Source organism: Ralstonia sp. AU12-08, assembly GCF_000442475.1.
In the GTDB taxonomy this organism is placed as follows: Bacteria; Pseudomonadota; Gammaproteobacteria; order Burkholderiales; family Burkholderiaceae; genus Ralstonia; species Ralstonia insidiosa.
On record NZ_ASZV01000013.1, the window covers coordinates 1 to 57,671 of the forward strand.

At 61.8% G+C, this 57,671-nt stretch carries 49 protein-coding genes, 1 tRNA gene and 1 pseudogene (1 of these 51 running past the window's edge); 31 read left to right on the forward strand and 20 right to left on the reverse strand.

Annotated features, from left to right (window positions below; genetic code table 11):
* Window positions 1–47 precede the first annotated feature (47 nt).
* Both C404_RS59210 and C404_RS38530 read right to left on the reverse strand, forming a co-directional pair.
* Window positions 48–302, reverse strand: coding sequence for a hypothetical protein (locus C404_RS59210; RefSeq protein WP_031329142.1), 255 nt, complete (start codon window positions 300–302; stop codon window positions 48–50).
* 238 nt (window positions 303–540) lie between these two features.
* The gene (locus C404_RS38530; protein ID WP_021194099.1) at window positions 541–1,782 is read right to left on the reverse strand and encodes a ribosomal protein uL16 3-hydroxylase; all 1,242 of its coding nucleotides are present in this window, start codon (window positions 1,780–1,782) and stop codon (window positions 541–543) included.
* Window positions 1,783–1,793: 11 nt separating this feature from the next.
* Here C404_RS38530 and C404_RS38535 point away from each other — a divergent pair, with 11 nt between their 5' ends.
* The gene (locus tag C404_RS38535; RefSeq protein WP_021194100.1) at window positions 1,794–2,321 is read left to right on the forward strand and encodes an FKBP-type peptidyl-prolyl cis-trans isomerase; all 528 of its coding nucleotides are present in this window, start codon (window positions 1,794–1,796) and stop codon (window positions 2,319–2,321) included.
* A 51-nt stretch (window positions 2,322–2,372) separates the two neighbouring features.
* Here C404_RS38535 and C404_RS38540 read toward each other — a convergent pair whose 3' ends face one another.
* From C404_RS38540 to C404_RS38555, 4 genes are all read right to left on the reverse strand, one after another.
* Window positions 2,373–3,461, reverse strand: coding sequence for a hypothetical protein (locus C404_RS38540; protein ID WP_021194101.1), 1,089 nt, complete (start codon window positions 3,459–3,461; stop codon window positions 2,373–2,375).
* Window positions 3,461–6,115 carry a DNA mismatch repair protein MutS gene (mutS, locus tag C404_RS38545; protein ID WP_021194102.1) on the reverse strand — a complete coding sequence of 885 codons (2,655 nt, stop codon included), beginning with the start codon at window positions 6,113–6,115 and terminating at the stop codon, window positions 3,461–3,463. The genes C404_RS38540 and mutS overlap by 1 nt, the downstream gene beginning before the upstream one ends.
* Window positions 6,116–6,243: 128 nt before the next feature.
* The gene (locus C404_RS38550) at window positions 6,244–6,753 is read right to left on the reverse strand and encodes a GNAT family N-acetyltransferase (RefSeq protein WP_021194103.1); all 510 of its coding nucleotides are present in this window, start codon (window positions 6,751–6,753) and stop codon (window positions 6,244–6,246) included.
* 4 nt (window positions 6,754–6,757) lie between these two features.
* Window positions 6,758–7,645 (reverse strand): LysR family transcriptional regulator, encoded by an 888-nt coding sequence (locus C404_RS38555; protein ID WP_021194104.1) that lies wholly within the window; start codon window positions 7,643–7,645, stop codon window positions 6,758–6,760.
* A gap of 208 nt (window positions 7,646–7,853) precedes the next feature.
* Here C404_RS38555 and C404_RS38560 point away from each other — a divergent pair, with 208 nt between their 5' ends.
* Window positions 7,854–9,695, forward strand: a complete 1,842-nt coding sequence (locus C404_RS38560) for a methyl-accepting chemotaxis protein (RefSeq protein ID WP_021194105.1) — start codon at window positions 7,854–7,856, stop codon at window positions 9,693–9,695.
* Window positions 9,696–9,783: 88 nt separating this feature from the next.
* A complete protein-coding gene (locus tag C404_RS38565) occupies window positions 9,784–11,589 on the forward strand; it encodes a methyl-accepting chemotaxis protein (protein WP_021194106.1) in 1,806 nt (601 codons plus the stop codon).
* Here C404_RS38565 and C404_RS38570 read toward each other — a convergent pair whose 3' ends face one another.
* Window positions 11,590–12,297: an MOSC domain-containing protein gene (locus C404_RS38570; protein ID WP_021194107.1), complete on the reverse strand. Its 708-nt coding sequence runs from the start codon at window positions 12,295–12,297 to the stop codon at window positions 11,590–11,592.
* Entirely contained in the window at window positions 12,294–12,998 is a 705-nt protein-coding gene (locus tag C404_RS38575) for a glutamine amidotransferase (RefSeq protein ID WP_021194108.1), read from the reverse strand. Before C404_RS38575 ends, C404_RS38570 begins: the two co-directional genes overlap by 4 nt.
* A 91-nt stretch (window positions 12,999–13,089) precedes the next feature.
* Between C404_RS38575 and C404_RS38580 the strand changes: the two genes are divergently transcribed.
* The 3 genes from C404_RS38580 to C404_RS38590 all read left to right on the forward strand — a co-directional run bounded on the left by C404_RS38580 (window position 13,090) and on the right by C404_RS38590 (window position 14,642).
* Window positions 13,090–13,635 (forward strand): helix-turn-helix domain-containing protein, encoded by a 546-nt coding sequence (locus C404_RS38580; protein WP_021194109.1) that lies wholly within the window; start codon window positions 13,090–13,092, stop codon window positions 13,633–13,635.
* Between the two features lie 156 nt (window positions 13,636–13,791).
* A complete protein-coding gene (locus C404_RS38585) occupies window positions 13,792–14,187 on the forward strand; it encodes a hypothetical protein (protein WP_037011383.1) in 396 nt (131 codons plus the stop codon).
* Window positions 14,184–14,642, forward strand: coding sequence for a DUF2846 domain-containing protein (locus tag C404_RS38590; protein WP_021194111.1), 459 nt, complete (start codon window positions 14,184–14,186; stop codon window positions 14,640–14,642). Before C404_RS38585 ends, C404_RS38590 begins: the two co-directional genes overlap by 4 nt.
* A 65-nt stretch (window positions 14,643–14,707) precedes the next feature.
* Here the strand turns inward: C404_RS38590 and C404_RS38595 are convergent, their stop codons facing one another.
* Window positions 14,708–15,520, reverse strand: coding sequence for an inositol monophosphatase family protein (locus C404_RS38595; protein WP_021194112.1), 813 nt, complete (start codon window positions 15,518–15,520; stop codon window positions 14,708–14,710).
* Between the two features lie 122 nt (window positions 15,521–15,642).
* Here C404_RS38595 and C404_RS38600 point away from each other — a divergent pair, with 122 nt between their 5' ends.
* Window positions 15,643–16,524 (forward strand): RNA methyltransferase, encoded by an 882-nt coding sequence (locus tag C404_RS38600; RefSeq protein WP_031329145.1) that lies wholly within the window; start codon window positions 15,643–15,645, stop codon window positions 16,522–16,524.
* Between the two features lie 110 nt (window positions 16,525–16,634).
* Window positions 16,635–17,420, forward strand: a complete 786-nt coding sequence (cysE, locus tag C404_RS38605) for a serine O-acetyltransferase (protein ID WP_342447402.1) — start codon at window positions 16,635–16,637, stop codon at window positions 17,418–17,420.
* Window positions 17,421–17,439: 19 nt separating this feature from the next.
* Here cysE and C404_RS38610 read toward each other — a convergent pair whose 3' ends face one another.
* From C404_RS38610 to C404_RS38625, 4 genes are read right to left on the reverse strand one after another with little or no spacing between them, the layout of a single operon-like run.
* Window positions 17,440–18,264 carry a UDP-2,3-diacylglucosamine diphosphatase gene (locus C404_RS38610; RefSeq protein ID WP_021194115.1) on the reverse strand — a complete coding sequence of 275 codons (825 nt, stop codon included), beginning with the start codon at window positions 18,262–18,264 and terminating at the stop codon, window positions 17,440–17,442.
* Window positions 18,261–18,767, reverse strand: coding sequence for a peptidylprolyl isomerase (locus C404_RS38615; RefSeq protein ID WP_021194116.1), 507 nt, complete (start codon window positions 18,765–18,767; stop codon window positions 18,261–18,263). Before C404_RS38615 ends, C404_RS38610 begins: the two co-directional genes overlap by 4 nt.
* A 50-nt stretch (window positions 18,768–18,817) precedes the next feature.
* On the reverse strand, window positions 18,818–19,390 hold the full coding sequence (locus C404_RS38620; RefSeq protein WP_031329146.1) for a peptidylprolyl isomerase: 573 nt from the start codon (window positions 19,388–19,390) through the stop codon (window positions 18,818–18,820).
* Between the two features lie 53 nt (window positions 19,391–19,443).
* A complete protein-coding gene (locus C404_RS38625) occupies window positions 19,444–20,133 on the reverse strand; it encodes a tetratricopeptide repeat protein (RefSeq protein ID WP_021194118.1) in 690 nt (229 codons plus the stop codon).
* Between the two features lie 259 nt (window positions 20,134–20,392).
* On the opposite strand from C404_RS38625, the gene cysS reads away from it, so the two are divergent.
* The 8 genes from cysS (at window position 20,393) to C404_RS38665 (ending at window position 28,288) form a co-directional block, all read left to right on the forward strand.
* The gene (gene cysS / locus C404_RS38630) at window positions 20,393–21,784 is read left to right on the forward strand and encodes a cysteine--tRNA ligase (protein ID WP_021194119.1); all 1,392 of its coding nucleotides are present in this window, start codon (window positions 20,393–20,395) and stop codon (window positions 21,782–21,784) included.
* Window positions 21,769–22,647 carry a DNA-3-methyladenine glycosylase family protein gene (locus tag C404_RS38635; protein ID WP_031329147.1) on the forward strand — a complete coding sequence of 293 codons (879 nt, stop codon included), beginning with the start codon at window positions 21,769–21,771 and terminating at the stop codon, window positions 22,645–22,647. The genes cysS and C404_RS38635 overlap by 16 nt, the downstream gene beginning before the upstream one ends.
* A gap of 86 nt (window positions 22,648–22,733) precedes the next feature.
* Entirely contained in the window at window positions 22,734–23,702 is a 969-nt protein-coding gene (locus tag C404_RS38640; protein WP_021194121.1) for an acetyl-CoA carboxylase carboxyltransferase subunit alpha, read from the forward strand.
* Window positions 23,671–25,098, forward strand: coding sequence for a tRNA lysidine(34) synthetase TilS (tilS, locus tag C404_RS38645; protein WP_031329149.1), 1,428 nt, complete (start codon window positions 23,671–23,673; stop codon window positions 25,096–25,098). The genes C404_RS38640 and tilS overlap by 32 nt, the downstream gene beginning before the upstream one ends.
* A 106-nt stretch (window positions 25,099–25,204) precedes the next feature.
* Window positions 25,205–26,455, forward strand: coding sequence for an aspartate kinase (locus C404_RS38650; protein WP_021194123.1), 1,251 nt, complete (start codon window positions 25,205–25,207; stop codon window positions 26,453–26,455).
* Between the two features lie 150 nt (window positions 26,456–26,605).
* Window positions 26,606–26,699 (forward strand) — tRNA-Ser (locus C404_RS38655).
* A gap of 597 nt (window positions 26,700–27,296) precedes the next feature.
* Window positions 27,297–27,608: a hypothetical protein gene (locus C404_RS38660; RefSeq protein ID WP_021194125.1), complete on the forward strand. Its 312-nt coding sequence runs from the start codon at window positions 27,297–27,299 to the stop codon at window positions 27,606–27,608.
* Window positions 27,608–28,288, forward strand: coding sequence for a hypothetical protein (locus C404_RS38665; protein ID WP_021194126.1), 681 nt, complete (start codon window positions 27,608–27,610; stop codon window positions 28,286–28,288). Before C404_RS38660 ends, C404_RS38665 begins: the two co-directional genes overlap by 1 nt.
* On the opposite strand, the gene C404_RS38670 is transcribed toward C404_RS38665, so the two are convergent.
* Complete coding sequence (locus C404_RS38670; protein WP_031329150.1) at window positions 28,289–28,615, reverse strand: helix-turn-helix transcriptional regulator; 327 nt, start codon at window positions 28,613–28,615, stop codon at window positions 28,289–28,291.
* Between the two features lie 104 nt (window positions 28,616–28,719).
* Here C404_RS38670 and C404_RS38675 point away from each other — a divergent pair, with 104 nt between their 5' ends.
* The 4 genes from C404_RS38675 to C404_RS38685 all read left to right on the forward strand — a co-directional run bounded on the left by C404_RS38675 (window position 28,720) and on the right by C404_RS38685 (window position 33,075).
* Window positions 28,720–29,598 (forward strand): hypothetical protein, encoded by an 879-nt coding sequence (locus tag C404_RS38675; RefSeq protein ID WP_021194128.1) that lies wholly within the window; start codon window positions 28,720–28,722, stop codon window positions 29,596–29,598.
* A gap of 45 nt (window positions 29,599–29,643) precedes the next feature.
* Window positions 29,644–30,354 carry a hypothetical protein gene (locus C404_RS38680; protein WP_021194129.1) on the forward strand — a complete coding sequence of 237 codons (711 nt, stop codon included), beginning with the start codon at window positions 29,644–29,646 and terminating at the stop codon, window positions 30,352–30,354.
* Window positions 30,355–30,402: 48 nt separating this feature from the next.
* Entirely contained in the window at window positions 30,403–31,833 is a 1,431-nt protein-coding gene (locus C404_RS60435; RefSeq protein WP_021194130.1) for a hypothetical protein, read from the forward strand.
* 471 nt (window positions 31,834–32,304) lie between these two features.
* Window positions 32,305–33,075 carry a hypothetical protein gene (locus C404_RS38685; protein ID WP_021194131.1) on the forward strand — a complete coding sequence of 257 codons (771 nt, stop codon included), beginning with the start codon at window positions 32,305–32,307 and terminating at the stop codon, window positions 33,073–33,075.
* A 106-nt stretch (window positions 33,076–33,181) separates the two neighbouring features.
* Here C404_RS38685 and C404_RS38690 read toward each other — a convergent pair.
* Window positions 33,182–33,684 (reverse strand): annotated as a pseudogene (locus tag C404_RS38690) (alpha/beta fold hydrolase); the annotation flags it as partial.
* Window positions 33,685–34,106: 422 nt separating this feature from the next.
* Between C404_RS38690 and C404_RS38695 the strand changes: the two are divergent.
* From C404_RS38695 to C404_RS38735, 9 genes are all read left to right on the forward strand, one after another.
* A complete protein-coding gene (locus C404_RS38695; RefSeq protein ID WP_021194133.1) occupies window positions 34,107–34,424 on the forward strand; it encodes an SMI1/KNR4 family protein in 318 nt (105 codons plus the stop codon).
* A gap of 234 nt (window positions 34,425–34,658) precedes the next feature.
* Complete coding sequence (locus tag C404_RS38700) at window positions 34,659–34,988, forward strand: DUF2185 domain-containing protein (RefSeq protein ID WP_031329152.1); 330 nt, start codon at window positions 34,659–34,661, stop codon at window positions 34,986–34,988.
* A 100-nt stretch (window positions 34,989–35,088) separates the two neighbouring features.
* Window positions 35,089–35,388, forward strand: a complete 300-nt coding sequence (locus C404_RS38705) for a hypothetical protein (RefSeq protein WP_021194135.1) — start codon at window positions 35,089–35,091, stop codon at window positions 35,386–35,388.
* Window positions 35,389–36,196: 808 nt separating this feature from the next.
* Window positions 36,197–44,026, forward strand: coding sequence for a beta strand repeat-containing protein (locus C404_RS38710; RefSeq protein ID WP_021194136.1), 7,830 nt, complete (start codon window positions 36,197–36,199; stop codon window positions 44,024–44,026).
* 14 nt (window positions 44,027–44,040) lie between these two features.
* Entirely contained in the window at window positions 44,041–44,448 is a 408-nt protein-coding gene (locus C404_RS38715; protein ID WP_031329155.1) for a hypothetical protein, read from the forward strand.
* An 82-nt stretch (window positions 44,449–44,530) separates the two neighbouring features.
* A complete protein-coding gene (locus C404_RS38720; protein ID WP_021194138.1) occupies window positions 44,531–47,011 on the forward strand; it encodes a two-partner secretion domain-containing protein in 2,481 nt (826 codons plus the stop codon).
* An 11-nt stretch (window positions 47,012–47,022) separates the two neighbouring features.
* Window positions 47,023–48,756 carry a ShlB/FhaC/HecB family hemolysin secretion/activation protein gene (locus C404_RS38725; protein WP_021194139.1) on the forward strand — a complete coding sequence of 578 codons (1,734 nt, stop codon included), beginning with the start codon at window positions 47,023–47,025 and terminating at the stop codon, window positions 48,754–48,756.
* A 14-nt stretch (window positions 48,757–48,770) separates the two neighbouring features.
* The gene (locus tag C404_RS38730; protein WP_021194140.1) at window positions 48,771–49,601 is read left to right on the forward strand and encodes a peptidylprolyl isomerase; all 831 of its coding nucleotides are present in this window, start codon (window positions 48,771–48,773) and stop codon (window positions 49,599–49,601) included.
* Between the two features lie 124 nt (window positions 49,602–49,725).
* Window positions 49,726–50,604, forward strand: a complete 879-nt coding sequence (locus tag C404_RS38735; RefSeq protein ID WP_021194141.1) for a hypothetical protein — start codon at window positions 49,726–49,728, stop codon at window positions 50,602–50,604.
* 276 nt (window positions 50,605–50,880) lie between these two features.
* On the opposite strand, the gene C404_RS38740 is transcribed toward C404_RS38735, so the two are convergent.
* The 3 genes from C404_RS38740 to C404_RS59215 all read right to left on the reverse strand — a co-directional run bounded on the left by C404_RS38740 (window position 50,881) and on the right by C404_RS59215 (window position 54,244).
* Entirely contained in the window at window positions 50,881–51,276 is a 396-nt protein-coding gene (locus C404_RS38740) for an HU family DNA-binding protein (protein ID WP_021194142.1), read from the reverse strand.
* Between the two features lie 740 nt (window positions 51,277–52,016).
* On the reverse strand, window positions 52,017–53,186 hold the full coding sequence (locus tag C404_RS58830) for a hypothetical protein (protein ID WP_152524432.1): 1,170 nt from the start codon (window positions 53,184–53,186) through the stop codon (window positions 52,017–52,019).
* Window positions 53,187–53,911: 725 nt separating this feature from the next.
* Window positions 53,912–54,244 carry a helix-turn-helix transcriptional regulator gene (locus C404_RS59215; protein WP_235180642.1) on the reverse strand — a complete coding sequence of 111 codons (333 nt, stop codon included), beginning with the start codon at window positions 54,242–54,244 and terminating at the stop codon, window positions 53,912–53,914.
* Between the two features lie 45 nt (window positions 54,245–54,289).
* Between C404_RS59215 and C404_RS38750 the strand changes: the two genes are divergently transcribed.
* A complete protein-coding gene (locus tag C404_RS38750) occupies window positions 54,290–55,015 on the forward strand; it encodes a hypothetical protein (protein WP_021194145.1) in 726 nt (241 codons plus the stop codon).
* On the opposite strand, the gene C404_RS38755 is transcribed toward C404_RS38750, so the two are convergent.
* Window positions 55,012–56,208, reverse strand: coding sequence for a tyrosine-type recombinase/integrase (locus C404_RS38755; protein WP_021194146.1), 1,197 nt, complete (start codon window positions 56,206–56,208; stop codon window positions 55,012–55,014). The two genes, C404_RS38750 and C404_RS38755, sit on opposite strands and share 4 nt — an antisense overlap.
* Window positions 56,209–56,559: 351 nt before the next feature.
* Complete coding sequence (fabI, locus tag C404_RS38760) at window positions 56,560–57,354, reverse strand: enoyl-ACP reductase FabI (RefSeq protein WP_021194147.1); 795 nt, start codon at window positions 57,352–57,354, stop codon at window positions 56,560–56,562.
* A gap of 316 nt (window positions 57,355–57,670) precedes the next feature.
* Between fabI and C404_RS38765 the strand changes: the two genes are divergently transcribed.
* A protein-coding gene (locus tag C404_RS38765; protein ID WP_049285722.1) for an extracellular solute-binding protein crosses the window boundary here: on the forward strand, window position 57,671 shows a 1-nt sliver of it. It continues 1,898 nt past the right edge of the window; just 1 of its 1,899 coding nucleotides falls inside the window; its start codon straddles the right edge of the window (only 1 of its three bases is visible, at window position 57,671); its stop codon lies beyond the right edge, outside the window.

The following is a 57,671-nucleotide window of genomic DNA, read 5'->3' on the forward strand; positions in this document are numbered from 1 at the left end:
TAAAAACGCCGACCGAGGTCGGCTTTTTTGTCTCGCGAGAAACGCGATTATTGCTTGGCAGCCGGAGCCGAAGCGTCCGAGGCAGCAGCCGGAGCAGCAGCAGCGTCCGAAGCAGCAGCAGCCGGGGCAGCAGCAGCGTCCGAAGCAGCAGCCGGAGCAGCAGCGTCCGAAGCGGCCGGAGCAGCAGCAGCCGGAGCCGAAGCTTCCGGAGCAGCAGCCGGAGCAGCAGCTTCTTCCTTCTTACCGCAAGCGGCCAGAGCCACAGCAGCCATCAGCGAGGCGATCAGGAGAGACTTTTTCATTTTTCGATCCTTAAACTGGATATGGAAAGCAGACAACACAAAGGGCGATGAATAATTACCGGTAATTATCGCTCTGGAACGACACCTTCTTCTGTGCTTCCAGCCAAGCCGCGCAAAGGCAGTCCCGGCCAGCAAGCTAGCAACGGATTATAGCGACCTTTACACACCCTGTGTAGCCGAGTCCGGCCTACAGCAGACGCGATTCATGCGCTTTTGTAACGATCTGTTTCAGCGCGAATCAGCGCGTCCCAGGTCCTGCCAGACGCAGCCAACCTTCTTCATACCAGGCATGCAGCGTATCCATCAGGTCCGGCAGATCGGCGACTGCATCGACGGATGCTCCGCTGGCGCTGCGTCGGTCAGATAACGCAGATAGCCACGCAAGCAGCGTACCCGGCGGCTCAAATGTGTCGCCGTTGATCCAGAAGTGCTGACTGCTGTAGAGCGCTTGCGTGCGCGCGTCCAGTACAACGCCTTCCTTGCGTGCTCGGGCAGTGAAGCGCGCCAGCGGTAAGCGCGGCTGGGTGATGAAGTCGATATGGTCTTTCGGCTCGGTCAGGTAGGCGCCGAGGAATTCGCCGACGAGCTCGGGTGTCCAGCGCAGCGCGTTGAGTTTCTGCGTGAGCGCCTTGACCATGGCGACCGGCAGTTCGCCGGGGTGCTCCGTGGGCTTCTGCTCGGGGTCGGTGTAGCGGCCTTCAAAGTTTGGATCGTCTTCCAGCGTTTGAGAGAGGAAGCCGAGGAAGTGGCCGGCCAGTTCGCGGTACGACGGCGAGCGGAAGCCGATCGAATACGTCATGCAGTCGCCCTCGGCCACACCGTCGTGCGCGTAGTGTGGGGGCAGGTAAAGCATGTCGCCGGGCTCCAGCACAAACTCTTCCTCGGGCTGGAAGTTGGCGAGGATCTTGAGTGGCAGGTCCGGCACGAGCGTGAGATCGTCCTGGGCGGAAATGCGCCAACGGCGCTTGCCGTGGGCTTGCAGAAGGAACACGTCGTACGAATCGAAATGCGGGCCGACACCGCCGCCGTCGGTGGCGAAGCTGATCATCACGTCGTCGAGCCGCGCGTCGGGAATGAAGCGGAAACGCTGCATCAGCGCTTCAACCGCCGGTTCTACGAGGTTCGCGCCCTGCACAAGCACGGACCAGTTGCGCGTCTTGCGTGAGGGCAGCGGCCGCTCGTCAAACGGGCCTTGCGTGAACGACCAGCGCCCGCGCGACTGGGCGATCAGCCGGGATTCGACGTCCGGACGTTGCGCCAGCGCCAGCACCCGTTCGGGTGACAATGGAAAGTGCAGCGCACGCATCTCATCAGGGGAAAGCGCCTGGCGGATCAGCAGAGGGTTCTTTTGCCAGTGTGTGCGCATGAAATCGCGTGGTGACAGACCGCCCAGCAGCTGTGCCGGACGTCCCGCCGGAAGGGCAGTTTGGTCGCTGCCTTGGACGCCGCCATCGGCAGCGTATAATGGGACTTCGTTCATGGAGTGCGCAATTGAAAATCGCGAAGAATACGGTGGTGTCGGTGGCTTACAAACTGTCCGACGCGCAGGGCAACGTCATCGAGGAATCCGATGAGCCGATGGTGTACTTGCACGGCGGCTATGATGGCACGTTCCCCAAGATCGAGGAAGCGCTGGACGGCCAGGAGCAAGGCTTCGAGACCAAGCTGCAGCTGGAACCGGATGACGCTTTTGGCGACTACGACCAGGAGCTGATCAAGATCGAGCCGCGTGACCGCTTTCCGGAGCCGCTCGAAGTCGGCATGCAGTTCGAGGGCGTGCCTGAAGACGGGGACGAGGAAGACGCCGTCGTCTACACCGTTACGGACGTGGCGGAAGACAAGGTTGTGCTGGATGGCAATCACCCGCTGGCCGGCATGGCGCTGCGCTTCGAGCTGAAGGTGACGGACGTGCGTGAAGCCACTGCCGAAGAGATCGAGCACGGCCACGTGCACGGCGAAACCGGCCTCGAAGTGGTCGACGAGGATGAAGACGACGACAAGCCGCACACGCTGCACTGATCGTCTGATTCTGCAGCACACATGAGAAACGGGAGCCTTGGCTCCCGTTTTTTATTGTGCGGGTATGGACTGTACGGGTGTGGGAACCGCCTCCGGCGGCGGTTCGCTGGCGATGCGACGACCCCGCACGTGAAACAGTGGTGTGCGGCCCGACGTGACCGACACTTCCAGCCATTGATCGAGCGTGGGCGAGCCATACGTGCGGGCACGCATGACATGCGGGTCCGGGCGGCCGTCTTCATCCTTGAGCGGACGATCGAGCAGGAAAGTCTGGCTGGCACCGTGGATGAGCAGGACGGCGCCGTCATAGTCGCGCGTGAGCGTGCGCAACTGGCGCTTGAGTGCCAGATAGCCGTCGTGCGGGCGGCGGCGCAGCAGACCGTCGAGCAGGTTTGGCGCGCGACGCCGCTCCCAGCCATCTTCAAACAGCGGGTCAGCTTGCATCATGATGACCACGCCAGGCGCCTTGCGCTGGCGGGCCACGCCGAAGGCGCGCGCCAGCCACTGGCGATTGGCTTCGAGGCGGTCTTCATATTCACCGTTGCGCCCACCCGCGGTCTTGTAGTTGTTGTTGTCGCCGGGCACGTTGAGGGTGACGAACAGCACGCCGTCGGTTTCCCAGCGGGTGTTCTCGCGGTAGCTGCGGAACTTGACCTGATCGGACTGGCGCATGATCGTCATGGCGCGCTGACCGAGCGTGTTGTCGTCGGGGTAGAACAACTCGCGCAGGCGCAGCAGGCGTTCGATCGGGTCGAAGCGGCCGGCAGCGGGGCGCTGGCAGTCGCTCCAATCGTGGTCACCGGGTATGTAGATGAGCGGTGCGCTCAGGCTGTTGAGCAGATCGTGGCGTGCTTCGAGCAGGGTGTCGGCGCAGGACTCATCGCGGCCCTTCAGGTTGCCCAGATGGACGACAAAGGCCGGGTGTTCGGCGTCGATGGCGTCGAGCAGCGTGCGTGCCGGGCCTTCCTCGTCGGCGCGTTCGGGCACGTTGCCGATGATCGCGAAGGTGAAGCTGGACGGGGCGGCCGGCTTGGGATCCTTGGGCGCGGACGTGGCTGCCATTCCGGCAGCCGGCACCAGCATCGCCAACACGATGGCGATGCCTTTGAGCGTGCGCGAAATCGAGCCGGGCCGGGGCATCAGGCTGATGGGGTGGACAGCGCCTTGAGCCGGTACAGCGCGTCGAGCGCTTCACGCGGCGTCATGTCGTCGGGATCGATGCCTGCCAGGGCCTCGGTCAGCGCGCTGTTGGCCGCCTCCGCTGGTGCTTCGTCCTCATCCTCATCGTCGATGGGGGTTTCCGCTGCGAGAGCAAACAGATCGAGTTGTGGTGTGGCGCCAGTGTCGGCGGAATGCTGCTCCAGCCACGCCAGCCGTTTGCGCGCGGCGCGGATGACCGGCTGCGGTACGCCTGCCAGTTGCGCGACCTGCAGGCCGTAGCTTTGGCTGGCCGGGCCTTCCTGCACAGCGTGCAGGAAGACGATGCCATCGCCATGTTCCACGGCCGAGAGGTGTACGTTGGCGGCCTGCGCGAATTCCTGTGGCAGTTGCGTCAGCTCGAAATAGTGCGTGGCGAACAGCGTGTGGCTGCGGTTGTGCGAGAGCAGGTGGCGTGCAATCGCCCAGGCAAGCGCCAGGCCATCGAACGTGCTCGTGCCACGCCCGATCTCGTCCATCAGCACCAGGCTGTTGGCGGTGGCGCGGTGCAGGATGGCAGCGGCTTCGGTCATCTCGACCATGAAGGTCGAGCGCCCGCCCGCCAGATCGTCTGCTGCGCCGATACGCGTGAAGATGCGGTCGATCGGGCCGATGGTGGCGGCCTCGGCCGGCACGAAGGCGCCAACATAGGCGAGCAGCACGACCAGCGCGGTCTGCCGCATGAAGGTCGATTTACCGCCCATGTTCGGGCCGGTGATGAGCAGCAGCTTGCGTGCTTCTTGGAGTACGCAGTCGTTGGCGACGAACTGTTCGACCTGCTGTTCGACCACCGGATGGCGCGCGCGCGCCAGCTCGATGCCGGGGGCATCGGTCAACGTCGGGCGCGACCATGACAGCGCATGTGCGCGCTCGGCCAGCGTGGCCAGTACGTCGGCCTGCGCCAGCGCGGCGGCGATGCGCTTGAATTCGGCCAGATGCGGCAGCAGCTTCTGCAGCAGTTCTTCGTAGAGGAGCTTTTCGCGCGATAGGGCGCGGTCCTGCGCAGAGAGCGCTTTGTCCTCAAACGCTTTCAGCTCGGGCGTGATGTAGCGCTCGGCGTTCTTGAGCGTCTGGCGGCGGCGGTAGTCATCGGGCACCTTGGCGGCCTGGCCGTTGGTGACTTCAATGTAGAAGCCGTGCACGCGGTTGTACTCGACACGCAGGTTGGCGATGCCGGTGCGGTCGCGCTCGCGTGCTTCCAGGTCGACGAGGAACTGGCCGCAGTTTTCGGAGATGTCGCGCAACTCGTCGAGATCGGCATCGTAGCCACGGGCGATGACGCCGCCGTCGCGCACCATCGCCGCCGGTTCGGCCATCACGGCGCGCTGGAGCAGGGCGTGGGCGTCTTCGGGCAGCGTGAGCGCGGCGTACAGCTCGGCCAGCAACGGGGCGGCATCGCTTTGCGGTAACTCTTCACGAATCTCGGGCAGGCGTGCAAGCGTGTCGCGCAGTGAAGAGAGATCACGTGGGCGGGCGCTCAACAATGCCAACCGCCCGGTAATGCGCTCCACATCGGACAGCGTGCGCAGCGTTGTACGCAGCGTCTGCCAATCGCTGCCGAGCAGCACCTCGATGGCCTGCTGACGCGCCTGCGGTATTGCACGGTCACGCAGCGGGTGATGCAGCCAGTGGCGCAGCAGGCGGCTGCCCATGCTGGTGGCGCAGGTGTCGAGCAGCGAGAACAGCGTGGGCGATTCCTGCCCGCGCAGTGTTTCCGTCAGTTCCAGATTGCGGCGCGTGGCGGTGTCCAGGCCGATGAATTCACTTTCGTGCTCGACGGTCAGGCCGATTACGTGGCGCAGCGATTGGCCCTGTGTTGCCGCTGCGTAGTTCAGCAGCGCGCCGGCGGCGGCCAGTGCCGCCGTCAACGTTTCCGCGCCAAAGGCGACGAGGCTTGCGACGCCTAGTTGCTCGCGCAGGCGGCGCGTGCCGGCTTCCACGTCGAAGTGCCAGTCGGGCAGGCGTGTGCGGGCGACGTCGAAAGTGATGGCGTTGAGCGTCGCATCGTCGGCCAGCACTTCGGCGGGACGGATGCGTTCGAGTTCGCGGTCGAGCTGGTCGGGGCTGCACTCCATCAAGCGCAGCTCGCCGCCGACGAGGTTGAGCCACGCCAGGCCAATCAGCGGGGCTGCACCGCGCTTGCCCGGCAGATGTGCGATGGCTAGCAGGTGGTTGTTGACCTTGTCGGAGAGCAGCGCCGCATCGGTGAGCGTGCCGGGCGTGACCACGCGCACGACCTTGCGTTCGACCGGGCCCTTGGTGGTGGCCGGGTCCCCGATCTGCTCGCAGATGGCGACCGATTCGCCCAGTTTGACCAGCTTGGCGAGGTATTGCTCGGCGGCGTGGAACGGAATGCCCGCCATGCGGATCGGGTGCCCGTTGGAGCTGCCGCGCGCGGTGAGCGTGATGTCGAGCAGGCGGGAGGCTTTCTCGGCGTCTTCAAAGAAGAGCTCGTAGAAATCGCCCATGCGATAGAAGACAAGCGTGTGCGGATGCCCCGATTTGAGCCGCAGATATTGCTGCATCATCGGCGTGTGCTTGTCGAATGGGCCGTATTTCGGGTCGATCTCCAGAGCCGGAGCGGAGTGTTCAGCCATGCGGTGCAATGAGTACTAAGGCGCGGCGCGTGATCCGATGTGATGCGATGGAATCGCGCGCGGAAGGTGTTGAATCGCGCAATTGTTGCACAGGTGGGCAGCGGCTTCCTGGCGAATTGTCCGCAACGTTATGCGTAAAACCCAGGGTGGTAGGTGACAGCGCCGTTCGGCAGCGTGCCCCGGAAGATCAAGGCCTGGAAGTATTCTGCCGGCACCCTAGGAAACACGAGCGAAGGTTCTGCACGAAAGCCGAAGCGGCCGTAGTAGGCCGGGTCGCCCAGCACAACGCAGCCTGCCGCGCCCAGCGTGCGCAACTGGTCCAGCGCGGCGCGCATCAGGCAGGCGCCGATGCCGCAGCCTTGCTCCGCTGGCAGCACGGAAATCGGCCCGAGCCCAAACCAGCCGGACGTGCCATCGGCAATCGATACCGGTGAGATGGCGACATGTCCGACCACCGCACCATCGCGCTCGGCAACCAGCGAAACGGTGAGTGCACCTGCCTCGCGCAGCGCGCGGACGATGTCCTGCTCGTTGTGGCTTGTGTGCTCAGCCTCACGAAAGGCGGCAATGGTGACGGCTTCGATGGAGGCCGCGTCGGCGGGGGCTTCAGGGCGGATCAGTACGTGTAAAGAAGTCATGGGGTCAGGAGGCCAGGCGCGCTTCCAGAAAATCCAGAAAGCACGCAATGCGTGAGGCCAGTTGTGTGTTGCGGTAGTAGACCGCGTGAATGGGTTGCAGCACCTCAACAGTGGCATCCGGCAGCACTTGGGCGAGATCACCCTTGCGGCGGTCTTCGGCGGTCATGAAGTCGGCCAGGCAGACGATGCCGGCGCCTTGCAGGGCAAGCTGGCGCAAGGTCTCACCGCTGGATGCCTTGAGCGCGGGCTCGATGCGCAAATGATCGCCGTGCGGACCGCGCAGGGGCCACAGGTTGAGCGATTCAGGCTGAACGAAACCGAGCAGCGTGTGCTGGCGCAGATCGTCCACCGAGCGTGGCCGGCCATGTGCCTTGAGATAGGCCGGGCTTGCCAGCACGCGCAGTCGGCGTGTGCCAAGCAGCCGCGCGCGCAGCGTGGAATCGCGCAACGTGCCGATGCGGATGGCGACGTCGGTGTCTTCTTCCAACAGGTCGATGATGAGATCGTTGGTGTTCAGCTCCAGTTCGATCTGCGGATACTGCGCGCGAAAGTCGGGCACCAACGGCGCGATCACGTGCAGCATGAACGGCATGGCCGCGTTGACCCGCAGGCGCCCGGCGGGTTGCTGGCGCCGCAGGGCGATCTGTTCTTCTGCTTCGTCCACGGCAGACAGGATCTGCCGCGCCTGCGCCAGAAACACCGTGCCTTCATCCGTTAGCGACAGACGGCGCGTGGTGCGCGACAGCAACGTGGTCTCCAGCTTTTCTTCCAGCCGGCGCAACGCACGACTCACGCCCGAAACCGTCTGGCCGAGCTGCTCGGCAGCAGCCGTCACGGAGCCGGTGTCCACCACCGTTCGGAAGGCGAGCAGTTCTTCAAGCGTGGTCTTCATTGTCGATTATCGATTTTCAGTCAAGAATATTCTGCACAAGGCAGGCCTTCTTGCAAAGACACGCTCACCTTGAGCGTGCTGAGGACTTGCCTGCGCGGGCTACTCAAGATTGGTGAACACGTTGCCGATAGACCATCCGGAACTCTAAAACCATAGGGAGACGTATTGCGCACTTTGCGCAATCGATTCCCACTCCGGAGACTCTGCAATGAGCAAGCTCAGCTTCCGCCAAAAGCTTTGGCTGCCGCTGGTCATCAGCCTGATCGCGTTGACCCTGATCTCGGTGTTCAACGCCTACCAGGCGCGCGAGATCCGCATCGAGGAACGCAAGAACAACCTCGTCAGCGTGACCACCATGGCCATGAACCTGGTCAAGCAGTACGACGACCTGACCAAGAGCGGCACGCTGACCAAGGAGGTCGCGCAGAAGCAGGCACTGGACCGCTTCAAAGCGCTGCGCTACGACAAGGATGGTTACTTCACCATCACCAACTCGAACAACTGGGTGGTGCAGCATCCGATCAAGGCGGAGTTCAACGGCAAGGACCAATCCGGTTTCAAGGATGCCCAGGGCAACGCCGTCTACGTGGGCTTGAGCAACGCCGCCAAAGACCCGAATGGTGGCTTCACCAGCTATGTGTGGCCGAAAGTTGGCGGCACGGAGCCGGTACCCAAGACCGCCTTCGCCATGCGTTATGAGCCGTGGGACTGGGTGCTCTCGACCGGCGTCTACATGGACGACATCAACGCCGCGTTCATGACCTCGCTGTACCAGACGGGTGGCCTGCTCGTGCTCGTGGCACTGGCGCTGGTGGCGCTGGCGGGTGTCGCCAACCGCAGCCTGCAGCGCACGCTGGGCGGCGATCCGACTTACGCGGCTGACGTGGCCAACCGCATTGCCGGTGGTGACCTGACCGTGGAGATCAACACCCGCCCTGACGACCAACACAGCCTGCTTTACGCCATGGGCCGCATGCGCGGTGCGCTGGTGCAGACCATCGGCCGCATCAAGGGCGCATCGGACACCATCGGCACGGCCACGCGCGAGATCGCCAGCGGCAACCTGGATCTGTCCTCCCGCACCGAGCAGCAGGCCAGCTCGTTGGAAGAGACAGCCTCGGCCATGGAAGAGCTGATGTCGACGGTGCAACAGAACGCCGACAACGCGCAGCAGGCCAACCAGCTTGCCGTGTCCGCCTCTGACGTTGCGGTACGCGGCGGCGAAGTGGTGACGCGCGTGGTGGAGACGATGGGCTCGATCAACGCCTCGTCGCGCAAGATCGTCGACATCATCGGCGTGATTGATGGCATTGCCTTCCAGACCAACATCCTTGCGCTCAATGCGGCCGTGGAAGCCGCACGCGCGGGTGAGCAGGGTCGTGGGTTTGCGGTCGTGGCAGGTGAGGTGCGCAGCCTCGCGCAACGCAGCGCGGCAGCGGCCAAGGAGATCAAGGCGTTGATCGACGATTCCGTCAACAACGTGGATGCAGGCAGCGCGCTGGTGGAAGAGGCCGGCACGACCATGCGCGAAATCGTTGCGAGCGTGAAGCGTGTGACCGACATCGTGGGCGAGATTTCCTCCGCGAGCCAGGAGCAGCGCTCGGGCATCGAAGAAGTGAGCCATGCCGTCACGCAGCTTGACGACGCTACGCAGCAAAACGCTGCGCTGGTGGAGCAGGCGGCCGCTGCAGCGCAATCCCTGGAGGAGCAGGCGGTGAGCCTGACGCAGGTGGTGGCGCAGTTCCGCCTCGATGCCCATGCACTGCGTGCGCCTGCAATGGTTGCCAAGGTTGAGCCGACCATTGCGCCCGCTTCACCGACAGCCTCGGCAGCGCCCAAGGCCGAAGCGCCGCGCCGCGAACCTGCCAAGCCGAGTACCGAAGCCGCCAAACCCAAGCTGACGCCGCGCAAGGCACCGCTGCTGCGCAAATCGGTTGACAAGCCGGTCGACAAACCTGTGGTTGCAGCGCCGGTTGCCGTGCCCGCCAGCCTGACGAAACCCAAGCCCCTGGTGGCCGCCGGCGACGATGCCGATTGGGAAACCTTCTGACCTTTTCACCTAGCTGACCTTGCGGGCGGCAAGCACGCCTGCTTCCGGCACGGTGCAATCGTGTGCTGGCCGGACTCCGGAGACAAAGATGGACCGTGTTCTGAAGAACACCAGCGTGCGCGCTGGCCTGCTGGCGATTCTGATCACGTTCGCGTTGATGATCGTGGTGGGCGCGGCGGTTGGTGTGCTCGCACTGCGGACGACCAACGCTGCAACGGAGCGGGTGCATGACATCTCGGATCGCAGCATGCTCCTGAATGACGCCTACAAGGACATGCAGCGTGCGCGCACCGGCATGTCGCGGCTGTACAGCGTGCTGCGCGAGAACATGGACGACGCGGCCAAGACTGCCGCGCTTGAAAGCGCGGAGAAGGGCCTGAAGAAATCCATCGCACAGGTGGAAGCGTTCAAGAATGCGCCGCCCATCGAGGGTGTCGACGACGCCTTGCGCCAGTCAATCGTTCAGGCCGCGCAGACGCATATCGAAGCCGTGCAGCGCGCCCTGGCGGCCCTGCGTGCAGGCGATGCCGCGGCCTATGCGCCCCTCAACTACAAGGATGTGACGGACACGGGCGCAGCGTGGTCGGCGCAGATCGAAAGCTTCCAGCAACGCGTCAAACAGTTGGCAAAGGACCAGACCGACGACGGCCTCGCGCGCTACCAAACAATCCTCAAGTTCGTTGCGCTGGGCATTGCGCTGGCGTTGGCGCTGATCGTGGCCGTGTTTTATGCGCTCAAGGCGTTCGTGATCTCGCCCCTCAATGAAGCGGTGACGGTGCTCTCGCGCGTGGCTGAAGGCGATCTGGCGGTGCATGTCGAAACCGGTGGTCGCAATGAGCTTGGTCGCCTGCTGGCGGCGGTGGCGCGCATGCGTGAGAGCCTGGTGAACACCGTGCGCCAGGTGCGCAGCAGTTCCGACTCGGTCAACACCGGCGCGCATGAAATCGCCAGCGGTAACCTGGATCTGTCCACGCGCACGGAGCAGCAATCGGCATCGCTGGAGAAGACGGCCGCCAGCATGGAGCAGATGACCTCCACGGTCAGCAACAACTCCGAGAGCGCCCGCCAAGCCAGTGCATTGGCATCGAATGCGGCCGATCTGGCATCGCGTGGCGGCGAGGTGGTGCGTGGCGTGGTGGCCACCATGGATGACATCAGCGCGGGCTCGCGCAAGATGGCCGACATCATCGGCGTGATTGACGGTATCGCCTTCCAGACCAACATCCTCGCGCTCAACGCGGCGGTGGAAGCTGCGCGGGCCGGTGAGCAGGGTCGCGGGTTTGCCGTGGTGGCAGGTGAGGTGCGTGCGCTGGCCCAGCGCAGCGCGGCTGCCGCCAAGGAAATCAAGACGCTGATCGACGATTCGGTGTCTCGCGTGCAAGCAGGTCACACGCAGGTATCGCAGGCGGGGGAGACGATTGCCGAGACGGTGGAAGCCGTGCGCCGCGTCGCCAACATCGTCGAAGACATTGCCGCCGCATCGACGGAGCAGACGCAGGGCATTATGCAGATCGGCCAGGCGGTGTCGGAGATGGAGCAGGTGACGCAGCAGAATGCCGCGTTGGTGGAAGAGGCCGCGGCTGCCGCGCAGTCGCTCGAAGAACAGGCGAAGAACCTCACGCAGGTGGTGTCGCAGTTCCGTCTGGATGGTGCCGAGACGGTCGCGTTCGCAGCGCCTCAACTGGCGAAGCCCGCCAAGCCAGCGGCTACTGCAAAAAGCGTGGCCGTCAAGCCGGCCAAGCCCGTCAAATCATTGAGCCCCGCGGTTCGCAAGCGTGAGCCGAAGCTGGTTGTTCAGCCGGCGGCCTCCGCGCCTGCGGCGCCCGCACCCGCCAAGAAGCCGCCGCTGGCCGTGGCCGGTGGCGGCTCTGACGCCGATTGGGAAACCTTCTGATCAGGCCGTTGTGCTTGCTGGGCCATCGATGCGCTTGGCCCAGCTTTCCACCTCGCCGCGCGTGAGGCGGCCCTCCACGAGCTTGCGCCACGACGGCGTGAGCGGCAGCGCCAGCATGTCTTCCAGCGCGGCGCGATCCAGCATGTCGCGATAGAGCACGTCCAGCACGCGCGCCAGCGGCCATTGCGGCCATGGGCGTTCGAGCCATGCCAGCGTGTCGCCCGCGCGCAGCGTGCCGCCTTCCAGTACCCGGTAGTACCAGCCGGTGCGCCCTGTGTGTTGCACGCGGCGGGCCATGTCGCGCGTGTCAAAGCGATCGTTGAGCTTCCAGCACGGCTGGCGTAGCTGCGACACCTCCAGCACCACGTTGCCCACGCACAGGCGATCCCCCACGCAGATGTCCGCTTCGGTCACGCCGGTGGTGCTCAGGTTCTCGCCAAACGCGCCTGGTGTCGCGAGCACTGGCAGCGCACCGATGTCTGCCTGCCACGCGGCATAGTGGTCAAACGGGTAGTGGTGGATCGCCTTGTCGGGGCCACCGTGCACGCGCGGGTCACCTTGTTCGTCGCCGACGATGCCGTTGATGTCCACTTGCACTGCATCGGCCACGGGGCGCTTGTCGATGGCGCTGCGTGAGCCGGGGCGCGTGTAGTCGACGGCGCGGCCAGTGAGGAGGGTGTCGATGCGGATGGGGGCGGGCAACGTCATGCAGCCTCCGTGCGATCGAGCCAGGTAGTGAACACATCGCGAGCGCGCTGTGCCAGGCGTTCAGCGATTGCCGGTGCTTGCTCACGCAACGTGCGAGGGTCAATGCCCGCCGCGCCAAGTTCCGCCGCATGCCCGATCAACCACACCTCCAGCTCATCGAGATTCGCTTCCAGGTGGAATTGCAGGCCGAGTGCGTGATCGCCGATGGCGAAGGCTTGCTCCGCGCAAGTGGCCGTTGAGGCGAGCCGGCGCGCGCCGGATGGTAGGTCGTAGCGGTCGCCATGCCAATGCAGCACCGGCGTGCCGTCGGCCAGCGGCGCGAGCGGTGAATTGAGGCCTTCGGCGGTGAGCGTGACGGGTGCAAAGCCGATCTCCTTCACCCCCATCGGCTTGACTGCCGCACCTAGCGCCCGCGCCATCAACTGCGCGCCGAGGCAGATGCCGAGCAGCGGCTTGCGTGCCGCCAGTCGTTGCGCAATGGCCTCGGCCTCGTCGCGCACGAATGGATACATCGCGTCGTCATACGCGCCGATAGGGCCGCCCAGCACGATCAGCAAATCAGCCGTGGCCATGTCGTCAGCTGGTGCGGATTGCACCCCGACGTCCACATAGCGCACCGCATAGCCGCGTGCTTCCAGCAGCGGCAGCAGGATGCCGAGATGTTCGAACGGAACGTGGCGCAGGGCGAGGGCGGTTTTCATGGTCAGGCGGGAGGTATCGGCAGGTTTGCATTGTATGACACAAGGTGTCCTATGTGACAATAATGGCGATATCAATGACACGATTGTCCCCATGACCGTACGTCTGAAACCGCTGCGCAAGAACCACGGCTGGACACTCGAGACGCTGGCCGAACGCACCGGCCTCACCAAGAGCTACCTGTCCAAGGTCGAGCGCGGCGTCTCGGTGCCGTCGATTGCTGTGGCGATGAAGTTGGCACAGGTACTCGGTGTGCCGACCGAAGACCTGTTCGGCGAAACCGCCTCATCTGCTGCCATCACCATCGTGCGGGCGGGGGAGCGCACGCGCGTCGGCAGCATCGGCACGCAGCCGCGGTACGAAGGGATCGCCACGCAACGCAGCGGCAAGACGCTGCTGCCGTTCGTGATCTTTCCGCCCGCCGATTTCAGCGCGTCGCCGTTCAAGGAGCACGACGGCGAGGAGTTGCTGTTCGTCCATCGCGGCGAGGTGGAAGTTGCTTTTGCTGGTCAGACCGTGCAGTTGGCTGCCGGGGATTCGGTGGTGTTCGATGCGCGCATTCCGCATCGGACGCGCTCGGTGGGGGCGGAGCAGGCGGAGGTGTTGGTTGTTGTCAGTCCCCTGGGCGCTGCACGCTAAATATTACTTAAATCTGCTCTTAGAAATCTGTATCGCCATCCCCACGAAAAATCACGCTCGGGGGGGTGCCACTTCTGCAGCACTTCACTAAGATCGCTCCCCACAAACGCCGCTTCAGCGTCATGCGGCACCCATAACAAGATCAGGGAGTGAGTTGTGCGAAAGCCAATGATGCATTTTGCTGCGGTATGCATTGCCGTAGCCGCCCTTGGCGCGTGTGCGCCGATGGTATCCACCGCGCCGGCTGCGCTGACCGCCGATAGCGCGACAGGCGCGTCGCGCCTCCAACTGAAAACGCCAACCGAGATTCGCCTGGAGACGGGCTACACGCGCACGCTCGCGGCAGGCTCGAACTGGCAGCGCGTGGGCACGGTGCCGCAGGGCGTGGTTTATCGCCCGGTTGGCACGATCTTCACGATCGAAGGCCGCCAGGTTCACGAGGCCTATCTCGTCATCGCGGATCAACGCCTGGTGGGTTTCTACCTGCCGGGTGAGCAGGCGTATTCCCCGCTTTCCACAGCTGTTCCAATCACAACAGGAGAACCACAATGAAGGGAGTTTTGCGCGCACTGGCTTCGGCCATTGGTATTACCGTCCTCATGGCAGGGTGCGCTTCGGGCGTGAAGTATTCCGAGATGGCCTCGACCATCCCGACGATCAAGCAGGATCAGGGCCGCGTGTACTTCTTCCGTTCGTCGTCGCTGATCGGCGCAGCACTGCAACCGGACATCAAGCTCAACAGCGAAGTGGTGGGGCAGTCCAAGCCGGGTGGCTTCTTCTTCGTCGATCGTCCGGCAGGCAAGTACGTTGTGTCGACCGCAACCGAGACCGAGAAGACGCTGAGCTTCGCGCTGGACGCGGGTGAGACCAAGTACGTGCGCACCTCGCCGTCGCTGGGTCTGATCGTGGGTCGCGTGGTGCCGGAATTGGAAACGCCGGAGAAGGCGCAGTCCGAACTGCCGTCGCTCAGCTTCGCACCGAACGAGCCGCCGGCCGCCAAGAAGTAACGAGAGCGCTGCAACTAAAAAAGCCCGCTTTTTGGCGGGCTTTTTCTCTTTCAGGCGGGGCAGATTTATTCCGATGCCTTCGACCGCGAGAACGGCGACGTGATCTTGAGCATCTGCACGAAGGCCTTCGGGTTGCCTGCCAGGATTTCGCCTTGGTCCAGGTAGCCGGCTTCGCCGCAGTAGTTGCCGACCAGGCCGCCCGATTCCGTAATCAGCAGCGAACCGGCAGCCATGTCCCACGCATTGATGCCTTGCTCGAAGAAACCGTCGAGGCGGCCGCATGCCACGTAGGCGAGGTCCAGTGCGGCAGCGCCCGGGCGGCGCAGGCCAGCGCAGTTTTCCGTCATGGTGGCGAACAGGCGAGTGTAGTCGTACAGACCTTCCATGTCGCGGTACGGGAAGCCGGTGCCGATCAGGCAATCGGCCAGCTTGTCGCGGCGCGTGACGCGGATGCGGCGGTTGTTCAGGAAGGCGCCCGCGCCCTTGGAGGCGGTGAAGAGCTCGTCGCGTGTCGGGTCGTACACCACGGCCTGCGTGACCACGCCACGCTGCATCAGCGCGATCGACACGCAGTACTGCGGGAAGCCGTGGATGAAGTTGGTGGTGCCGTCCAGCGGGTCGATCACCCACACGTTTTCGCTGACGGTTTCACCGTCGGCCCAGGATTGGCCGGACTCTTCCGCTAGAATCGCGTGATCGGGGTAAGCCGTCTTGATGACTTCGATGATCGCGGCTTCGGCTGCGCGATCGACTTCGGTGACGAAATCGTTGTGTTGTTTGCGCTCGGTGCGCAGGCTATCGACGTCGAAGGACGCGCGGTTGATGATGGTGCCGGCCTTGCGAGCAGCCCGGACGGCGATATTGAGCATCGGATGCATGACGGATCTCCGCGCCTGGCGTGCTTTCTCAGTGGAAACGACGGCAGGCGAACAACACAGCGAATTGTGGAAGAACGAACGGCGGACAAGATTCCGCCGTCAAAAGAGTGGCCGTATTGTATATGAACCCCGCCTCCGGCGCCCCGGAAACCATACCAACCCCCACCCCAGCCGACCCCGAAACGTTGCGCCAGCGCGCCGCGCGCTGCCGTTTCGTGCTGGTCGAGACCAGCCACCCGGGCAATGTCGGCTCCACAGCACGTGCGCTCAAGACGATGGGCTTTGGGAATGCAGGCAGCTTCGTACTCGTGCGCCCGCGCGAGGCCGATGCCCAATCCCACGCCGATGCCGTTGCCATGGCAAGCGGCGCTGACGACGTCCTGGCTGGCGCCCGCGTGGTCGACGACATTGGCGAAGCGCTGGCAGGTGCTTCGCTCACCATTGCCCTGACGGCCCGCCCGCGCGAATTCGGCCCGCGTCGCATCGGCCCGCGCGCCGCTGCGGAAGAGGTGGCTGCTTTGCTGGCCGCGCCGGATACGACCGTCGCGTTCGTCTTCGGCAACGAGCGTTTCGGTTTGCCCAACGAGGTGGTGGACCGCTGCCACGTCGTCACGCACATTCCCGCCAATCCGGCGTATGCGTCGCTGAACCTGTCGCAGGCGGTGCAGTTGATTGCGTACGAGGTGCGCATGGCGTTGCTGACCGACACCGGCACGGGCGACACCCGCATGGACGGCGTCGGCTTTGTCGGCGAACCGGCCACCGCCGAGCAGATCGACGGGATGTTCGAGCACCTGGAGCAGGGCTTGGTCGAGATTGGTTTTCTCGACCCTGCCCAGCCGAAGAAGCTGATGCCGCGCCTGCGGCGTCTGTTTGCCCGCACGCAGTTGGAGGCCGAGGAGGTCAACATCCTGCGCGGGATCGCCAAGCGCATGCTTGGCCGCCGTGGTGAGGCGGTTGGCGTGACCAAGACGCCCACGGGCGCCGCCGACGACTGTCGCTGATCGCCCTGAAAGCCCCCGTTGTTGACCAAGCGGGGCGGCATCCCCCTGCATGTTTGACCAAAACCCTTGCCGTAGAAGGCCAAGGGAATGCCTTACACTGCCCTCAGCGCATCGCGCATATTGATATAACGATCCACACACGAACCAAGATGTTCACACGCATTCGCGAAGATATTGGCGCCATCATGGAGCGAGACCCAGCCGCACGCAGCCGCTGGGAAGTGCTGACCTGCTATCCGGGTCTGCACGCCGTCATCGTCCATCGGGTCGCGCATGCGTGTTGGCACGGCGGCTTCAAACTGCTGGGGCGATGGTTCTCACACCTTGGTCGCTTCCTGACCGGCATCGAGATTCACCCGGGCGCGAGCATCGGCCGTCGCGTGTTCATCGATCACGGCATGGGCGTGGTGATTGGCGAGACGGCCGAAATCGGCGACGACTGCACGATCTACCAGGGCGTGACGCTGGGCGGCACTTCGCTATACAAGGGCGCCAAGCGGCATCCGACGCTCGGCAAGGGCGTGGTGGTCAGTGCAGGCGCCAAGGTGCTCGGCGGCTTCGTCATCGGCGATGGCGCGCGCGTGGGGTCCAACGCCGTGGTGCTCAAGCCGGTGCCGCCGGGTGCGACGGCCGTCGGTATTCCGGCGCGCATCATCGAACGCGACGTGGCGGCCGAGGCCCAGTCAGCGCTCAAGCAGGAGTTCTCGGCTTATGGCATTACGCCGGATGCGGATGATCCGGTGTCGCTGGCGCTCAAGCGGTTGATCGACCACAGCGAGCTTCAGCAGGAACGCATCGAGTCGATTCGTTCTGCACTGGATCGTCTGGGCGCGCATCTTGAAAACTCGCCGAACGATCCATTCGATGCGAGCGAGTTGAAGCGGATGCTGAAGTAATCGTGCGAGTGGCGGCAGCCTACGCCGTCACTTGCTCGACCGTCAGCGCACCGTTTTCCAGCTTGAGGAAGCTGCCCCTTCTACCGCTCGGCTGCGCCTGATCGAAATCCCAGTCGGAGAGGACCCAGCGTTCACCGCTCGGCTCGTGGTGCCGTTGCGGACGGTGCGTGTGGCCGTGGATCAGCGTGGGTGTGCCCGATGTCTTGAACAGCGCATCGACCGCTTCGGGTGCGACGTCGCCCATCATAGCGGCGGCCCGTGGTTCACCCGCCACGTTGGCCGATACGGCCCGGCCGGCTTCGCTCTCCGCACGCATCTTCTGCGCGATCTTCATGCGCCAGCGCAGCGGCATCGTCAGGAAAATCCGCTGTACCCAGCGCTTGCGCGTCCAGTGGCGAAAGCGCATGTAGGCCGTGTCGCGCGTGCAGAGGGCATCGCCGTGCGCAAGCACGATGCGTTGTCCATCGACTTCCAGGATGCTGGGGTCGGGCAGCAACGTCGCATGTGCGACAGCCAGGAAGCGTTTGCCGAGCAGGAAATCGCGGTTGCCGTGCATGAACAGCACGCGTGTGCCGGCGCTCGCCAGTTCAGCGAGCAGATTGGCAACGTGCTGGTGGAACGGATCGGCAAGCTCTTCATCGCCGACCCAGTATTCGAAGAAGTCACCCAGGATGACCAGCGTGCGTGCTGCGCGAGCGCGTGTGCGCATGAAGCGTTCGAACGCGGCCGCCGTGGCTGGCATGCTGGCCGTCAGGTGCAGGTCCGAAATAAAAAACACCGGCCCGGAAACCCGGACCGGTGTCTTCAGCGCGGATGCCGGTGAGGCGTGCGCTGCGTCGCTCATTCGATCACGTCGGCGCTTTGGATCACCACGTCTTCCATCGGCACGTCTTGGTGGAAGCCGCGGTTGCCGGTGCGCACGCCACGGATCTTGTCGACCACGTCCATGCCTTCGGCGACCTTGCCGAACACAGCATAGCCCCAGCCTTGCGGTGTGGGGGAGGTGTGGTTCAGGAAGTCGTTGTCGACCGTGTTGATGAAGAACTGGGCCGTGGCCGAGTGCGGATCGTTGGTGCGTGCCATGGCAATGGCGCCGCGCTCGTTCTTCAGGCCGTTGTTGGCTTCGTTTTCGATCGGGGCATCGGTCGGCTTTTGTTTCATGTCCTGGCCGGCTTCGAAGCCGCCACCCTGGATCATGAAGCCCTTGATGACACGGTGGAACACCGTGCCGTTGTAGTGGCCCTTCTTGACGTAGTTGATGAAGTTGGCGACCGACTTCGGTGCCTTTTCAGCGTCCAGCAGCAGGGTGATGTCGCCGTGGTTGGTGTGCAGCTTGACTGTGGTCATGATGATTTCCTAGGGGGATGCGGATACGTTGTTCCGGTGTTGCTCGGGCGTTACTTGGAGACGACCGTGGCCGATTCAATCAGGATCGGCTTCACAGGCACATTCTGGTGCGGGAACTTGGTGGTGGTTTCCACCGCCTTGATCTTGTCGATGGTGTCGGTGCCGTCGACTACCTTGCCGAAGACGGTATAGCCGTAACCGTCCTGACCAGGGTAGTTCAGCATGCTGTTGTCGACCACGTTCACATAGAACTGCGCCGTGGCGGAATTCGGGTCCATGGTGCGGGCCATGGCGATCGTGTACCTGTCGTTCTTCAGGCCGTTCTTCGATTCGATCTCGACCGGCGCTCGGGTGTCCTTCTGCTTCATATCGGGCGTGAAGCCACCGCCCTGGATCATGAAGCCGTCCATCACGCGGTGGAAGATCGTGCCCTTGTAGAAGCCGTCCTTCACGTACTGCAGGAAGTTGGCGACGGTCTTGGGGGCTTTGTCCGGGTAGACCTCGACGGTGAAGTTGCCCATCGACGTCTTGAACTGCACGCGTGGTGCCGGTGCGGCCGCTGCAGCAGCGGACACGGCCAGTGCGCATACGAGCCCGGCAAAGAGAGAGCGGATACGGAGCATGGTCTGGGAGAGAGAGCTTGGGGTGGGAAAACGGGATCGGCCGTTTTTTGTGGTTACTTGGCCGGTTTGTCGCTCACGTTGCTGGCGGCGGGCACCAAAACAGCAGGAGCGGTGGGTTTTGCGGGCGCGGGCGCCGGACGCACGCCAGGCACATTGGGCAGGGCATCGAGGCGCGCGCGCGCAGTGGTGTTCTTGGGGTTGAGCTTGAGCGCGCCCTGATAGGACTGCGCGGCCAGGCGGACGTAGACATCGCCGAGGTTGGCTTGCGCCTGGGCATTTTCCGGCGCCACGCGGCTCGCCATGATGAGGCTCTCGCGAGCGCGCTGCAGCTCACCGCGTTCCGCATAGAGCGCGGCCAGGTTGATGTACGGCTCGGGCAGTTCGGGGAAATCCTGCGTCATCTGGCTGAACGCAACGATGGCGTCGTCACCACGACCCAGGCCGGCAAGCGCCACGCCACGCTGGAAGCGGGCCTGAGCATTGCGCGGTTGCTCGGTGATCTCCTTGTCCAGTTCTGTCAGCGCCTGGGTGTATTGCTTCTTGGCCAGCCAGTCGTCGATGCGCTTCTGGCGCGCGACCTGCGGCTGCTTCTGGGTGCTGGGCGTCAGATCGGCCGGCAGGGCAATGCCGGCGGTCTGGGCAAAGGCGGGCGCGGCTGACGTGGCAAGCAGGGCGCTCACGATGGCAGCACACAGGGTTGCAGCGTGCGGGGTTGCAGCGCGATCTCGCAGCGGTCTGTTCATGAGAATCGGTTCCGTTATACTCCGCCGCATTCTAACAAACCGTCTTTGTGCGCAGCAGCGGCAATGCGCACCGGAAAAGGTTCTTGACGCAGAGCATGCCGGGTGCATTGACAGCCCGCACTGCCGCCGACGTTGATGCAGTTCCGGTAAGATATGCCGATAGCTTTACAGTGCGTCGCCAGCCGACGCTCTGCGCCCGCCGGCATCCAGCCCAGTACCTCAGTACGTGGCGGCGCACCGAATCTCCCGACACCGCTTCATGGAATCACTCAAGATCTACAACACGCTCGCGCGTGAGAAACAGACGTTCGTCCCCATCGAGCCCGGCCGCGTGCGCATGTACGTGTGCGGGATGACGGTGTACGACTACTGTCACGTCGGGCATGCGCGGGTGGTGGTGGTGTTCGACATGGTGCAGCGCTGGCTGCGCGCGTCGGGCTACGACGTCACGTACGTCCGCAACATCACCGACATCGACGACAAGATCATCAAGCGTGCGGTCGAGAACGGCGAGACCATGAGCGCGCTCACCGGCCGCTTCATCGACGCGATGCACGAAGACTTCGCCGCGCTCGGTACGCAGCGCCCCGATCACGAGCCGCGCGCCACCGAATTCGTGCCGCAGATGCTGAGCATGATCGGCAAGCTGCAGAACAACGGCCTGGCCTATCAGGCCACCGACGGTGACGTGAACTACGCGGTGCGCAAGTTTCCGGGCTACGGCAGGCTCTCGGGCAAGTCGCTCGAAGACCTGCGCGCGGGCGAGCGTGTCGATACCAACGACGCCAAGCGCGATCCACTGGACTTCGTGCTGTGGAAATCCGCCAAGGTTGACGAGCCGGCCGAGAGCCGTTGGGCTTCACCGTGGGGCGAGGGTCGTCCGGGCTGGCATATCGAGTGCTCGGCGATGAGCTGCGAGCTGCTGGGCGAGCATTTCGACCTGCACGGCGGCGGCGCGGATCTACAGTTCCCGCACCACGAAAACGAAATCGCCCAGTCCGAAGGTGCGACCGGCAAGACCTTCGTCAACACGTGGATGCACAACGGCTTCGTGCGCGTGAATGACGAGAAGATGTCGAAATCGCTCGGCAACTTCTTCACCATCCGCGATGTGCTCAAGGTGTACGACGCTGAGGTCGTGCGCTTCTTCATCCTGCGCTCGCACTACCGCAGCGACCTGAACTACAGCGACGCCCACTTGGACGATGCCCGACACGCGCTCACGCGCATGTACACGGCGCTCAAGGATGTGCCCGCTGCTGCTGATGCCCAGCCTGACTGGAATGAGTCGCACGGCAAGCGCTTCCGTGACGCGATGAACGACGACTTCAACACGCCGGTGGCGGTATCGGTGCTGTTCGAGTTGGCCAGCGAAGTGAACAAGACGCGCTCGCCGGAGTTGGCCAATCAACTGGCCGCGCTGGCTGGGGTGATGGGCCTGCTGGGGCGTGATCCGCATGCTTTCCTGCAAGGCGGCGTGACGGCTGATGGCCTGGATGCTGCCGCGGTGGAAGCGCGCATTGAAGAGCGGCGTGCCGCCAAGGCGGCGCGTGACTTTGCCCGAGCGGACGCCATTCGCGCGGATCTACTGGCTGCCGGGATCGTGCTGGAAGACAAACCGGGTGGCCTGACCGAATGGAGACGCGCATGAACGCGGTGGCCAAGAAAGCCAGCGCAGTGCGCAGTACGGTTGCCAAGAAGGCGCCGGCCGTGAAGGCACCTGCTAAGAAGGCGGACGCCAAAAAGGTGGACGGCGTTGCCGGCAAGGCAGTGGTTACCAAGAGCGCCGCCATCAAGGTTGCCGACAAGGCGCTGGCCAAGCGCGCGCCTGCATCGAAGGTGCCCTTGTCTGAAACGCTCGCCACCCATGAGCCGGTGCCGGCTGAGGTGGTGCTGTCCGGTCCGCCGGAGTACTGGCAAGAGGCCTGCGCAGACTTGATGAAACGCGACCGCATCCTGCGCAAGATCATTCCCGCGTATGGTCCGGCGCACCTGGCTTCGCGCGGCGACCCGTTCGTCACACTGGCGCGGTCGATTGTCGGCCAGCAGATTTCGGTCAAGGCGGCGCAGTCCGTGTGGGAACGGGTGGTGGCCACATGCCCCAAGCTGGTGCCCGCACAGTTCCTGCGAGCCGGCCAAGAGAAGCTGGCGGGCTGTGGCCTGTCCAAGCGCAAGGCCGAGTACATCCTTGACCTTGCCGAGCACTTCCGTAACGGCACTTTGCACGTCGCCAAGTGGGCCGAGATGGACGACGAGGATGTGATCGCCGAGCTGACGCAGATCCGCGGCATCGGCCGCTGGACGGCGGAGATGTTCCTGATGTTCAACCTGATGCGCCCAAACGTGCTCCCGCTGGACGATATCGGGCTCATCAACGCAATCTCACAGAATTATTTCAGTGGCGAACCCGTCACTCGCAGCGAAGCGCGCGAAGTGGCTGCTAACTGGGAACCGTGGCGCACAGTGGCCACCTGGTATATGTGGCGCAGCCTCGACACGGCGACCACCTATTGATCTGTTAATTTCGATGAAACGCGCAGCGTCGATCGGCGGTCAAAATCCGGTAGAATGCGCGCCTTCAAGAGCCTTTCAGAAGATCCATGAAAACAACCTTCCTGGAGTTCGAGCAGCCGATCGCAGAACTTGAATCGAAGATCGAAGAACTTCGATTCGTTCAAGACGATTCTGCTGTCGACATTTCTGAAGAAATCTCCCGCCTGGCCTCCAAGAGCCAGCAACTCACCAAAGATCTGTACGCCAACCTGACCCCCTGGCAGGTCGCACAGATCGCCCGGCATCCGCAGCGTCCGTACACGCTCGATTACGTCCGCGAAATCTTCACCGACTTCCACGAACTGCATGGCGACCGCACCTTCGCGGACGACCTGTCGATCGTGGGCGGTCTGGCGCGTTTCAACGGCCAGCCTTGCATGGTGATCGGTCACCAGAAGGGCCGCGACACGAAGGAACGTGCGCTGCGCAACTTCGGCATGTCCAAGCCTGAGGGCTACCGCAAGGCCAAGCGCCTGATGGAACTCGCCGACAAGTTCGGTCTGCCGATCTTCACCTTCGTCGATACGCCGGGTGCATTCCCGGGCATTGACGCTGAAGAGCGCGGCCAGTCGGAAGCCATCGGCCACAATCTGTTCGTGATGGCCGGTCTGAAGGTGCCCCTGATTGCCACCATCATCGGTGAAGGCGGTTCGGGTGGCGCACTGGCCATCGCCATGGGTGATTCGGTGATCATGCTGCAGTTCGCCACGTATGCCGTGATCTCGCCCGAAGGCTGCGCGTCGATCCTGTGGAAGACCGCCGAGAAGGCGCCGGAAGCCGCTGAGGCGATGGGTCTGACGGCACACCGCCTGAAGGCGCTGGGCCTGATCGACAAGATCGTCAACGAGCCGCTGGGTGGTGCGCATCGCGATCCGAAGGGCATGGCTTCGATGCTCAAGCGCGCACTGGCCGAATCGCTGCGCCAGTTCCAGGGCATGAAGACGTCGGAGTTGCAGGCGCGCCGTCACGAGCGCCTGATGGCCTATGGCAAGTTCAAGGAAATCGAAGCGCGCTGATTCGTCTGCCCCGCTGGTCACGCTTGTCGATAAGGTCGCACAACGCATTGCTGCGTGTGCGGCCTTTGTTGTTTCTGGCGGGGGCGAGACACCGACCGTAGCGATCGCGCTATCGGGCGGGCGGGATTCTGCCGCGTTGCTGCATGCGTGTGCCGCGTGGCGCGATGCGGGCGTGCGTGTGCGCCTTGTCGCTCTGCATATCCACCACGGCCTGCAGGTTGATGCCGATGCATGGGAAGGTGCCTGCGCGCGCATGGCGGAAGCCGTGGGCGTTGCATTCCATTCGCGCCGTGTGAACGTTGCCACCGATGCGGGGCGAGGCGTGGAAGAGGCGGCGCGCGAGGCCCGTTATGCCGCATTGGCCGACCTGTGCGCGCAAGCTGGCGCGACGATTCTGCTCACTGCACATCACCAAGACGATCAGGCCGAGACCGTCTTGCTGCAACTGATGCGTGGCGCAGGTCTCGAAGGCCTTTCCGCCATGCCGATGAGCCGCGCTGGCGGCGTGACGTTGCTGCGTCCATGGCTGGATGTGCAACGCGCTGATATCGAGCAATACGCACAAGCCAACGCGCTCGAATGGGTCGACGATCCTTCCAACGAAGATGCGCGGTACGCACGCAATGCATTGCGGCCATTGCTGGCCGGCATGGCGGGGCATTTTCCGGCCTATCGCGAAGCGCTGGCTCGCAGCGCGGCCCATCTGGCGGATGCCGCAGCGTTGATCGACGAGATTGCGCAGGCGGATCTGGTGCAGATCGCTTCGACGGGTGAACTCGATGTGGCAGCATTGGCTGCACTATCTGCGCCGCGCCAGCGCGCGGTGCTCCGTGCATGGCTGGCCCAGGCGGGTATGCGTGCGCTGTCCACGGGCCGCCTGGAGGATCTGCGCACGCAATTGATTGACGCGCGCGACGACGGCGCACTGTGCATTGCGTTGCCGGCGGGGCAGGTCAGGCGCTATCGCGGGGCTGCATGGATTGAGTCCGGTGTTGGTGGTGGGGCCACGCCAGCGCTTGTTGCAATTGGTGCTGGGCAGTTCGACCCAATGTGCCGGACCGATCAGCATGTGAATGTCGCTGAGTGGGGTGGGGTGCTGGTGTTTTCACCTGTGGTAGCAGACGGTATTGCAGCGCAAACCTTGCAAGCGCCACTGTCCCTGGCGCCTCGCTGTGGTGGCGAGCGCATTGTGCTGCGCCCTGGCGGGCCGTCGCGTGCGCTCAAGCAGGCCTATCAAGAAGCTGGTATTCCCGCCTGGGAGCGCCAGCGTTTGCCGTTGCTCTACGCGGGCGATGCGTTGGTGTTTGCCGCTGGCCTAGGCATGGACCGGACGACTGCGGCCAGCGGCCCCGGCTGGCGGATCGCCTGGCTTGCGACCGCCCAGGGTGCGCCCTGACACACATCTTCACCGGGCTTCGCCGGCCAATTTCTTGCCGATCGATGCAAATTGCTGTATTTTCAAAAGCTTTTGCACCGTTCCGCCTCCTCTCGATCTTTCCAAGATGGCTCTCATCGTTCACAAGTACGGTGGCACCTCGATGGGTTCAGTTGAACGCATCAAGAATGTCGCCAAGCGCGTTGCCAAGTGGCATCGTGCCGGTCACCAGATCGTGGTCGTTCCGTCGGCCATGTCCGGCGAAACCAACCGCCTGCTGGGTATGGCCAAAGAGATTTCGGCCCAGCCTGACCCGCGTGAACTCGACATGATTGCCTCGACTGGCGAGCAGGTGAGCGTGGGCCTGCTGGCCATCGCGCTGCATGCCGAAGGCATCGACGCCCGCAGTTACACCGGCTGGCAAGTGCCCGTGAAGACCGATTCGGCCTACACCAAGGCCCGCATCCAGTCGATCGACGACGAGCGCGTGCGCGCTGATCTCGACGCCGGCCGCGTGGTCGTCATCACGGGTTTCCAGGGCATTGATGGCGAAGGCCACATCACCACGCTTGGCCGTGGCGGTTCGGATACCTCGGCCGTGGCGGTTGCCGCCGCGCTCGAAGCCGATGAATGCCTGATCTACACCGACGTGGACGGCGTGTACACGACCGACCCGCGCGTGGTGGACGACGCCCGTCGCCTGGACAAGATCACCTTCGAAGAGATGCTGGAAATGGCCAGCCTCGGCTCGAAGGTGCTGCAGATTCGCTCAGTGGAGTTTGCCGGCAAGTACCGCGTGAAGACCCGCGTATTGTCGTCGCTGACTGACCCGCTGATGTCGCTCGACGTCGAAATGAACTCGGGCACGCTGATTACTTTTGAGGAAGATTCGAACATGGAAGCCGCCGCCATTTCCGGCATCGCCTTTGCCCGCGACGAAGCCAAGATCACCGTGATCGGTGTGCCGGACAAGCCCGGCATCGCCTATCAGATCCTGGGCCCGGTCGCCGACGCCAACATCGACGTCGACATGATCATCCAGAATCAGTCGGTCGAAGGTAAGACGGACTTCACCTTCACCGTGCCGCGCGGCGAATACCAGCGCGCCCTGGCGATCCTCAACGACAGCGTGAAGGGCCATATCGGCGCCGCCAGCGTGTCGGGCGACCCGAAGGTGTCGAAGGTGTCGGTGGTGGGCGTGGGCATGCGCTCGCACGTGGGCATCGCCAGCAAGATGTTCCGCACGCTGTCGGAAGAGGGCATCAACATTCAGATGATCTCCACCTCGGAAATCAAGATCTCGGTGCTAATCGACGAGAAGTACATGGAGCTGGCCGTGCGCGCGCTCCACAAGGCGTTCGAGCTGGATCAGGCGTAATCGACTGACCGGTACCGGGTGGCCGGGGTGGCGACCCTCGGGAGCCACAGATTCTCACCACGTTGTCATGCAGTTGTCGTTGACCGGGTGGGGTGAAGTGGCTAGAATACGCGCTTCGTTGCACGGGCTCCTTCGTGTGACGCAAGTTTGGGAGACGTGGCCGAGAGGTCGAAGGCACTCCCCTGCTAAGGGAGCATCCGGGCCAAAACCTGGATCGAGGGTTCGAATCCCTCCGTCTCCGCCAGCAATGGCGGAACAACCCCGGAAGATCGCGGTCTTCCGGGGTTTTCTTTTTGGCAACTATCAAATCGACTGTCAATTCGTGTCGGCTTTGAAGCTCGCCAGGACAGAGTGGCTTACAGCGGATTCTGTCGGCATCAGGGTTTGGTGATGTCTCCCCCTATTTCTGCTTTCTGAAACGCCGCAAGGGCATTTCCGTCCTCTCCAGTGAAACTATTCGGTGTCCTGTGGCGAGCTCGCGCGCCATCGTGGGGGCATCAACTTCTGAGGATGCACCAAAATGGTGAATATTGAATCTGTTGTAGCCATCCGACCGTGCCCTACGCCGCAGATTTTGTGCTAATCTGTGCGAAAATATGCTGATATTTGCATAGATTTTGGTTTATTTTGCTACGTTAGTGGGGGTTTTTGGGTAATTTAGCCAGTGCCTGATCGATGTGGCCTGTGCTAAGCCTGAATCTCACCGCGTGACCTGATTGGTCCCGTCCCACCGCTGCTTCCTGCGGCCTCGCCGCGTCTGCTGTCCATTCCCCAGGTTGTCGTCCGCTCATCCGAGTCCATCCGGAGGCACACGCTCGCCTGGACATTCTGGAGATTCATGATGAGTGCTTCCGCCCTGCAATCAGTCTTGTCGGCCAGTCCGCTGTTCCCTCTCGGCCAGATCGTTGCCACGCCCGGCGCCCTGGATTTACTCGACCGCACCGGCATCAATGCATCCGCATTGCTACATCGCCATCAACAGGGTGATTGGGGTGCGGTCTGTGCTGAAGATGCGCAATCGAATGTCCAAGCGGTCCTGGCGCACGCTCGCATTCTCTCCGCATACGAGTTGGGGTCTCGGCGCGAACGGTTGTGGGTCATTACCGAAGCTGACCGGCGCGTGACCACGCTGCTGCTGCCAACGGAATACTGATGGAACGCACCGTGCAAAAACTCCATCCCGCGCTCACCGCTGGTCAGCGCTTGACCCTGACCGGCAGCAGTACCCCAGCGTTTTCGTTTCAGGGCTCCTGGGACGGCGGCTGCGCGCTGCACGCCGCTGCAATGGCTTTGGCGATGCTGGGGCTTTTGACGCGGCCTTTGTACATGTCGCAATCTCGGAACTGCGCAGAGGCCATGTTCTGGAGGCGGGCCGAGCCTTACTACCTCAGCGGCATCTCCTTGGATGAGTTGGCGACCGTGATCCGGGAGTTGAACTGGGGCTTGCGGCCGGTCCTCTTCGAGGGGGCGCATACCCAAGTCATCCAGTTTTGCGAGCAGGAAATCTTGCGCGGCTGGCCGGTGATCGTGAGTTGGCGGGAATTGCGCTGTTCGCAACTGCATGCAGTGCTCGTGGTCGGTATCGAAGGGCAACAGAGTGGAAGGGCATTCACGCCCCACACGCTGCTGGCGCTGGATTCCGCCGCCGCCGAGCCGACGCTGGCGACGTACAACGCCCGCCTGACCTACAGGGCACCTGACAAGAGAACCGGCAAGGGTAGCGCACGCGCACAGTACGTGGCGGCACATGGGCGGCACACCATTGAACTCGCGGGGGCGCTGTCATTTCGCCCCATCGCAACGGCGCCGACCCGAGCCAAGAAGCCGCCGTAGTTACCGCCGCGTTTTGCGTTCGCCCACCGGCATGTGGATGTTTGAGCGGCGCTCTCCCGTGGGTTTAAGGGCGATTGTCAGCGGCTCGAACAACCGCGATAGCGTGATGCCCATGCAATAGCACAGATTGGCCAGGGTCTCGATAGAGGGATTCGCAACGCCGCGCTCGATCGAGCTGACATAGGACCGATCGACCAGCGCTTCGTGTGCCAGTTGTTCCTGGGTCAATTCCGCCTCGACACGGCACACCTTCACCCGCTTGCCGATGGCGGTGGCAATGGGATTGCGCTTGTCCTTGCTGGCTTTGGGTTTCATGCCGCAAAGCATGCCCGTCTGACGACTAATTCACCACTTTGTATACACGTCAGAATGACTTGTTTACGCTACACTGCGTCCCGCCAATCTGCGGTTGGGTGCGGGGAGAAAACGCCATGAAGAACGACAAACTCTGCAAAACCGATGTTGTGAACCGGGCTAGCTTGCAGCCCTTGGCCGGTAACGAAATGCTGGAGCAAGTTGCTGCCCTCGCCGCTGTATGCGTGGTCGGTGTGGGGGCCACTGGAATTCGATTGCTGCACGTCTTCCGCGCACATGAAGCCAAAGAGGGCGAAACGTTCCTTGTTGCTCGAGCGACAGCGGCGGGCGCGTCCTCAGACCCCGATGCACGGGAGTTTGGTGGCGCTGCGCTTGTGGTCATGCTTGCCAACACGAACGATGCGGGGGTGCTGCGGGATATGGAAGCCATGGGCCGTCGCGCGTGGTCAGCGGGGGCACTGGTATTCGCAGTGCTCGCGCAGCCGGCTACATCAGGGGCGATGGCAAGGAATGCAGCATCGGCCATGGCTGGCTACGTGGACGGTGTCATTTTCGTACCGGCAACTCCCCATGCTTCTCTTCTTCGACACGTTTTGGATGCGTATGTCGCGGTGTGTACGCAAGGGGATGCTCGCCATCCTTGGCGAGCCCCAATCGGAACTGACTTTCTCGACTTGAGCGCCTCATTCACCGGAACAGGTCAAGCATCTGTTGGTGTCGGGCAAGCAAAGGGCGCCGCTCGATCGGATCGGGCTAGCCGCGCCGTGGAACAAGCCATCGCGAGCATCGGCACTGCCCAGCTCGCGGCAGCAGCCGGCGTGCTGATCCTGCTGATCGGTGGCCGCTCGCTACGACTGCACGAAATCGCCGACACGACATACGCGGTTCACGCGGTCACCGCTCGCGGCGCGGCTCAAGTCCTCGCCGTGCAAAACGACGAGCGGTTGGGTGATGCACTGCGCGTCACCGTAATCGCCGCTGGCCCCAGTGCTTGAAACAGCTTCGACCAAAAATCCACTGTCTTCGAAAGGAACGCAACCATGAAACCCCGTTATCTGCTCGCGCTGCTGATTGCTCCTGTTATTGCCCACGCCCAACTCAACATCCCGGGGCTGCTGCAGAACGCCACCTCCGCTGCACGTCAGTCCATGCAGGAACAACAGGAGCAGCAAGTCTTCAACGACATGGAGACACAGAAAGCCCAACGCCACCAACAACTGGAGCAGGAACGCGCCGAGGAGAAAGCGCGCAATGTGCAGCGCGCCCGCGAACGGGAACAAGCGCGAGCCGAAGAGAAGCGCGAAGCCATGGCGAACAACCCGCGCTGCAAGGGAAAGGACGAGAACTGCCGACACTACCTCGAATACCACGTCACCTGCCCCAACTGCGCCAAAGATGACCTCGATGTCCTTGAGGGCGGTTGGCGTAGGAACCAAGCCAAACAAGGGCAGTTGCAGCGCGAGCAGCAACAGAAGAAAGAATTGTGGGCTCGTATGTCGGCCATTTGCCCGGAAGTCAGCAACGAAAATATCAACGCGGGTGAAAGGTTCGTCATCTGCCGCAATCGTGGGGTCGCTGAGAGCGATCTAGTCGCTAGCTACGATCAAGCGCCTATGGCTATCCAAGCCGTTTTGATTAAAACCATCCAGATCATCTACGCCTACAACGTGCGCAACCCCAAGAAAGGGAACGAAATTCTAATCTGGGCACACAACTGTGCACGCGGCGTGTGCGGGCCGTCGCCGCTGTGACAGCGTGAACGGATATCGAAAGCCATTCATTTCCACTACGGAGCACACATGTATAAAGCGGGGGGAATCATTGGGATCATTGCCGGCGTCCTGGGCGTCGGCGCCGCGCTGGTGACGCTGCTGTTTGGGGGCGTCGGGGCGGCCTTCAACGCGGACGGCGCACAAACCGTTGTCGGACTGGGTTGGGGTGGCGTCGTATTTTCGTTTCTGGCGATCGTCTTCGGTGCCGTCGTATTTGCCAAGCCGAAGGGGGCCGGCATCGGTTTGGTGATCGTCTCCATCCTGGGGGCAATTCTCGGCGGCACGCTGGTGGCCGTCTTCATGGTGCTGGCGCTGATTGGCGGCGTGCTCGCAATCATTGGCAGCCATCAGGCGTCGCAGCCGGTGGCGTACGCGCCCAATATCGCATCAGACATCCCACCCAATGGGGCGCCCCAGGGTGCGCCATCCCGTAAGTCCACCAAGACGGTTGCACTGGCGGTGCTCGTCGCCATCGGCTTAGTGGTTCTGGTCATCGGCGTCATCAACGGTGGCCATCACGGTCCAGCGGTATCCACGTCCGACCCGGTTGCACAACTGGACGGAACACCGCCCAGCGACTTGCGCCCGGATGGCGAACTGGCCGCCGTCTTCGCGCTAGGTAGCCGCTCCACGGACCTGCAGCGCGAGAAGCAGGAGGCTGAGATCAAGGGCAAGGTGGTCGCGTGGCGCTTGCCCGTCTATGAAGTCTCCAAGCGCGGCGACGGCTACCGCATCCAGACGTCCAGTGGGCGCGGCGTCATCGGCACCTTCCTGACCCTCACGGCGCGCACGACAGCCGAGCGGCAATTCATCGAGGGACTACACACGGGGGACAGCATCAGCTTCAAGGGCAAGATCAAGGGCATCTCGATGCGCAGCATCGATATCGAGCCCGCCATCCTCTGGGATGCGTCGCGCGTGCAAGGCAACAGCGCTGGCGCAACTCCAGCACAAGCAGCCACTGCTGTAGGCGCACCGCAGCAACCCCAACCGCAATCCGCTGCAGCCGAGACTGAACCGCACGTGCCGGGCGAGATCAAGACGGTGCGCACACGCTTTGGTGACTTGTCGATCAGCCCAGACAACGAACTGCTGTACCAAGACAAGCTGCTGACTCCGGTCGTGCAGGGCAATAACAATCTGGACATCGTGAAGACGTTCCAGTTGGGGCCGGTGGATGCGGCGCTGGTGCAGGACACGGGCGGCACAGCGTGCCCCACGCAGTTCTACATTGTGACCACTTCACAGGCCGGTGCGGCGGTGACACCGGGCTTTGGGACGTGCAGCGACAGCATCCAGACCGCGCAGGACGGCGCATCGATCGCCATCACGATGCCGGGATTTGTTGGCCCTGAAGAGCCCGAGGGCAAGCAGCGCTCGGCGGCTACGCAGCAACACATTTTCCGCTTTGCGGGTGGCGTGCTGACCGAGAACGGCGCGCCGCTCAAGCAGCGCTGATGCGGAACGATCTGCGCCAGTCGTCATCCCTGGTCCGGGTCCGTGGGATACGAACGCTATCGCTCAGGTAGATCGATTGGTCGTTGCCGCAAGACCGGTCCGTCGCCCATATTGCTGCGGTTGCTGGCTTGCGCGAGAGGCCTTTACGCGCGAGTTAGCGCAAACGTAGAGCAAATACGGGGAAGTGGACGTAAGAATGCTCGCTTCGAGCCAAGAGGACCCCAAGCGACCATCAAGCCCAGGAAGCGCCGCCAGCTAGCGCACATTGGCTCACGCAGCCCTTGCCATCGCGGCCATGGCCGTCTTCACGGCCGTGCTCTTCGATCTGCTTAACACCGATGGCTACGTGGCGCGTTGGTACACCACGCTGAGCGGCTACCCGTGGCCGTTTGATTGTCGGTGCGTTCTGCTGCCGTGTCATCCGTGCTGCCACGTTAGTGCAAGTGGCGGGCTCAGCTCAACATTAAGACCATGCTTCGGACTATCAAAACCTTTGCCGGCAAGACCGCCTCCAATTCGGAAGCCGGGGACCTCAATCGGTTTCTGTGCGACGTGTTGGTTGAGGTCGCTGCCGAGAACTACCGGCAGACCATGTATGAACTCATGGCCCTGACGACAAAGGGGGATGCGGGAAGGCAGTTCGACCTGGCCCCACCCCTTCGAGCCAACGAGCGCGTGATGTCCGGCTTGTTTGCAACCGCCATCCTCAAAGCATTACTACGATCGAGAACGGAGGTCAGAATTGATCGTCTCGAGCAGGCGCTTACGCTTGATGCCTTGAACGAAGCAGACGCACCAAGCGAAGGTAGCGAGGTGTCGCCGTCAATGAAGCACGGTCACGTTGATTACCTCGCATGGTATGGAAGCCGTGTCATTGGCATCGAACTCAAGATGGCCGGCATGAATTGCGAGCGCCCAGCACCTACCCGGCCCATCATCCGTGGATGGCGCAAAGCCGTGGAGCAAGCCAATACGGTACAAAGCTGCCTGCGCGATCGGCAGAAGGAAGATCGGGCCCGCTATCCCAACCCGGTTTCGCTGGCCTTGATGGTACTCGTCGGTCGTCGTAATGCCGGCATAGAGAGCATCGATGAGATGAATCACTCCATCGACGACATGGAGCAATCGGCGATTGACATGGCGGCAACTCGCCAGCGAGGCCGCTGTAGCGGTCTCAACTTAAACCAACCAGCCTCCTCGAAAGCCGGGGCGGTTCACCTCGCTGATAAGCAACCGGAGTAGTAGGACCCCGGCGAAACACTAGTTGTTAAAGGCCGAGTTCTGGGACCCGGCCTTCGGGGTAGAGGAACGAGACAAACCCGGTAACATTGGGCTCAGCGCCACCCGGTCAACTCTGAATGAACGCCAGCAGATCGTTGCTGATTAGCTCCGGATGCGTTGTACACATGCCATGCGATAGACCTTTGTAGACCTTCAGCGTGCCTTTGCGGACAAGCTTGGCACTCAGCAGGGCAGAGTCCGCGATAGGCACGATCTGATCGTCGTCGCCGTGCATGATGAGCACGGGCACGTCGATCTTCTTCAAGTCTTCCGTGAAATCCGTTTCGGAGAAGGCTTTGATGCAGTCATATTGAGCCTTGATGCCACCCACCATGCCCTGGCGCCACCAGTTGTCCTTGATGCCTTCGGAAACCTTGGCACCGTCACGGTTGTAACCGTAGAACGGAATCGGGACTTCCCGATAGAACTGCGCACGATCTGTTGCGACCCGTGCACGGAAACCATCAAACACCTCTAACGGTAGCCCTCCAGGATTAGCCGGAGTCTTCAGCATGATGGGGGGACAGCACCAATAAGCACTGCTTTTGCTACGCGGCCAGCACCATGCTGTTGATTTGCACGGAATCCCGCCGTTTCGGGACTCAAACGAACTGGGCGACATCTTGGGAAGTTTGTACTGGGCTTCGGCCTACCCAAGCCATTGGGAAGACTGGGCGATGTTTGAAGCGCCAACCATACAAGGTTGTCTCATGCGAGTTTCAGACCGTATACGGGACAAAATCAAGCGAAACAAGAACCCCGAACGACGGGAGTTGTTCAAGATGGCGTTGGAAGCCACAGCCGAAGCGCAGGATGCGTACTTTGACCGTAGGTATGAAGATGGTAAGAGCGCTGTCTGGAAAGCTGTGAATGCGTTGAAAGAGGGAAATCGCCGACGCAAGAAGGTAGTCGACTCTTGAGAGGTCGCCAGCGCGCACGCTTGGGGACAGCCTTCGAAAAAGCCGTAGCTAACGGTAACCGAGGTCAAACGCATGTTGCCGCCTATCCCACATCAGTATGTTGACTACCTAAGAGTTCATGGAGTCTTTGAGGGATTCACTGCTGACGAGGTGGCGCCTGGCTATGTCGTGCTGTGGCCGGTCGACAAAATCGCGGACTACAACTCCGACTTTGAAATCGAAACCTACGCCCCCGGATTCGTAGCCTTCGGCGGGAACGGCGGCGGAGAGCTGTTGGTGTTTGACCTCACCGGGGCTGTGTTCATGCTGCCGATGATTGGCATGGAGCCACAGTATGCGAGACGTATCGCCGAGAGCTTTCAAGACTTGGCGAAACGTTTCCAGGTTTGAGCAGACGGCAACCGGCTGCTAACGGCCAGAAGCGGTCATCCGGTGCCGTCGGGCAAATCGCTGACGATTCCCGCAATCATCGGGCGAATGTAGACAGAGATCGGATCTACTCCAAGGGGACCAACCTCGCCCGCGTCGAACACTAGATACACTTGGTAAAAGAACGCGGGCCAAGAGTCTTCTCTCAGTGCAAAAAAATCGTCGTATCCTCGTCAATTTTTTGTATCGATGCACATGCAAAATAAGAAATTTAAGCTCTCGCCGGACGAAATAGCGCCAATAGTCAGCGGAGTTGGTGGATGTCTGGCTACCGACCGAATTGTTGTTGATGGCTGTCAAGTCGGATATATGTACAGAGAGAAACCGCTGAACGAGCAAGACAGCGGCTGGCGCTTCTTTGCAGGAGATGAAGACGAAGCGTACATGGCTCGAAACGAGCATCACGGAGTTTATGACGTCAACACAATCGTCAACTACGATCCGACGATACTTCCCTTCATCGATCTGGATATCGGTTCGGCATTAGAGCGAGATAATGCTGGAGACTTCGTTGTTCTCAGGTAATGGCCGGCTGGTATTTAGCGTCTGCTACCGGCCACAAACTGCCATTCGACGCGTACGGGGACGCCTCCCATCGCCCCCCCCCTTTGAATCACACCGATCAATGATTGAAAGCAAATCGCGCTCCGGAAGCGTGGCAGTTGGCGTGCTGAAGGCCCTTCACCTTTTGAACGCTGAGAGTAAGCCGGCGACGCTCGAGGCAGTCTGTAACTGGCTCGCGACATCTGAGGATTTCTACTACGACGATTGGCTGATCGTCGGCGGACGTACCGCGACGGAATACATCGCTGACATCCTGGGGGATCTGCGCGACCTTGGCGTCGTTTGTGCGGTCGAGCGCAATACGGGGGCTGATTCGCAGACGAGCCTGGAATGGAGTCCGCGTCTGCTTCCAACTGCCTAAACAATGCCGCAAAGATTGCCGCTGATGGGCGAATCGCTTTCCGTGTCGCATTGAGGCCATGACTGCTCCGTAGCGGCGTGAATGCCTGCATCGCTGCCAACCCAGCCAGCGACGCGAGCCCCAGCCATCCGCCTACATTCCGGCCGCAATCAAATCCGAAATCTGCACCGACGCCCGCGCAAAGTCAGTCAGCGCGCGCTTGTGCCGATACCGTCGGCCGGCACCTGCTGCGCACTGCTCAACGCCACTGGCGGCACAACAACCGAGCGCCATCCAATAAACTCAACCCTCTTGCACACACTGGACCGGAATACCGGTCACGTCACTTCATCGAGCTCATCAGCAAGTACAACGAATGGTTTGCGCGTGACCAGTAGGCTCTCGCGGATGGCGGCTCAGCGTGGTCGGGTAGAGTAAGTCACGCCTGTTGGATGGCGACCGGCCGCCTGCTCCGCACATCGGCATTCGCTTGGTGGTGGCCGATCTCGCGAACCGCAGCTGCGAATTGGGGCGAGTGTCAAATTGCCTGGATTCGGGTGGCGAAGATCGCTGATGAGCCTGGACTGTTTGCGAATTCGAGACAACAGAAGGCCGTTGCAATCGATTGCAAACCTTGACGCGCCAGTGAATTCAGTTCATCTGATATCAGGTGGAAAAATAATTCACAGCCATCTTGAAAGTTGTTTATTTTCTTGAGTGTGGGTGGACCTATGATCCCGAGCCAATAAAAAGGATCGCCTGACTGGTTTGCGCAAATTGGTGCTGCTGGCGTTCCGCATCCCCAAATAAAAGGGTAGGGAGTTCAGCCATGCAGCCGATTTCGGATCGGGCAACGGGCGCGGATGCGCGCGCCGAAGAGATCAACGACGTAATCAGTCGCTATAGCGACGTGCGGCGCTCGGTCGTAGCGCGTTCCGTGGCGGCCATTGTGGCGGTGGCGTCTTGGCTCGGTCCTGTTCAGATTTCTTGGCAAGCAGCACGCCAAAGCGCTGCCACCATTGCACTGCATACCGGCTCGCCGTTCGAGGAGCTTGCCGATCGCGTGGCATCGTGGCGTACCACGGGGCGCCTGTTGGTGCGTTGGGGCGTTCAGCATGCAGATGCTGCACCGATTACCGATCCCACAGCGCCGATCCGCTTCACGCCTACTATCACGCAGACCACGGGGCCGAATGGCGGCATCCCGGTGCTCCAAATCACAACGCCGAATCAGGCTGGGCTTTCTTACAACCTGCTGCAATCGCTGACTGTCGATAACGGCGTCGGCTTGGTGTTGAACAACAGTTTGACGGGCGGTGGCACGTTCCTGGGCGGAAATGTCGCGGGCAACCCCAATCTGGTTTCGTCGGGGCCGGCATCAACCATCCTGACGCAGGTCACCGGCACTGCGCCAATCCGCATCAACGGCACTGTCGAGGTATTCGGCACGCCGGCAAGCGTCATTTTCGCGGCGCCGGCAGGCATCTATCTGCAGGGGGCTGGGTTCACGAACACCCCCACAGTCAGTCTTGTTACGGGAACACCGCAGTTCCTGAACGGCAGTGGCGCCCCGGTTGGGTTCGATCAGGCGACGGCGGTTGGCTACACCGTGAACAGTGGCCGTATCCAGATCGACCCGGTGGCGGGCACGACGAACGGCGCAGGCATCGAGGGTACGGTTGGAGCGATCAACCTGATCGGCCAGACCATCGGCGTCAACGCACCGCTGTATGCGGGGCAGCAAATCAATGCGATCGCCGGCAACCAACTGGTCACGCCCGTGGCAACAGGCACCGGCCGTGCCGGCTCCGACTGGCAGGTCACCAGCACCGGCCAAAATAATGCGGCCAACAGCCCGACGGCGCAGAACGGTGTTGCCATCGATGCCACTGCCTTTGGGGCATTCACTGCCGGTCAGATCAAGCTGATTTCCACGGCTCAGGGTCTTGCGGTCCGCGCAGTGGGCGACATGGCCGCCAATACCAGCAACGTCAACATTGACGCCAACGGTAACGTTACGGTCGGCAATGTCTATGGCCAGCAGTCCGTGGGAATTACCTCGACCGGCACTGTGTCCACCACCGGGACCGTCAAGGCACAGCAGGATGTGTCGGTTGCCGCAAACGGTGACGTGAACGTGGGCGGTGCCACGCAGGCGGGCAACAACCTGAGCCTGAACGTGGGCGGCAACCTGACCGGCTCCGGCAATCTTGCTGCCGCCAAAACGCTGACCGCGACGGCCGGCAACAGCGTCAACCTGACCGGCAACCTGAACGCGGCCAATCTTGCGGTTTCCGCGCAGGGCCAAGACGGCACTGGTGACATCACCCTGGGTGGTGCCGTCACCTCCCCGAACACCATTGCGCTCAACGCCGCGCGCGATCTGGCGCTCGCCGGTCAGGTGACCACAGGTGGCGATCTGCAGGCCACCGCTGGTCGAGATATCGGCATTACCGGCACGACACAGAGCACAGGTGCCACCACGCTGACTGCCACGCGCGATGCCACCATCGCCGGCACCGGATCGGTGACAGCCGGCACAACCCTGTCCGCCACGGCAGGCCGCAACCTTGATGTGTCGGGCGGCGCTGCATCGGGGGGCGATACCACCCTGACGGCCACCAGCGGAACGCTGTCCACATCCGGCACCGTGCTGGCCGGTGGCAACGCCAACCTGAGCGGTCAGACCAGCGCCACGCTGGGCGGCACTGTCTACGCCACCCAGGCCGTTATCGCCCAATCGGCTGCCGGTACCACGAGCGCTACGGGCACCGTGATCGCGCACAGCGGCAGCGTTGCACTCACCGGAACGAACGTCAGCGTGTCGGGCGGTACCCAGTCCGGCACCGACACCATGCTCACCGCAACCCAGGGCAATGCCACCATTGACGGACAGGCCGCCGCACTGGGCAAGCTGACGGTCTCGGCAACACAGGACATCACGGGTCAGGGCAGCACGGCCAGCGTCGGTGACACGAACCTCGCTGCGGGCCGCAACATTGCGCTCACGGGCAGCAGCCAGACGGCCGGCAACCTCACGGCAACTGCAGCCAACAACGTAGCCATCACCGCACTGCCGGTGGTGGGCGGTAACGCCACCCTGACCGGCGCCAATGTGTCGCTTGGCAAGGTAGGTGCGACCAGTCAGGTCAACGGCACGCTCCAGGCAACCGGCACGCAAAGCGTCGCCACGGCCGGCACGATCAACGCTGCAACGGCCAACCTGAGAGGCGGCACGGTGACCAACTCGGGCACCGTCACCGCGTCCAACGCACTGACGGCCACTGGCACCACCCTCACGAACACCGGCACGCTCGGCGGCGCCACGACCACGGTACACGGTACCAATGTGGTCAATTCCGGCCTGATTGGCGGGCAGACCGTCAACGTCACTGCCGACAATACCCTCTCCAACCAGAACGGCACGCTGCTGGGGACGCAGACACTGAACGTCACAGCCAACGCGCTTACCAGCAACCAGAACGGTGTCATGTTTGCGGGCGATCCGGCAGGCAAGACGCCGGGCGGTGACCTGACCCTGACGGTCTCGGGCGGCAATGGCAGCTACAACAACACGGGTGGCCAGATACTGGCCGCCAACAACGCCACGCTGAACCTGCAGAACCAAACCATCGATGGCGCCAGCAATCAGGGCACCGTCAATGCGGGCAACCAACTGACCTACAACGTCGGTGCGGTGGCCAATACCGGCGCGTGGACGCTCGGTGGCAAGAGCGCCACGATCAATGCCGCCAGCGGCATCACCAATTCGGGTTCGATCCAGCACGCGGGTGACCTGACCCTGAGTACCCCGGGTGCGGTCAGCAATAGCGGCCAGATCATCGCCGGTAATAACCTGACGGTGGCTGGCAGCACGATCAGCAATGCGGCGGGTGCCACGCTGCACGCCGATAACGACCTGTCGGTCACAGGAAATGCCACCAACCGTGGCACGGTCGAAGCGCTCAACGATGTGAATATCGCTGGGGCTGGCTACGACAACGCCACAGGGCTCACCCAAGCCAACCGCGACGTGAACGTCAACGTGTCGGGCAACGTACTGAACCAAGCCGGCACGATTGGCGCCAAGCGCGACGTGAACCTGACCGCGAATCAGGTCATCAACGACGCTACCGCCCCCACGGGCAGTGGCACCACCGTTGTCACGGGCCAGGAGGTCAACCCCACCTATTGGTCGCAAGTCACGATTGGGACGGAGCTGTGGTACTTCTCGACGAGCGGCAACTACTTGGGGCAGCATGCTCCGGTCACGATCGGCAGCCTCAAGCCCGATGCCAATGGCGTGATTTCAGGCTACTTGGCCCCGGAGACCTACGACCCGCTCGATCCGAGCACGGGACCGGTTCTGTCTTTTTCCACCCAACTGTGGCACCTGGGCGATAGCCAAGGCAATGCGCTGACGCCGTTGGTGACGCTGCCGACCGTGACGCGCACAGAGACCACGACCCAGGACGGCGTGGGCGGTGTCATTCAGGCCGGACGCAATCTTGGTGTGACGGCTTCCACGCTGTCCAACAGTGGCGGACAGATCAGCGCAGCCAACAACATCACAATGGCCGTGGGAACGCTCAATAATGGCGCTTCAGCGGGCTCGACTAAGACCATTACGGAGTCGGTGGATCAGGCGACCGTCAACGCCTTCATGACGCAACTGCGGGCGGCCCTGTATGGTGGTGGCGCTACCCCGAAATTCGCGCTCGATGGTGTGGTGAACGACGGTTGTGCGCTCGATGGCTGCGTTGCGCCGCATTGGCTGACGCTGAACAACATTCCGGGTGACCCGAATCCGTACCTAGCCTACGGGCCGCCCGTCACGGCGCCTGCTCCCCAAACCACGGTGCAGCAAACCGCAGGCAAGCAAGGCGTCATCGCAGCCGGCGGCAATATCGATCTGACCCAGGTTGGCACGCTCAACAATGGTGGCCAGATCGCAGCGGCCGGCAATATCACCCTGGGTGGCTCGGTCAACAACATTGGTCAGTTGAACGTCAACCGCACCACGCTGCCCGGTTGCGTGGGCAACCCGACGACCTGTACTGATCCTGGAGTCTCCGGCGGCGGAAGCCCGTACCACGAGGTGATCGATCCTAAGCAGCAGGTCGCCAGCATCGTCGCGGGCGGTACGCTCACGGCCAACGCCACTCAACTGACGAACCAGACTGGCACCATTGCCGCAAGTGGGAACGTGCAGATCACCGCGCCGACGGTGACCAACACGGGCGCCACGATTCAATCGACCGGTGGTTCGGTCACGATCAATGCTGCCAACGGTCTTACGAATCAGGCGGCCCCCACCACGACGGTCTATGCCAGCCACGGTTCGGATACGAGTGCGTGCGGCAAGGTGGGTGGCACCGCGTGCGCCACGGCCACGCAAACCGCCACGGGCGACGCCGGCATGATCCTGGCGGCTACGGACCTGACCATCAACGCCGGGGCCGTGCATAACAACGGTGGCGCGATCGTAGCGCCTGGCACCGTCGCCATTACGACCGGCAGCTTTGATAACACCGCCATCCCGCTGCGCCAGTACTACCACTGGTCCTACAACAACCAGAACTCAACAGCCAGCGACACCTGGGGCTGTGATGCCGCCGGCGACATCTCGGGTTGCCAGCGCGTGTTTGGCAGCAACCTGACCAACGGCTGGAATGGCACCGCTGAGAACGCCCCGACCATCGGTCAACTGAATTCGTATGTCAGCGGCGGCAACCTGAGCATCAAGTCTGGCGGCGCGCTCATTAACAGCGGCAACATCGAAGGCACGGCGATTTCTCTGTCGGGCGCCACGATCTCCAACGGCATTACCAATCCGGCGATCCAAACGCCGCCCTCCACCAATGGTCAGCAGGTGGTGAGTCTCGGCCCGATTGGCACACCGAACGCGCAACTGCCGGCGACGGGTACACCGGACAGCTTCAGCGGTCCGACCACCGTGCTGCAGAAGGGCGTGCCGAACCCGTCCAATCCGGGTACCTCGAACGGCCAATGGCAGTTCAATCCGGTGGTGGTGACGGCGGCCAACGGCCAGACGGTGACGTGGCACTTCAACGCGCCGTTGAGTGGCAGCCCACTCACGTCACCGACGGCCACCGGCTCGACGGCGCAATATCTCATCAGCAGCCCCGCCACGGCGGTACTGGGTGGCGTGGGTCCGCAGACCCTCATCAACGCATTGCCGGCAGACCTGCAGCCGGGTAGTACACCGTTCTACTATGACCCGCAGGCCGAGAACGTACGACTGGATCAACAAGCGTTGGCCACCACGGGGCGCACCAGCTTCGTCAATGGCCTGACCTATGACAACCAGAACCACCTGACGGTCGACGATCAAGAAAAGCTGGTCCTGTACCAGAACGCGGTCGACTACGCGAAGGCCAACGACATCAAGCTCGGTCAGGCACTGACGCCACAGCAAACGGCCGCGCTGGACAAGCCGATGCTCTGGTATGTGACGCAGCAGGTGCCGGACCCGAACTGCATGAGCGGCGCGTGCCCGATGGTGAGTGCGCTGGTGCCACAGGTGTACTTGCCGCAGGGCTACACGGGGATCGAGCCGGGTGGCTCGATCGTGGCGAGTCAGAGTCTGGACCTGATCGCGAGCAACCCGATCCAGAACACGGGCACGCTGGGTTCGTACGGCACGCTCACGACCAACACCACCATCGTGAACGAGCAGCGCGCGGCTGACATGACTGCCGCGTGGCAGCCGATTGAGGATGGCTGGGCGCGCACCACCGGCCAGCAGGGGCAGGCCAACAGCGGCTTCATGTTCGCGGCCAATGCGGCGGATATCGCGGGGCAGGTGCAGAACATCAACGGCGTGCTGGCGCAGTTGAATGCCGACGGCAGCATGAGTGCGGCAGAGTCGGCACGCGTGGCGCAGGCTGTGCAGGCCGGGATGGCAGCCGTCACTAGCACGCACACGGACACGTTTGTTCGTTCGCCCGACATCATGGGCGAGATTTTCTCGGGCGTGGTGATTTCCATGATCGCCGTGATGAGCGGCGGTGCGCTCGGACCGGCGTTGGCAGGGCTCTCTGGCGGCGTGGTAAGCGCGACTGTAGCTGGTGCGGCAGCGGGTGCTATGGCCGGATCGGCAGCGAGCCAGTTGGCCAACAACGACGGAATCAACTTCGGGAAGTTGTTTACCGCAGGTGCGGTCGGCGCCATCACGGCGGGGATTGCCAACGGTATCACCGTGAACGCGGATGGCACGCTGGGAATTGTTGACCAGATGGGCCAAGGCAACACGCTGGCCAACCTGGCAGGCGCCCAGAGCGTGCCCGGCACGACCATGACGCAGGCGGCGGCTAGCACGACGACGAATCTGATGCAGCGCGCCGAAGCCGTGTTGCTTATGAGTGCGGCCAACGCCGGTGCTAACACGATTGCCTATGGCGGCAGTTTTGGGCGCTCGTTCCTGAATAGCCTGGCCTCGAATAGCGCCGCCATCGCTGCGTACAACATTGGTAGTGGCGTGCCGGGTATCGGGAGTCCGTTGGCGACGCCAGAGACGATTCTTGCCAACATCGGACTGCACGCGCTTGCGGGGTGCGCCGCTAGTGCCATGCAAGGCACGGGATGCGGAGGCGGTGCCATCGGGGCGGCTACTAGCGCAATCCTCGCGCCGCTGGTGCGCGATGCTCAGTATGGCGGTGCGTCGCAAACCACTACCGTGACCGACAACGGAAACGGTACGGTGACCGTTGCGTCGACCTACGACAATCCGGTCTACAACATGGTGACTACCGCGCTGGCTACGCTGGCCGGCGGTGCGGCAGCGAATTCGCTTGGGTTCAACGCTCAGACTGGGGCGAACGCCGCGCAAAACGAAGCGCTGAACAATGCCACACAGAACAAGAGCCTGATCTTGTCTCCAACGGACCTTGCGATTTCTATGTTGCAAGGCATGCGTGAAATCCCGGGGGCGATACGGACTTTCTTGGCGACGGCACAGGGTTCGTCGGGGAATTCGAATACGGACCCGAGCAATCAACTGCAGGGCTTCGGCAACGATGACAATACGCCTCGCACGGGCGGCGCGGTGGTGACGCCGTCGACGATGGCTTGCTCACCGACCGGACAGTGCGTTATCACGCCGTCGTTTGTATCGCCAGGAAGCGCAGGCCTTCCGCGCAATGCGATGGCGTCAGGCAGTGGTGGTAACGAGAGTGACAATAGCTCTGGTTCAACCGAATTTCCAACAACGGATGCAGTTTCTGTTACTGGAAATCGTTCGATCGACAAGGCTCAAAGCTATGAAGGTGCTGTCCGGGGCATGTACGACAATGCATCTTTTTCGGACAGGCAGTACACGGCTGTTGTAAATGGTCAGCGGGTTAGTGGCGTCGCCGACGATGTAACTTCGATTGCTGGGAAGCTTACCGCAGTGGAAGCGAAGTTCACGGATGATTGGTCAACTTCGATTCGAAATCCGAATAGCCCAAATGGAAGGACGCCGTGGGCAGTAGCCGAGCAAGAGAACATGGTTGCGCAAGCGCAGAAATATGCGGCTGGTTTTGATGGTGGTGTCGTTTACCATACCAACAGTCCACAGCTTGCGAGCTATTACAGTAACGTGTTTAGTGACGCGGGAATTAAGAATTTCAAGTTTGTGATCACACCAGCCAGATGAAGAGGGAGGAAGCCATGACCAGCCACTTGAAGCGGTTAGAGCAGATTCTAGGAGGGAAGATTGAGAAACAGGACACCCGGGTGATTCCAGGCACTGTTGCTGTTGAGGGTACAGAGTTCGTCTATTTTTCAGATGATGGCAAGAGCAAATTCCGGAAGCAATTTAGGAATCTTTCTGAGTTCACCAACCCACCAAATGCCCAGAGTGGTGGTGTTAATGAACGAGGCTGCAAAATAACGGCACCTGATAATCAGTTGTTTCATGCAATTAGCTATCACGGGGATCTAGATGGCTGGCGCAAAGATATCGAAATCGGCGCGCGAGAGTTAAATCTTTTAATTGCGCGAATTGAAGGTGATAGGTTTGTTATTTCGGATGGTCGCTCGTTTCTGTTGAGCGAATGCAAGGTTGAGTTCAATTGATAACAGTCAGGGAAACCGGCGAGTGAAATGTATGTGCGTTAAGCAACTCCAAGCATCCCTGACAATTCCAGCATGGATTGCCATGTGTGGTCCAGCGTCGGCGATCGGCATCATCCCCGACGGCGGTACCGCCACGACGGTGACCACGGGCGCCACTGGCCGTCAGACGGTCAACATCGCACCAAGTGTGGCCGGTGTTTCGCACAACAACTACTCGTCGTTCAACGTCGGCACGGCAGGTGCAGACCTGAACAACACCGCGGTCGCCGCGCGCACCATCGTCAACCAAGTCACCAGCACCAACCCGTCGCTGATTCAGGGCAACATTGCGGTTCTCGGTCCACGTGCGAACGTGATCCTGGCCAATCCCAACGGCATCACGGTCGATGGCGGTTCGTTCACCAACACCGGCAATGTGGCTCTGGCGACTGGACAGGTCTCGTTCAACGACTTCACTACGGGCGCGGGCCAGCTGCAGCGCAACGTGGTGCTCAACACCAGTTCAGGCACCATCAACATCGGCCCCGGCGGCTTGGCGGGCACGATGCTCAATCTGGAGCTGATCGCCAAGCAGGTGCGCGTGGCTGGTGCTGTGCAGAACAGTTTCACCGATCCCAACAGCCGGGTACGCGTTGTGGCTGGCGATAGCCGAGCCGAAATCGACACCAGCGTTTCCCCAACCGACAACCTGTCGCCTTGGATCAGCTACAGCGGCACGGGCACTGGCACGCCATTGGGTTTTGCCATCGACATCACCTCGGCCGGCTCGCTCACCGGCGGCCGCATCGAACTTGTTGCGACTGATCAAGGCGCTGGCGTGCGTCATGCCGGCAGCGCCATGGCAACAGCGGGCGACTTCGTGGTCAGTGGCTCGGGTGACTTGCAGCTTGCCAACGGCACCGTAAAAGCGGCCAACGACGTGTTGATCGGATCGGCCGGCCTGAGCGGCAACGGCAGTCTGTCGGCCAATCGCAATATCCAGATCAGCTCAAACACGGTCCACCTCGACAGCGGTGCCTTGTCGGCCGGCACCACAAGCCAGACGGGCAGCATCGTCATCGGCAGTGCGGGTCAAGTCCACACGGAACCCGTCACCATCGATCACAGCACCCTGACCGCAACCGGTGGCGTGGGTCTCTATGACGCGGGTCCTGGTGTTTCCATGACCGGTACGCAGCTCACCGCCGCGCAAAACGTGCTCGCACAGGTCAGGAGCCTGCAGCTCAACGCGGACAGCACCGGTCAAACGCAATGGACCGCGCAGCAAGGCACGATTCAGGTCACCACGCCCGGCGCCGTACAGATCGCGGGGAGCAAGCTCGATGGGGTAGGGGGTACGACGGTGCAAGCCGGCTCCATTGCCCTGACAGCAGCCAACGGCAAGGGTGCCACCGTGCAATCGTCAGGCGCAGATGTGTCCCTGAACGCGACCGGGGCTTACTCTCAAACGGATTCCAGTGTGATCGCAGCAGGTAACGCCTCGATCCACGGCGGCAGCGTCAACATTGCGTCGACCACGCTGCCCGCCACGGTTGCTGCCATGGGCGGTGGTGTGCTGATCCAGAGCGATACCAATCTGACCAATACGGGTGGCCTGATCCAAGGCAAGACCCGCAACACGAACCAAGCCGTGTCGGAAGGCGCTGTCACACTGGTCGCAGGTGGCAATCTGCTGAACGATGCCACCCCAACCACCCAAGGCATCATCTTCGGCCAGAACGATGACGTGGTGCTGCGCGCGGGTGGTGACATCACCAACCACCAGAGCCGTATCCTGTCCAATGGCAAGCTCACGATGGTGGCGCAGGGCGATGTCAATAATCTGCTCGACAAGACCAGCGGCGCCAACGGCGAACAGCCGACCGCGTGGACCAGCAGTGGCACGCGCTGGCTGATCCTGCGCAACCATAGCTCCGGCTTCGACGTGAACTACGGCAGCACCCCGACCCAGGGGCAGGTGCCATACCTCGTGTCGCAAACCGGCACCACCATCACCGGGCGCAACGTCAGCAACGTCGGCGGTCAAATCTTGGCCAACGGCAAAGCGGACATCACCATCAACGCCGCCAATACCTTTCACAACGAAGCACTGGCGACGGGCTCAGCCCACTTCTATCGCTCGTGCATGATTTTCTGCAGCGAGAGCGCATCCAGCACGGTCACAACGACCGGCGGCACGATCTCGGCCGGTGGCAACCTGACCATCAACGCTGGGACGATGGCGGAGAACATTGGCGGGCAGGTGCTGTCGGTCGGCAACTTGACGGTCACGTCACCCAAGGTGCGTGCCGTCGGTATCACAGGCTATACAGCACTTGCCCGTGATCGTGGCTTCAAAGCGTTCTTTGGCGATACCTGGGCACGGCTCTATGCCGCCGATGTGGGTGGTAGCTGGTTGGCGCTCGGGGGCCTAACAATTAACGGCCAGGGCCAAATCGAAGGCGGCAGCTTCGACGGTCAAACCGTCGCGGCCAGCAACGGCATCGTGACAGTGCGCGCCAAATCGCGTCAACCGGTGTCGATTGAATCGCACCTGGGTCTGACCTCATGGTTGTGGCAATGAGGTTGCAGCACATGAAGTACAAGCCGCTGTTTGTCGCGCTGCTATGGGCTGGCATTGCGCACGCCCAAGTGCCACCCTTGGTGCCTGTCGAAGACCCCGCCCAGCGCGCGCTACGCGAGCGTCAGGAGGCCGAGCGCCGCCGGGAGGCGACCCAACCCGCACCGCAGATTCAGGTGGCCCCAGTGGCCCAGGAACCGGCAACGGTCGAAGCCGTGGTCGAGTCGGGCACTGTCTTCGACATTCACCGCATCGATCTGACCGGCAATACGGTGCTGGATGCGGCCACGGTCGAGCAGATCACACAGCCGTTCCTGAAATACCCGCTCGGCACGAACCGCATCAACCTGCTGCTGCGCAAGCTCACCGAAGCCTTCGTGCAACGCGGCTTCGTCACCACGCGTGCCTACCTGCCGCCGCAGAACCTCAAGGAGGGCGTTCTGACGATTGTCGTCGTGCCGGGCAAGGTCGAGAGCCTGCAGATCAACGGCAAGACTGTCAAAACCAGCGTGCCGGACCAGCCGACCGCCGGCAGCCCGCAAAACGGCGGCTGGCTGACCGATGCCGGTACCGTGTGGTCGATGCCCACCATGGGTGAAACACTGAAGCTGACCGATCTGGAGCAGGGCGTCGACCAGATCAACCGCCTGCGTCGCAACCAGGCGGAAGTCCAGATTCTGCCCGGCCAAAGCCCGGGCGGTTCGGTCATCGCCCTGACGAACCAGCCGGGTGATCGCTTTCGCTTCAATGCGGGTACCGACAACTACGGTAGCCGTGCAACCGGTGTCACACGGCTACGCGCCGGTATCGACGCAGACAATGCTCTGGGCTTCCAAGAAGCGCTGTCGCTGTCCTATATCGGCACGCGTGACACCAACGCCGCCATTGCATCGGCAGCGGTCCCGTTTGGCTACAACACGTTCAGCTACACGGGGTCCATCTCCGAATACAACAGCCTGATCGGTGACACCGCGCTGGTCTATGGCCGGACATTCGGCCACACCTTCGGCTGGAACCGCGTGATCGAGCGTGACTCAGCGGGACGCACGGCCTTTGATGTCACGCTTACGCACCGCCGAACCGAGCGCGAGGTCAACGATCTGCTGCTCGACCCGCAATACCTGACCGTGTTGCGTGTGGCGATCAATGGCCTGCGCAAGTTCGCAGTGAACAACCAGGGGGCCTATGCCACCTGGGAAGCCGGAATCTCGCGAGGGATGCGCACGCTCAGTGCCAGCCAGGACGCGCCGGACATCACCCGTGATGAAGCGCACAGCCAGTTCTGGAAGCTCGATGGCAACGCCAGCACGCAATTGCCGCTGCCCAGTATTGGCCAAGCCACCTTGGCGTATCGGGGGCAGGTCCAGGGTCAGTGGTCCAACGTCGCGCTGTTCGGATCGGAGCAGATTTTTGCGGGAGGCATGAGTTCGGTGCGTGGCTTCCGCGAAGGCATCATCAGCGGCGATCGCGGGCTGACCCTGCGCAACGAAGTGGTATGGGCCAATGCTCCTGCGCTGTGGGGCGTGCGTATTGAGCCCTACGCGTTTATTGATGGTGGTCAGGCCCAGTTGATTGCGACCCAACACTGGCAGTACCTCGCCGGCACGGGTGTCGGCGTACGCCTGTCGCGCAGCGTGGGCAAGAACACCTTCACCAGCGAGCTACTGCTCGGCCGTGCGCTGGTGCAACCCGCAGAACTTGGCAGCAAGCCCACCGTCTTGCTGGCTACCCTGAATTGGTCCTATTGAAAAGGAAGCGCGCTATGAAAACCCCATCGATTCGATCTGCCGTACTGGCGCTCACCATGATGGCAATGCCATGCGCATGGGCTGACGGGCTGCCGGCCGGTGTCGTGGCTACGGTCAACGGTACTCCCATCACCCAAACTCAACTGGACCGTGCCGTTGCGCAGACCGGTGTCGCGGTGAATTCCAATGTCGTACAGGCGATCAAGCAGCAACTGATTGCGCGTGAGTTGTTCCGCCAACAGGCGGCCAAAGTGCCGGCCTACGACAAGTTGCCCGCAGTAAAGCAGGCCGTACAAGAAGCACACGATGCTGCGATTACCCAGGCTTGGCTGAAGGACAACATCAAGCCGGCCCCTGTGACCGACGAACAGGTCAAGGCGCGCTATGACGCGATCGCAGGCAGCTTGGGTGACAAGGAGTACAAGGCCCGGTTGATTCAAGTTGGCGACGACGTGACCGCCACGCAGGTCATCACGCAACTGAAGCAGGGTGGTGACTTCGCGAAGCTGGCGCAGCAGTACAGCACCGCTCCGAACAAGACGAGTGGCGGAGAGATCGATTGGGTGAGCTTCAAGGTGCCGGTCGAGGAGGGTAAGACGCAGAGCCTGCCGCTACCGTTGGCGCGCGAGATTGCAGCGTTGCAGCCCGGTGTGATCAGCGCCGCCCCGGTCCAGGCCGGCAATCAGCGCTACATCGTGAAGGTAGATGCCGTGCGGCCCACGCAGGTGCCGGCATATGACGCCGTGAAACCGGCCATCAAGCAAGCGCTGGAGACAGCCGAACTGGAGCGTTCGACTGTGAAACTGGTCGGCGAACTCCTCAAGAACGCGAAAGTCTCGCAATAGAAGTAAGGTCATCGATCGACACGCCTGCCCGGTCATCCGCCAGCAGAGGCGGAGTGACTCGACCCAAGATAGCGTTCGATCTTTCACGACAAAGAGCAGCAGGAAACAAGATATTGGGGTGTGGATGCTGGACCTACTAACAAACAAGCTGGGTGATATCTATGTCGGTCTGCTGACCGGCTTTGCGACGGGCATTCCATGCACGATATTTGGCTTACTGATCGATCGATGGCTGAAGGGGCAATCAGCCGGCGAAGGTGCGCGGTACGGCTCTACTGAGCACCCTCAAGGGTTGACGGTCACGCAGGCGGTGAGCGTTAGCGTACGTATGTCATCGGGCGCAACCGGTACCAGCGACCCGATACCATATATTGTTGCTGCTGTCGCCTGTATCACGTATCTCTTCTTTCGAGAGGAAATCCTTACGGCGGCAACATTTCTCACATTCGTGCTGCTTGGGCTATGTGCCGGCGCCATGCTGAGTTCCCTGTATCGCGGATATTTGCGGGGTGCGAGTTGGCTGCTGTATCTGGCGGGAATGTTGGTTTTTCCGGTTCTGCTCGTTACCGTTGTCGTAGCGGCCCGGGTGCCGACATATGCGCCGCTGTTCTTTGTGCAATGGCAGCAATATGTGCAGGCATATGGCATCGTCGGATTAGCCCATGCCAAGGTTTTTGGGCCCCAGGAATTTCTATGGTTTGCGCTTCACGTGGCGGGTGTAATGGCAATGTTCTGGGCCATTCTTGAGGCCGTGCTATCCATGAGCTTCTACGCATTCGTCAGCGGCGTAACAGCAGATGACCAGTCAGGATGGTTGATGCGACGGGCAGCGCGATATGGCCGCAATCCGTTGCGCAGGTTTGTGGGGCTTGTCGTCTTACTCGTGCTCGCTTACGCTCTCGTCGACGGTGTGGCTTTCGTTTTCATGACACAGAAGTTGCCCGTACTCGCGCAAGAGCTGCTGAATCACATCCTCTACGGTGCACGCGGCTCTCTTCGCTGACAAATCGCAAACTGGCGAGGGGAGGAGCATTGGTTGGGCTGCTTCATTGAGGCGGTTTGCCTGACGTATTTTCCGCCATCGCTGATTTGCTGCTGCGGTAAAACGGCTTGGCTGCGGCGCGCCATTGCTATTGGTTTATTGGCGCGTCGGGCGGTTCTGACGGGCGCCCGAAGGTGTCTGCATACGTTCCGTCGAACACCGAGTATTTCCGCGACTACCGCAAGCGTTGAACAGCAGCAGGGGAGCGGTGGCAGCCCCCTTGCATCAAGCTCGACATTACCCGGCCAGGGCAGCGTCCTTCACCTTCTTGAGCGCACGCACTTTCACGCGCACGGTTGCCGGCTTGGCCTCAAACCACTGCTCTTGGCCCGTGAAGGGGTTTTTGCCGAAGCGACGCTTGGTCGCCGGCACCTTGACCGATGTCACCTTGAACAGACCCGGCAAAGTGAATTCGCCGGCGCCCTTCTTGTGCAGAGTGGCCACGATCGTATTCTCCAGATGCAGGAGCACGGCCTTGACCGCCTTGGTGTCGAGTTCGGCTTGTTCGGCCAGATGGCTCACCAAGCTGGCCTTGGTGAACGTGCCCTTGAGCGGCTTGAGGGTCGGTGCTGCGCTGGCGGCCTTCTTTGTCGGTGCGGTCTTCTTCGTTGCAGTCTTTGCTTTGGTCGCCATGGGCTGAGTGGAAGTTGAAGAGGTTGAACATCTAGGAACAACCTGCCGCGGATGCCACATCGCCGGGACTTGCATAGCAAACAGCGGCTACCGACGCGACCCGAAAAACTTGATCTGGGGTTTCTCGGTGCCAAAGATCATCTCTGCTGACGCATCGGACCACTGCGGACGCAGGAGGGGCATGGTCGGCTTGCGAGCGGGACGTTTGACGGCGAACCGATGTTTGGGGAGCGGCGATCGGCGGCGTCTGAGTGCGCGGCTTGCTGGGACAGCCGAACGAGCCCGAGCTGAAGAGAAAACAGGTGCCGTCCCTCGCCCAGATCGTGCCGTGCAGCAAGACGGCCAAGCGCTCCCCCGATTGAGAGCGGAGCCAGCCATCTTCGATGGTACGCGATGAATGTGCCGTCATAAGCAAAGAAGGTTTCGCCATCGTCCGTGTAGCAGTATGGATGGCCGCGGCGATCGTAGAAGATCAGAGGTGTGCTGTGGTTCATGGTGTCGTGACTGCGGAGAGGCAGAAAGCGGCGGGCAGCACAACTGCGCGGCCCGCCGGAAGTGAGGTGAGCGCGCAAGCAACGTCGACCAAGAATGAGAGCGGCCGGTGATGCTCACGTACTTTGAAATTAGTTGGCTACGCCGTTCGATTCGATACCGAAATGCCAGCGGGGCCAACGATGCCCCGCTGGGGGCGGCATGTCGCAGCCGATCATGTCGGCCCGGCTGTGCAGCCTGCGGTCGGCTTACAGTTCCGGTCGGCGGGCCGGCTTTGGCTTCTGCGCCATGTTGGCGCCGGGGCGAGTGAACATGCCGCGCGCAGGCGGAACCGGTTCGGCCGTCGGTTCGTCGATCTGTGGCAACTCGATCTGCGGCGCACGGAACAGCGGTGCCAACAGGCCAAGCTGCTTCTGGATACAACCGCGCAGCAAGTCCGCATTCCACCAGTCGACCTGTGGCAGGCTGTCGATGGCACGCTTGAATTTGCGACGGTCCGTCTTCTCGTCAAGGCGCTGCAGCGCGGCGGGTATGCCCTCGTACGCTGCTAGGCCGATGAACGTGCGGCCCAACGACGAATTGAAAGGAGCGCGATCGGGCGGAAGGTGCATGAGCTTGACGTCATCAAAGCAATCGGCCAGTTGTAGAAGCTGAGCAACCGGCAGAGCGGGCTTGGGGCGGCAGCGCACTTCCATGCGCCACAGCGGCTTGGGAACCTCGTTTTCGAGTTTCTTGACGACCAGATTCCATTTGTCCGCCGAGGTCAGCGCGGCCAGAATCTTCCCCGCCTGGGGGGCGAGATTATCCTTTAGGATTTTAGCGGCCTTGTCGTACACGACGACCTGACGATTGGAATCAGGAACGCCAATATAGAGTGAACCCAGCACGCCATCGCCGTCAATATTGCGCATGACGTTTGAACCGCCACGCTTACCTTTTACGTGAACGAGCGTGCCTTCCAGGACATTAATGGAGAAGTCGACGTTGACGTCCAGGCGGGAAATGAGGGCGCGTGATAGTAGGTCGGGGGCATCGTGACCGAGCAGGAACTTGAAGAACAACAGCAGCTTGTTCACGGCGCCTTCCTTCTTGAGGAAGCGGTTCGGGTTGAAATCGCAAGCGAACGCGTACGGATTATCTGCGCGGCCGGGCTGGCATTCAATCAGGACAAATTCACCTGCCACGGTTACGGCGAGGCGGTTGGTGAAAGCTTTACCCTTTGCTGATTTGCGTTTCGCGTTGTGATGTTCCACGAGTTCGCTGAACTGCTTTACCATATTTTCCAGGCGAGCGGCATCGAAGTGTTCCTTCTTGAGCCCGAAGCGGAGATCATCGGGGCCAATATCGGCGACATGCTCCAGGGGGTAGGTTCCCTTCAGTTTGGGTTTGTCAGGTACTGTGGGTTTCTGGGTCTTCATAATCAGATCATGTTAGGTTAGAAAGGGGTCGCATAATTTAGAAAGAAGGTCGGACAATAGAATGAGTGGCGGGGTTCGTGTCTTTACCCCGTGAGCGGCGAGCGTTGCCAGTCGCGCGTGATCGGTGGCAGAGAGCCATGAGCAGAACGGAAGGTTGTCGGTTACATTGGTGTGCCTATCAAAAGAATGGTTAATGGGTTCGTCGTCAGTCACTGAACAGCTTCTTGGTCTTTGGTTATTCCCCCAATTCTTTGTAATCTTCTTCATCTCAGGGAGGGTTATTACAGTCGCGCCGCCAAGGGCACGTTTTATTGCAGGAACCCCTGTTTTTTGGAGGGCACCGGCGATGCGCAGGTGCATCTCTTGTGTTGTGCAGGCTCGAAACTGGCAAGCTTTCCTCGCCCGATCGCTTCAGCGCGATGAGGATCGTTCTTTCGGCGGAAGCCCTGGTTTTTCCGGTGCTTCCCGCGAGATCGATGGCCTTCGAGTGGCAAGGCTGTGGTCAGCTTTCCGCGCTTCGTAGCGCTGAAGTGCAAGCCAGGAAAGTTCACATCCGACACGTGTCGTGGCGCACTTTCCTTGCTTCGCTTCCTGGGTTCATTCGTGGTTGGTGCCGCTTTCGCGACGGGGTGGTTCGGGCGGGGGCGAGGCCGGAAATCTGCTCCTCGCCCCCGACAGGTAAAATCAGCGCGGGCGGTGACGGGCGGTCATCCTTCGGATCCGGCTTAATGGCTATCGATAGCGGTCGTGCAATTGGCCAAAAACGCTTCCACGACCGAACGACGCCAGCCGCGAGCGCGGGGGCCTAGTTCGAGGGGCGGCGGGAAGCGGCCCGCCTTGATCCAGGCGTGCAGCGTCGAGTTGCTGACGCCCACCTGCGCGAGAACAGTGCGGCGACGCCATATCGGGTCGGCGAGCGCTTGTTCCGTGGGTAGGGGTTGATTGGGTTTAGACATCTCGATCGGTTTCCTCCAGTAACGTGCGATGCGCTTCAGCGGAAGCACGTGACGAACTTTATGGATGGCAATCCCGGCGGTCCGCAAAGTTTCGGTTTGCAAACAGAAACTTTCCGACTCGTATCGGACGTCACTGGAGTCAGAAGAATGGAAAAGAAGAACGGGACGTTGGTGGCACCCTTGCCCCCGCCGGACATCGAGGAGGTGCGGAGGGCCGAGGTTCGAAGACGGGAGGAGTTAGAGCGGTTGGCGAAGCCACGCGAAGATATCGTGGCCTACCTTAGCGTCGAGCGGCGGGGTGCTTATCCGGCATCCGACGTGCTGGATGCCATTACTGAGAGTGTCCTGCGCTCCCGCCCGGGTATCGACGTTGATGCAGTACGCGCCACCGAGCTTTGGAAGGAAACCAGGAATCACCACGCCAAGATTATGTTGGCTCAGTTTGCATTGGATAGAATTGAGGCGACAAGTATTGCTAACGGTGTTCGCGTGCGTGTGATTGATGGCTGGCCGATTAATGGTCTTGCCGAGCTTTCAATTAATTACTCGGGCTATGAGAATTTTGCCCGCGCTGTCGGCGTTGGATTTGAGGGGAAGCGGAAAGAAGGTATCAGGCCAGATGTATACGAAAATCTCATTTACATAATCGGTGGCCTGTACGTGCTCGCCGCGCAGGGGAAAGAAAAAGGGCAGGTTCGTGGGATTGCCTCGAATGTGCAGCGTATGATTGAGAGAGCGGCTGGGGTCAAAATTACCGTAGAGACGGTAAGAAACTACATTAAGGAAGCCAAAAAGCAAGGCTTCAAATTGGCCGATGCTGGTTTGGATGATGAAGAGATGCTTGATGGCCAATCGGATAGCACTGCAAACTAATCGATGCCGTTGGCGTACTCGGCCCAGTCCTGCATCAGAGCGGCCCGCTTCTGGAACAGGTCGCCGCGCGCGTATGCCGCTTCGGCCTTGTCTTTGATGCCGTGGGCGAGCGCCGCTTCGCAGACTTCACGTGGGTAGTGGGTAGTTTCGCCAGCCCAGTCGCGGAACGTGGAGCGGAAGCCGTGGGCTGTGATGTCTGGGCGGTCCATCCGTTTCAGCAACTGCAGCATCGCCATGTTCGATAGCGGCTTGCCATAGCGGGTGCCCGGGAAAACGAATTTGTTCTCCTGTAGTTCTTGTTGAGCCTTGATGATCTCGACGGCGCGTGGCGATAGCGGCACTCTGTGCTCTTTGCCCATCTTCATGCGGCCGGCGGGAACGACCCAAAGTGCGCCGTCGAGATCGAACTCATCCCACGTCGCGCCGATGACTTCGTTGGTCCGGGTGGCGGTTAGGATCAGGAATTCCAGCGCACGGGCGGCGACACCTTCTTCGATTCGCAGAGTCTTCACGAATTCGGCCAGTTCAGTGTAGGGCAGCGCGGGGTGGTGCTTGACCTTCTGGACGCGCGAGCGTTTGGGCAGCAGCGTGTCCAGATGGCCTTTGAGTCGTGCCGGGTTGTCTCCAGCACGGTAGCCCCGGACCGTGGCCCAGTCCAGCACCGATTCGATGCGACCGCGAAGCCGAGATGCGGTTTCGGTTTTGGTGATCCAGATGGGCTGAAGGACCTTCATGACCAGTGCAGTGTCGATGGCGGAGACCGGCAGCACATCAAAGACCGGGTAAGCGTAGGTCTTCAGCGTGTTCGTCCACTGGTCGGCATGCTTCCCATTTTTCCAGCCCGCCCGATGTGCCTCTATATATAGAGTGGCGCACTGCTCAAAAGTCTTGTCGTTCGCGGCGGCTACTTTCTTTGCGGTACGTTCGGCGTTGCGCGTGTCGATCGGATCGACGCCATCCAGCAGAAGGCGGCGGCAGTCCAGGGCTCGGGTCCGGGCTTCCGCTAAGCTGACCGTATGGAGCGGGCCGAGCCCCATGCCACGCGCTTTGCCCTCCAGCATGTAGCGGAACAGCCAGGACTTGACGCCGGCTTTGGTGATCTGGAGATAGAGACCGCCGCCGTCGGCGTACAAGCCGGGTTTGGTAGTCTTGGCGACTTTCATCGGGTTCAGTCGGTTGATGGCTCTGGGCATGCTTTTGACTCGCAAAACGACTATCAAATTATGCTCGGATTGTACCGTATGCTGCTGAACACTAATGGACGGGAATTGCTGCGCTCTCCAATAGCAGCAAGGGTTTGTTGGATTTCTTGGAATTTTTCCGATTGCTAAATAGACGGACTCCGTCTCCGCCAGTTTGGCGCTTCTCGCGGGAAGCGCATTTAAACAGGCGGATGCGAGTCGAGATGACGTGACGGCTCGCATTGCACTGCACGTCAAAAAGCCCGCATGGTTTGCGCCATGCGGGCTTTTTCTTTGTCTGCTGCCTTGGTGGGCTTCACATGCATGCGCCACCCGAAGATGGCGCACACATGTATCCGTGCATCAGCCCTGGCCGACGCTCTCCGGCACACCAGCGGTCACGTTGAAGCCGCAGTCGACATAGGTGATCTCGCCGGTCACGCCGCTGGCGAGGTCCGACAGCAGGAACGCAGCCACGTTGCCGACTTCTTCGATGGTGACGTTACGGCGCAGCGGGGCCACGTCTTCCATGTACTTCAGCAGCTTGCCGAAATCCTTGATGCCCGAGGCGGCCAGCGTTTTGATCGGGCCAGCCGAGATGCCGTTGGCACGAATGCCCTTCGGGCCCAGCGCGCCGGCCAGGTAACGCACGCCGGCTTCCAGCGAGGCCTTGGCCAGGCCCATCGTGTTGTAGTTCGGGACGATGCGCTCAGCGCCCAGGTAGGTCAGGGCAAGCAGCGAAGCGTTGGGCGACAGCATCGGCAGCGCAGCCTTGGCCAGCGCCGGGAAGCTGTATGCCGAGATGTCGTGTGCAATGCGGAACGACTCGCGCGACAGGCCGTCGATGAAGTTGCCGGCAATCGCTTCGCGCGGCGCAAAGCCGATCGAATGCACCAGGCCGTCGAAGTGGCCCCAGTGTTGGCCGAGGTCTTCGAACACCTTGGCGATCTGCTCATCGCTGCCGACGTCGCAGTCGAACACCAGCTTGCTGTCGAACTCGTTGGCGAATTCGGTGATGCGGTCCTTGAAGCGTTCGCCGACGTAGGTGAAGGCCAGTTCAGCGCCTTCGCGCTTGCAGGCGTTGGCAATGCCGTAGGCGATCGAGCGGTTGGACAGAAGGCCGGTAATCAGAATGCGCTTGCCAGCGAGGAATCCCATGGTTTCTCCGTACAAATGTGGGGCAACGTCGCGCCCGTATGTCACTGCGGTCACTCAGCAGCGGTATCCGGGGCACGAGGCAATTAGGGTCGGCGCGATCATACCGGAAAGCGCTGGGCGCCTGCGCTTTTGGGTGCCGCTGCATGTGCTGCATTCGTTGCCGTGTCAGCCTTGTCAATGCGGGACGATCCTTGGGCCAGAATTGACGGGAAAGCGCGAAGAGGGCGTTAGAATCGCCTGAAACAGGTTTTCATACAGTGATCAATCTGGATCAACGCATGCAGGGACAACGGGGGCAAGGGGCGCAATGAGCGCAA

Coding starts and splice junctions, on each gene's coding strand:
- C404_RS59210 (WP_031329142.1), bottom strand. CDS start 302: ATGAAAAAGTCTCTCCTGATCGCCTCGCTGATGGCTGCTGTGGCTCTG.
- C404_RS38530 (WP_021194099.1), bottom strand. CDS start 1,782: ATGAACGAAGTCCCATTATACGCTGCCGATGGCGGCGTCCAAGGCAGC.
- C404_RS38540 (WP_021194101.1), bottom strand. CDS start 3,461: ATGCCCCGGCCCGGCTCGATTTCGCGCACGCTCAAAGGCATCGCCATC.
- mutS (WP_021194102.1), bottom strand. CDS start 6,115: ATGGCTGAACACTCCGCTCCGGCTCTGGAGATCGACCCGAAATACGGC.
- C404_RS38550 (WP_021194103.1), bottom strand. CDS start 6,753: ATGACTTCTTTACACGTACTGATCCGCCCTGAAGCCCCCGCCGACGCG.
- C404_RS38555 (WP_021194104.1), bottom strand. CDS start 7,645: ATGAAGACCACGCTTGAAGAACTGCTCGCCTTCCGAACGGTGGTGGAC.
- C404_RS38560 (WP_021194105.1), top strand. CDS start 7,854: ATGAGCAAGCTCAGCTTCCGCCAAAAGCTTTGGCTGCCGCTGGTCATC.
- C404_RS38565 (WP_021194106.1), top strand. CDS start 9,784: ATGGACCGTGTTCTGAAGAACACCAGCGTGCGCGCTGGCCTGCTGGCG.
- C404_RS38570 (WP_021194107.1), bottom strand. CDS start 12,297: ATGACGTTGCCCGCCCCCATCCGCATCGACACCCTCCTCACTGGCCGC.
- C404_RS38575 (WP_021194108.1), bottom strand. CDS start 12,998: ATGAAAACCGCCCTCGCCCTGCGCCACGTTCCGTTCGAACATCTCGGC.
- C404_RS38580 (WP_021194109.1), top strand. CDS start 13,090: ATGACCGTACGTCTGAAACCGCTGCGCAAGAACCACGGCTGGACACTC.
- C404_RS38590 (WP_021194111.1), top strand. CDS start 14,184: ATGAAGGGAGTTTTGCGCGCACTGGCTTCGGCCATTGGTATTACCGTC.
- C404_RS38595 (WP_021194112.1), bottom strand. CDS start 15,520: ATGCATCCGATGCTCAATATCGCCGTCCGGGCTGCTCGCAAGGCCGGC.
- C404_RS38600 (WP_031329145.1), top strand. CDS start 15,643: ATGAACCCCGCCTCCGGCGCCCCGGAAACCATACCAACCCCCACCCCA.
- C404_RS38610 (WP_021194115.1), bottom strand. CDS start 18,264: ATGAGCGACGCAGCGCACGCCTCACCGGCATCCGCGCTGAAGACACCG.
- C404_RS38615 (WP_021194116.1), bottom strand. CDS start 18,767: ATGACCACAGTCAAGCTGCACACCAACCACGGCGACATCACCCTGCTG.
- C404_RS38620 (WP_031329146.1), bottom strand. CDS start 19,390: ATGCTCCGTATCCGCTCTCTCTTTGCCGGGCTCGTATGCGCACTGGCC.
- C404_RS38625 (WP_021194118.1), bottom strand. CDS start 20,133: ATGAACAGACCGCTGCGAGATCGCGCTGCAACCCCGCACGCTGCAACC.
- cysS (WP_021194119.1), top strand. CDS start 20,393: ATGGAATCACTCAAGATCTACAACACGCTCGCGCGTGAGAAACAGACG.
- C404_RS38635 (WP_031329147.1), top strand. CDS start 21,769: ATGGAGACGCGCATGAACGCGGTGGCCAAGAAAGCCAGCGCAGTGCGC.
- C404_RS38640 (WP_021194121.1), top strand. CDS start 22,734: ATGAAAACAACCTTCCTGGAGTTCGAGCAGCCGATCGCAGAACTTGAA.
- tilS (WP_031329149.1), top strand. CDS start 23,671: ATGGCAAGTTCAAGGAAATCGAAGCGCGCTGATTCGTCTGCCCCGCTG.
- C404_RS38650 (WP_021194123.1), top strand. CDS start 25,205: ATGGCTCTCATCGTTCACAAGTACGGTGGCACCTCGATGGGTTCAGTT.
- C404_RS38660 (WP_021194125.1), top strand. CDS start 27,297: ATGAGTGCTTCCGCCCTGCAATCAGTCTTGTCGGCCAGTCCGCTGTTC.
- C404_RS38665 (WP_021194126.1), top strand. CDS start 27,608: ATGGAACGCACCGTGCAAAAACTCCATCCCGCGCTCACCGCTGGTCAG.
- C404_RS38670 (WP_031329150.1), bottom strand. CDS start 28,615: ATGCTTTGCGGCATGAAACCCAAAGCCAGCAAGGACAAGCGCAATCCC.
- C404_RS38675 (WP_021194128.1), top strand. CDS start 28,720: ATGAAGAACGACAAACTCTGCAAAACCGATGTTGTGAACCGGGCTAGC.
- C404_RS38680 (WP_021194129.1), top strand. CDS start 29,644: ATGAAACCCCGTTATCTGCTCGCGCTGCTGATTGCTCCTGTTATTGCC.
- C404_RS60435 (WP_021194130.1), top strand. CDS start 30,403: ATGTATAAAGCGGGGGGAATCATTGGGATCATTGCCGGCGTCCTGGGC.
- C404_RS38685 (WP_021194131.1), top strand. CDS start 32,305: ATGCTTCGGACTATCAAAACCTTTGCCGGCAAGACCGCCTCCAATTCG.
- C404_RS38695 (WP_021194133.1), top strand. CDS start 34,107: ATGTTGCCGCCTATCCCACATCAGTATGTTGACTACCTAAGAGTTCAT.
- C404_RS38700 (WP_031329152.1), top strand. CDS start 34,659: ATGCAAAATAAGAAATTTAAGCTCTCGCCGGACGAAATAGCGCCAATA.
- C404_RS38705 (WP_021194135.1), top strand. CDS start 35,089: ATGATTGAAAGCAAATCGCGCTCCGGAAGCGTGGCAGTTGGCGTGCTG.
- C404_RS38710 (WP_021194136.1), top strand. CDS start 36,197: ATGCAGCCGATTTCGGATCGGGCAACGGGCGCGGATGCGCGCGCCGAA.
- C404_RS38715 (WP_031329155.1), top strand. CDS start 44,041: ATGACCAGCCACTTGAAGCGGTTAGAGCAGATTCTAGGAGGGAAGATT.
- C404_RS38720 (WP_021194138.1), top strand. CDS start 44,531: ATGTGTGGTCCAGCGTCGGCGATCGGCATCATCCCCGACGGCGGTACC.
- C404_RS38725 (WP_021194139.1), top strand. CDS start 47,023: ATGAAGTACAAGCCGCTGTTTGTCGCGCTGCTATGGGCTGGCATTGCG.
- C404_RS38730 (WP_021194140.1), top strand. CDS start 48,771: ATGAAAACCCCATCGATTCGATCTGCCGTACTGGCGCTCACCATGATG.
- C404_RS38735 (WP_021194141.1), top strand. CDS start 49,726: ATGCTGGACCTACTAACAAACAAGCTGGGTGATATCTATGTCGGTCTG.
- C404_RS38740 (WP_021194142.1), bottom strand. CDS start 51,276: ATGGCGACCAAAGCAAAGACTGCAACGAAGAAGACCGCACCGACAAAG.
- C404_RS58830 (WP_152524432.1), bottom strand. CDS start 53,186: ATGAAGACCCAGAAACCCACAGTACCTGACAAACCCAAACTGAAGGGA.
- C404_RS38750 (WP_021194145.1), top strand. CDS start 54,290: ATGGAAAAGAAGAACGGGACGTTGGTGGCACCCTTGCCCCCGCCGGAC.
- C404_RS38755 (WP_021194146.1), bottom strand. CDS start 56,208: ATGCCCAGAGCCATCAACCGACTGAACCCGATGAAAGTCGCCAAGACT.
- fabI (WP_021194147.1), bottom strand. CDS start 57,354: ATGGGATTCCTCGCTGGCAAGCGCATTCTGATTACCGGCCTTCTGTCC.